This is a genomic window from Aliiroseovarius crassostreae (assembly GCF_025137635.1).
GTDB classification, from domain to species: domain Bacteria; phylum Pseudomonadota; class Alphaproteobacteria; order Rhodobacterales; family Rhodobacteraceae; genus Aliiroseovarius; species Aliiroseovarius crassostreae.
This window is the reverse complement of the sequence record NZ_CP080772.1, coordinates 2,811,406-2,868,528: the sequence shown is the minus strand read 5'-3', so window position 1 is coordinate 2,868,528 and position 57,123 is coordinate 2,811,406. Positions and strand designations below refer to the sequence as shown.

Annotated in this window: 53 protein-coding genes (1 of these 53 only partly in view); 24 read left to right on the top strand and 29 right to left on the bottom strand. The window is 58.4% G+C overall.

Annotated features, from left to right (window positions below; translation table 11 throughout):
• The 4 genes from K3J57_RS13735 to K3J57_RS13720 all read left to right on the top strand — a co-directional run.
• A protein-coding gene (locus K3J57_RS13735) for a CoA pyrophosphatase (RefSeq protein WP_259792465.1) crosses the window boundary here: on the top strand, positions 1-370 show its 3' portion. Its footprint begins 230 nt before the window's first position; the window shows 370 of its 600 coding nt (coding positions 231-600); its start codon lies off the left edge, out of view; the stop codon is at positions 368-370.
• Between the two features lie 98 nt (positions 371-468).
• Positions 469-1,512 carry a CCA tRNA nucleotidyltransferase gene (locus K3J57_RS13730; RefSeq protein WP_311196486.1) on the top strand — a complete coding sequence of 348 codons (1,044 nt, stop codon included), beginning with the start codon at positions 469-471 and terminating at the stop codon, positions 1,510-1,512.
• Positions 1,509-2,732, top strand: coding sequence for a class I SAM-dependent RNA methyltransferase (locus K3J57_RS13725; RefSeq protein WP_259796350.1), 1,224 nt, complete (start codon positions 1,509-1,511; stop codon positions 2,730-2,732). Before K3J57_RS13730 ends, K3J57_RS13725 begins: the two co-directional genes overlap by 4 nt.
• Before the next feature lie 95 nt (positions 2,733-2,827).
• The gene (locus K3J57_RS13720) at positions 2,828-3,334 is read left to right on the top strand and encodes a L,D-transpeptidase family protein (RefSeq protein WP_259773433.1); all 507 of its coding nucleotides are present in this window, start codon (positions 2,828-2,830) and stop codon (positions 3,332-3,334) included.
• 213 nt (positions 3,335-3,547) lie between these two features.
• Here K3J57_RS13720 and K3J57_RS13715 read toward each other — a convergent pair whose 3' ends face one another.
• On the bottom strand, positions 3,548-4,201 hold the full coding sequence (locus K3J57_RS13715; protein ID WP_259796348.1) for a DsbA family protein: 654 nt from the start codon (positions 4,199-4,201) through the stop codon (positions 3,548-3,550).
• 6 nt (positions 4,202-4,207) lie between these two features.
• Complete coding sequence (locus K3J57_RS13710; protein WP_173486282.1) at positions 4,208-4,744, bottom strand: DUF721 domain-containing protein; 537 nt, start codon at positions 4,742-4,744, stop codon at positions 4,208-4,210.
• 63 nt (positions 4,745-4,807) lie between these two features.
• Here K3J57_RS13710 and mutY point away from each other — a divergent pair, with 63 nt between their 5' ends.
• On the top strand, positions 4,808-5,881 hold the full coding sequence (mutY, locus tag K3J57_RS13705; RefSeq protein WP_259792449.1) for an A/G-specific adenine glycosylase: 1,074 nt from the start codon (positions 4,808-4,810) through the stop codon (positions 5,879-5,881).
• Between the two features lie 2 nt (positions 5,882-5,883).
• Here mutY and K3J57_RS13700 read toward each other — a convergent pair whose 3' ends face one another.
• Positions 5,884-6,504, bottom strand: a complete 621-nt coding sequence (locus tag K3J57_RS13700) for a sugar transferase (protein ID WP_173486371.1) — start codon at positions 6,502-6,504, stop codon at positions 5,884-5,886.
• Positions 6,505-7,038: 534 nt separating this feature from the next.
• Between K3J57_RS13700 and K3J57_RS13695 the strand changes: the two genes are divergently transcribed.
• Entirely contained in the window at positions 7,039-8,178 is a 1,140-nt protein-coding gene (locus K3J57_RS13695; protein ID WP_259794957.1) for an alkane 1-monooxygenase, read from the top strand.
• 222 nt (positions 8,179-8,400) lie between these two features.
• Here the strand turns inward: K3J57_RS13695 and K3J57_RS13690 are convergent, their stop codons facing one another.
• From K3J57_RS13690 to K3J57_RS13680, 3 genes are all read right to left on the bottom strand, one after another.
• Positions 8,401-9,501, bottom strand: coding sequence for a site-specific DNA-methyltransferase (locus K3J57_RS13690; protein ID WP_259785297.1), 1,101 nt, complete (start codon positions 9,499-9,501; stop codon positions 8,401-8,403).
• A 112-nt stretch (positions 9,502-9,613) separates the two neighbouring features.
• Positions 9,614-10,252 (bottom strand): ribonuclease HII, encoded by a 639-nt coding sequence (rnhB, locus tag K3J57_RS13685; protein ID WP_259794956.1) that lies wholly within the window; start codon positions 10,250-10,252, stop codon positions 9,614-9,616.
• A 140-nt stretch (positions 10,253-10,392) separates the two neighbouring features.
• Entirely contained in the window at positions 10,393-10,875 is a 483-nt protein-coding gene (locus tag K3J57_RS13680; RefSeq protein WP_259792447.1) for a hypothetical protein, read from the bottom strand.
• A gap of 184 nt (positions 10,876-11,059) precedes the next feature.
• On the opposite strand from K3J57_RS13680, the gene K3J57_RS13675 reads away from it, so the two are divergent.
• From K3J57_RS13675 to K3J57_RS13655, 5 genes are all read left to right on the top strand, one after another.
• Positions 11,060-11,344, top strand: coding sequence for a hypothetical protein (locus K3J57_RS13675; RefSeq protein WP_055192934.1), 285 nt, complete (start codon positions 11,060-11,062; stop codon positions 11,342-11,344).
• Positions 11,316-12,020, top strand: a complete 705-nt coding sequence (locus K3J57_RS13670; RefSeq protein ID WP_259792446.1) for a winged helix-turn-helix domain-containing protein — start codon at positions 11,316-11,318, stop codon at positions 12,018-12,020. Before K3J57_RS13675 ends, K3J57_RS13670 begins: the two co-directional genes overlap by 29 nt.
• Before the next feature lie 257 nt (positions 12,021-12,277).
• Complete coding sequence (locus tag K3J57_RS13665; protein WP_259792444.1) at positions 12,278-13,714, top strand: mannose-1-phosphate guanylyltransferase/mannose-6-phosphate isomerase; 1,437 nt, start codon at positions 12,278-12,280, stop codon at positions 13,712-13,714.
• Between the two features lie 21 nt (positions 13,715-13,735).
• Complete coding sequence (locus K3J57_RS13660) at positions 13,736-15,124, top strand: phosphohexomutase domain-containing protein (protein WP_259796345.1); 1,389 nt, start codon at positions 13,736-13,738, stop codon at positions 15,122-15,124.
• A gap of 164 nt (positions 15,125-15,288) precedes the next feature.
• Positions 15,289-16,455 carry a nucleotide sugar dehydrogenase gene (locus K3J57_RS13655; protein ID WP_259776102.1) on the top strand — a complete coding sequence of 389 codons (1,167 nt, stop codon included), beginning with the start codon at positions 15,289-15,291 and terminating at the stop codon, positions 16,453-16,455.
• 24 nt (positions 16,456-16,479) lie between these two features.
• Here the strand turns inward: K3J57_RS13655 and K3J57_RS13650 are convergent, their stop codons facing one another.
• The 3 genes from K3J57_RS13650 to K3J57_RS13640 form a co-directional block, all read right to left on the bottom strand.
• A complete protein-coding gene (locus K3J57_RS13650; protein ID WP_259796343.1) occupies positions 16,480-17,136 on the bottom strand; it encodes a YjbF family lipoprotein in 657 nt (218 codons plus the stop codon).
• The gene (locus K3J57_RS13645; RefSeq protein ID WP_259796341.1) at positions 17,133-19,241 is read right to left on the bottom strand and encodes a YjbH domain-containing protein; all 2,109 of its coding nucleotides are present in this window, start codon (positions 19,239-19,241) and stop codon (positions 17,133-17,135) included. Before K3J57_RS13645 ends, K3J57_RS13650 begins: the two co-directional genes overlap by 4 nt.
• A 114-nt stretch (positions 19,242-19,355) precedes the next feature.
• On the bottom strand, positions 19,356-20,126 hold the full coding sequence (locus K3J57_RS13640) for a metallophosphoesterase (RefSeq protein ID WP_259796339.1): 771 nt from the start codon (positions 20,124-20,126) through the stop codon (positions 19,356-19,358).
• Between the two features lie 249 nt (positions 20,127-20,375).
• Between K3J57_RS13640 and K3J57_RS13635 the strand changes: the two genes are divergently transcribed.
• The 4 genes from K3J57_RS13635 (at position 20,376) to K3J57_RS13620 (ending at position 23,083) form a co-directional block, all read left to right on the top strand.
• Positions 20,376-20,642: a spike base protein, RCAP_Rcc01079 family gene (locus tag K3J57_RS13635; protein ID WP_055192940.1), complete on the top strand. Its 267-nt coding sequence runs from the start codon at positions 20,376-20,378 to the stop codon at positions 20,640-20,642.
• A gap of 39 nt (positions 20,643-20,681) precedes the next feature.
• Positions 20,682-21,404, top strand: coding sequence for a LamG-like jellyroll fold domain-containing protein (locus tag K3J57_RS13630; protein WP_259776098.1), 723 nt, complete (start codon positions 20,682-20,684; stop codon positions 21,402-21,404).
• A 221-nt stretch (positions 21,405-21,625) separates the two neighbouring features.
• A complete protein-coding gene (locus K3J57_RS13625; RefSeq protein WP_259776097.1) occupies positions 21,626-22,168 on the top strand; it encodes an LbetaH domain-containing protein in 543 nt (180 codons plus the stop codon).
• Positions 22,169-22,315: 147 nt separating this feature from the next.
• On the top strand, positions 22,316-23,083 hold the full coding sequence (locus K3J57_RS13620; RefSeq protein WP_259796337.1) for a sulfotransferase family 2 domain-containing protein: 768 nt from the start codon (positions 22,316-22,318) through the stop codon (positions 23,081-23,083).
• On the opposite strand, the gene K3J57_RS13615 is transcribed toward K3J57_RS13620, so the two are convergent.
• The 8 genes from K3J57_RS13615 to K3J57_RS13580 all read right to left on the bottom strand — a co-directional run bounded on the left by K3J57_RS13615 (position 23,038) and on the right by K3J57_RS13580 (position 32,394).
• Positions 23,038-24,222 carry a glycosyltransferase gene (locus K3J57_RS13615; RefSeq protein WP_259796336.1) on the bottom strand — a complete coding sequence of 395 codons (1,185 nt, stop codon included), beginning with the start codon at positions 24,220-24,222 and terminating at the stop codon, positions 23,038-23,040. The two genes, K3J57_RS13620 and K3J57_RS13615, sit on opposite strands and share 46 nt — an antisense overlap.
• Entirely contained in the window at positions 24,219-24,953 is a 735-nt protein-coding gene (locus K3J57_RS13610) for a hypothetical protein (RefSeq protein ID WP_259796335.1), read from the bottom strand. The genes K3J57_RS13615 and K3J57_RS13610 overlap by 4 nt, the downstream gene beginning before the upstream one ends.
• A 21-nt stretch (positions 24,954-24,974) precedes the next feature.
• Positions 24,975-26,249 (bottom strand): hypothetical protein, encoded by a 1,275-nt coding sequence (locus K3J57_RS13605; RefSeq protein WP_259796334.1) that lies wholly within the window; start codon positions 26,247-26,249, stop codon positions 24,975-24,977.
• On the bottom strand, positions 26,246-27,418 hold the full coding sequence (locus K3J57_RS13600) for a glycosyltransferase (protein WP_259792425.1): 1,173 nt from the start codon (positions 27,416-27,418) through the stop codon (positions 26,246-26,248). Before K3J57_RS13600 ends, K3J57_RS13605 begins: the two co-directional genes overlap by 4 nt.
• Entirely contained in the window at positions 27,415-28,752 is a 1,338-nt protein-coding gene (locus K3J57_RS13595; protein ID WP_259796332.1) for an O-antigen ligase family protein, read from the bottom strand. The genes K3J57_RS13600 and K3J57_RS13595 overlap by 4 nt, the downstream gene beginning before the upstream one ends.
• 13 nt (positions 28,753-28,765) lie before the next feature.
• Positions 28,766-29,887 (bottom strand): glycosyltransferase family 4 protein, encoded by a 1,122-nt coding sequence (locus tag K3J57_RS13590; RefSeq protein ID WP_259796329.1) that lies wholly within the window; start codon positions 29,885-29,887, stop codon positions 28,766-28,768.
• 103 nt (positions 29,888-29,990) lie between these two features.
• Complete coding sequence (gene gmd / locus K3J57_RS13585; protein ID WP_259796327.1) at positions 29,991-31,109, bottom strand: GDP-mannose 4,6-dehydratase; 1,119 nt, start codon at positions 31,107-31,109, stop codon at positions 29,991-29,993.
• A gap of 1 nt (position 31,110) precedes the next feature.
• Entirely contained in the window at positions 31,111-32,394 is a 1,284-nt protein-coding gene (locus K3J57_RS13580) for a WcaI family glycosyltransferase (RefSeq protein WP_259796324.1), read from the bottom strand.
• A gap of 337 nt (positions 32,395-32,731) precedes the next feature.
• On the opposite strand from K3J57_RS13580, the gene fcl reads away from it, so the two are divergent.
• Entirely contained in the window at positions 32,732-33,712 is a 981-nt protein-coding gene (gene fcl, locus K3J57_RS13575; RefSeq protein WP_259796321.1) for a GDP-L-fucose synthase, read from the top strand.
• A 110-nt stretch (positions 33,713-33,822) separates the two neighbouring features.
• Here fcl and K3J57_RS13570 read toward each other — a convergent pair whose 3' ends face one another.
• The 4 genes from K3J57_RS13570 to K3J57_RS13555 form a co-directional block, all read right to left on the bottom strand.
• Positions 33,823-34,326: a hypothetical protein gene (locus K3J57_RS13570; RefSeq protein WP_259796320.1), complete on the bottom strand. Its 504-nt coding sequence runs from the start codon at positions 34,324-34,326 to the stop codon at positions 33,823-33,825.
• A 229-nt stretch (positions 34,327-34,555) separates the two neighbouring features.
• Positions 34,556-35,917, bottom strand: coding sequence for a polysaccharide biosynthesis/export family protein (locus K3J57_RS13565; RefSeq protein WP_259785264.1), 1,362 nt, complete (start codon positions 35,915-35,917; stop codon positions 34,556-34,558).
• A 186-nt stretch (positions 35,918-36,103) separates the two neighbouring features.
• A complete protein-coding gene (locus tag K3J57_RS13560) occupies positions 36,104-36,394 on the bottom strand; it encodes a hypothetical protein (RefSeq protein ID WP_259792414.1) in 291 nt (96 codons plus the stop codon).
• A 213-nt stretch (positions 36,395-36,607) separates the two neighbouring features.
• Positions 36,608-38,692 carry a GumC family protein gene (locus K3J57_RS13555; protein ID WP_259796318.1) on the bottom strand — a complete coding sequence of 695 codons (2,085 nt, stop codon included), beginning with the start codon at positions 38,690-38,692 and terminating at the stop codon, positions 36,608-36,610.
• Positions 38,693-39,169: 477 nt separating this feature from the next.
• Here K3J57_RS13555 and K3J57_RS13550 point away from each other — a divergent pair, with 477 nt between their 5' ends.
• Positions 39,170-39,502, top strand: a complete 333-nt coding sequence (locus K3J57_RS13550; protein ID WP_259796316.1) for a hypothetical protein — start codon at positions 39,170-39,172, stop codon at positions 39,500-39,502.
• Positions 39,471-40,370: an HNH endonuclease gene (locus tag K3J57_RS13545; protein ID WP_259796315.1), complete on the top strand. Its 900-nt coding sequence runs from the start codon at positions 39,471-39,473 to the stop codon at positions 40,368-40,370. Before K3J57_RS13550 ends, K3J57_RS13545 begins: the two co-directional genes overlap by 32 nt.
• A gap of 396 nt (positions 40,371-40,766) precedes the next feature.
• On the opposite strand, the gene K3J57_RS13540 is transcribed toward K3J57_RS13545, so the two are convergent.
• The 3 genes from K3J57_RS13540 to K3J57_RS13530 all read right to left on the bottom strand — a co-directional run bounded on the left by K3J57_RS13540 (position 40,767) and on the right by K3J57_RS13530 (position 43,891).
• Positions 40,767-41,441, bottom strand: coding sequence for a GntR family transcriptional regulator (locus K3J57_RS13540; RefSeq protein WP_259785252.1), 675 nt, complete (start codon positions 41,439-41,441; stop codon positions 40,767-40,769).
• A gap of 105 nt (positions 41,442-41,546) precedes the next feature.
• Positions 41,547-42,704, bottom strand: a complete 1,158-nt coding sequence (gene argE / locus K3J57_RS13535) for an acetylornithine deacetylase (RefSeq protein ID WP_259796314.1) — start codon at positions 42,702-42,704, stop codon at positions 41,547-41,549.
• Between the two features lie 2 nt (positions 42,705-42,706).
• Positions 42,707-43,891, bottom strand: coding sequence for a M24 family metallopeptidase (locus K3J57_RS13530; protein ID WP_259792404.1), 1,185 nt, complete (start codon positions 43,889-43,891; stop codon positions 42,707-42,709).
• Between the two features lie 256 nt (positions 43,892-44,147).
• Between K3J57_RS13530 and eutB the strand changes: the two genes are divergently transcribed.
• The 6 genes from eutB (at position 44,148) to K3J57_RS13500 (ending at position 50,090) form a co-directional block, all read left to right on the top strand.
• Positions 44,148-45,164 (top strand): hydroxyectoine utilization dehydratase EutB, encoded by a 1,017-nt coding sequence (eutB, locus tag K3J57_RS13525; protein ID WP_259796312.1) that lies wholly within the window; start codon positions 44,148-44,150, stop codon positions 45,162-45,164.
• A complete protein-coding gene (locus tag K3J57_RS13520; RefSeq protein ID WP_259796310.1) occupies positions 45,154-46,140 on the top strand; it encodes a cyclodeaminase in 987 nt (328 codons plus the stop codon). Before eutB ends, K3J57_RS13520 begins: the two co-directional genes overlap by 11 nt.
• A 4-nt stretch (positions 46,141-46,144) precedes the next feature.
• Positions 46,145-46,624 (top strand): Lrp/AsnC family transcriptional regulator, encoded by a 480-nt coding sequence (locus K3J57_RS13515; protein WP_259794951.1) that lies wholly within the window; start codon positions 46,145-46,147, stop codon positions 46,622-46,624.
• Between the two features lie 114 nt (positions 46,625-46,738).
• Positions 46,739-48,214 carry an NAD-dependent succinate-semialdehyde dehydrogenase gene (locus tag K3J57_RS13510; RefSeq protein WP_259796309.1) on the top strand — a complete coding sequence of 492 codons (1,476 nt, stop codon included), beginning with the start codon at positions 46,739-46,741 and terminating at the stop codon, positions 48,212-48,214.
• A 26-nt stretch (positions 48,215-48,240) separates the two neighbouring features.
• Complete coding sequence (locus K3J57_RS13505; protein ID WP_259796307.1) at positions 48,241-49,614, top strand: aspartate aminotransferase family protein; 1,374 nt, start codon at positions 48,241-48,243, stop codon at positions 49,612-49,614.
• A 353-nt stretch (positions 49,615-49,967) separates the two neighbouring features.
• Positions 49,968-50,090, top strand: coding sequence for a hypothetical protein (locus tag K3J57_RS13500; protein WP_256415727.1), 123 nt, complete (start codon positions 49,968-49,970; stop codon positions 50,088-50,090).
• Between the two features lie 208 nt (positions 50,091-50,298).
• Here the strand turns inward: K3J57_RS13500 and K3J57_RS13495 are convergent, their stop codons facing one another.
• From K3J57_RS13495 to K3J57_RS13475, 5 genes are all read right to left on the bottom strand, one after another.
• Entirely contained in the window at positions 50,299-51,951 is a 1,653-nt protein-coding gene (locus K3J57_RS13495; RefSeq protein WP_259785225.1) for an ABC transporter ATP-binding protein, read from the bottom strand.
• A gap of 5 nt (positions 51,952-51,956) precedes the next feature.
• Entirely contained in the window at positions 51,957-53,018 is a 1,062-nt protein-coding gene (locus K3J57_RS13490) for an ABC transporter permease (RefSeq protein ID WP_259785222.1), read from the bottom strand.
• An 11-nt stretch (positions 53,019-53,029) separates the two neighbouring features.
• Positions 53,030-53,986, bottom strand: coding sequence for an ABC transporter permease (locus K3J57_RS13485; RefSeq protein ID WP_173487506.1), 957 nt, complete (start codon positions 53,984-53,986; stop codon positions 53,030-53,032).
• Positions 53,987-54,126: 140 nt separating this feature from the next.
• Positions 54,127-55,734, bottom strand: a complete 1,608-nt coding sequence (locus K3J57_RS13480; protein WP_259785221.1) for an ABC transporter substrate-binding protein — start codon at positions 55,732-55,734, stop codon at positions 54,127-54,129.
• A 423-nt stretch (positions 55,735-56,157) separates the two neighbouring features.
• Positions 56,158-57,006 (bottom strand): LysR family transcriptional regulator, encoded by an 849-nt coding sequence (locus tag K3J57_RS13475; protein WP_259796306.1) that lies wholly within the window; start codon positions 57,004-57,006, stop codon positions 56,158-56,160.
• Positions 57,007-57,123 lie beyond the last annotated feature (117 nt).

Below are 57,123 nucleotides of genomic sequence, written 5' to 3'. Positions count from 1 at the left end.
GATCGATGCTGAGGATAAATCGCCCGCCGCCGCGGCCCTGCGGGAAGCCTGGGAGGAAATCGGCTTGCCGCGTGATGCCGTAGAGCTGATTGGCGAGCTGCCCCCCCATGAAACCGTCACCTCCTACACCGTGACCCCGATCCTCGGGCTTGTCACCCGACCATTTGAGGTGGTGCCAGAGCGGGGTGAGGTCGAAGAGGTTTTCACGGTTCCGTTCGAACATGTCTCTAACCTTGCGAAATATACGAAACAGGGCCGGATCTGGCAGGGGCGCATCCGGTATTATGAAACCGTTCCATTCGGTCCCTATTACATCTGGGGGGCAACGGCGCGCATGTTGCGTGCGCTTGCGGAAAGGTTGGCTTTATGACCCGGTTGCAAGGGGATTGGTTTCGGACTGCATCCGTACAACAGCTCGCCCACATATTTTCCCGTACAGGATTTGCGCTGCACTTTGTCGGGGGGTGTGTGCGCAATGACCTGATGGGAGAGCCGATTTCCGATCTTGATCTGTCCACCAATGCCCTGCCGGATCAAGTGTTGAAACTGGCCGGGTCGGCCGGTCTGAAAGCGGTGCCGACAGGCATTGAGCATGGCACCATTACCGTGGTTGTTGACGGCGAAGGGTTTGAAATCACCACCTATCGAAAGGATGTGGAAACGGATGGCCGCCGTGCAGTGGTTGCTTTTGCCAGCACGATGGAAGAAGACGCACATCGCCGCGATTTCACCATGAATGCGCTTTATGCAGACGCCGAGGGACGGGTGATCGACCCGCTTGACGGGTTGCCCGACCTTCTGGCGCGCCGTGTGCGCTTCATTGACAATGCCGGGCAGCGTATCCGCGAAGATTACCTGCGCATTCTGCGATTTTTCCGGTTTCATGCCTGGTATGGTGATGTGGCGGAGGGGCCGGATGTTGAGGCGCTCTCTGCGATTGCAGAAAATCTGGGCGGGTTAGGGGCTTTGTCCAAGGAGCGAGTTGGTGCAGAGATGCGCAAGCTCCTGTCCGCGCCGGATCCCGCACCTTCTGTCGCGTTAATGTCAAGTTGCGGTGTGTTAGGATCTGTTTTGCCCGGGGCAGAGGCGACCTATCTTGCCGTTCTTGTGCATCTGGAAGGGAACAGGGCGCCAGATCCAATGCGCCGCCTCGCAATCCTTGGAGGGGAGGCCCCAGAGGATCGTCTGCGGCTGTCGCGCAAAGAGGCACGCCGTTACGCTGTTTTGCGTGACCAGATGGGGGCATCGACGTCCCTGTCGGAGCTGGCCTATCGGGATGGGGCTGACATAGCACATGACGTGGCCTTGCTGCGCGCCGCAATGATGGGGCAGGCTCTTTTGCCGGATACGGAAAACCTAATATCACGGGGCGCCCGTGCCGTGTTTCCCGTCAAGCCCGCAGATCTGATGCCGGACTATACGGGGCCAGAACTGGGCGCACACATCAAAACCCTTGAAGCGCGTTGGATAGCATCGGGTTTTACACTCACCCGCGAGGAGCTGTTGAAATGAGCACCACTTCCCATCTGATCGAACGTTTGGGCCACCTTGGGGACGGCATCGCTGCCGGACCGATTTTTGCCGCCCGCACCCTGCCGGGGGAAGAGGTGAGTGGAGAGGTGCAGGGCGACCGGATTGAAGCCCCGCGCATTGTGAAGCCCTCACCAAGTCGGGTCAAAGCCCCTTGTCCACATTACAACAGCTGCGGGGGCTGTGCGTTGATGCATGCCTCGGATCCATTTGTGGCGGAATGGAAGATGGATGTGGTGCGAAATGCCCTGTCTGCGCACGGGTTAGAGACTGATATCCGCCCGATTGTTACCTCGCCGGAGCGTTCGCGCCGCCGTGCAACCCTGTCAGTCCGGCGCGGCAAGAAGGGCGTGGTTGCCGGATTTCATGGCCGGCGCTCGGGTGTGATTTCAGCAATTCACGACTGTCGGTTGCTGTCCCCAACGCTGCTTGCGCAGCTTCCCGCGATCGAGGCGCTGGCGAGGACGGGAGGGTCACGCAAGGGCGAACTTTCTGTCAATCTGGTGGAAACGCTGGGTGGGGTGGATGTCTCGGTCACGGGTGGAAAGTCACTGGATCGCAGGTTAGAGACTGATCTTGCCCAGGTATTGCATGAATTTGGCCTTGCCCGCCTGACATGGGATGGCGAAGTTATCGCGAGTGAAACGCTGCCTCTGCAGCAATTCGGAGCGGCGCAGGTGGCCCCTCCTCCCGGTGCATTCCTGCAGGCGACCCTGGAAGGTGAGCGGGCGCTGGTTGAGGCGGTTGAGGAGGCCATTCCGCAGGCTGCATCCATTGTGGATCTGTTTGCGGGTGCGGGCACATTGAGCCTGCCCCTTGCGGGCCGCGCCCGGATCCATGCGGTGGAAGGGATCGAGGCGATGATGAAGGCCTTGGATACGGGATGGCGGCGGGCCTCCGGGTTGAAACAGGTCACCACAGAAACCCGCGATCTGTTTCGCCGTCCCCTTTTACCTGATGAGCTCAATCGCTTTGACGCTATCGTGATTGACCCACCCAGAGCAGGCGCCATTGCGCAGGTGAGGGAAATGGCACAATGCGAGGTTTCTCAGGTGGCCATGGTCTCATGCAACCCTGTCAGTTTTGCCCGGGATGCCCAGATTTTGGTCGCGTCGGGATATCAGTTGGTCTGGGTGCGTCCGGTCGATCAGTTCCGTTGGTCACCCCATGTTGAGCTGGCGGCGTCTTTTCGCAGGATCTGACCGCGATAGACCCCGAAGGCTGCATTGATATTGCCCAAAGGTGGGGGAATGCGGTATGGCAAGGGAAAACACCCGGGCAATTACAGGCAACACCCATGCGATTGATCTTTGCCGTTCTGGCAGCCGTTGGCCTGATGGTAACGGCGTCTTGCGGAGCAAAAACAAAAACTCTTCGCCATTATGATGGGCCAGAAGTGACCCAGATTGTGGTGTCGAAGAGCAATCGGAAACTATATCTATTGCACAAACGGGACGTTCTGAAATCCTATGAGATTGACCTGGGCTTTACCCCAGCGGGTGACAAGCAGTTTCAGGGGGATGGGAAGACACCGGAAGGCCGGTATCACATCAACCGCAGAAATGCGCGCAGCACGTTTCACCTCAGCCTTGGGATTTCCTATCCGAACGCCCGCGATATTGCCTATGCAAAATCCCAGGGGCGGGATCCTGGCGGGGATATCTTTATTCATGGCGGACCACGCAAAGGGATTGATCCCGAAGGCGCGGACTGGACCGCAGGCTGCATTTCCGTTTCGAACCGTGAGATCGAAGAGATCTGGGTGATGGTCAATGATGGCACGGTGATTGACATCCTGCCATGACGCAGGACCGATGCCCGCCAAATGAAAAAGCCGCCCTGTCACCAGCGCGGCTTTCATTTTGTCTTGGTGAGATCTCTACCACCGAAAGGTCAAAAAGACCCTAAAGCGTTTCGGGATAAACTTGAGACACATGGTTATTCCGAAACGCCCACGGCATCGAGACCTCTTGCAGCGCTTCGGTTTTTCCCTGTGTCAGGTTAAAACCGAAACGCTTTATTCCGCCAGTTTCTCTTCAATTGTGGCGGCAAAATCCTCGTAAGACATGTTCGAGTATTTTTCGCCACCGATCATAAAGGTCGGGGTGGCGCGGATCTCATCTGCGGTGGCGTTCTGCTGATATGCTGCCACCAGGCTCTGGGCAAAGCTCTCGTCAGTCAGGCAGGTTTCCATTTCTTCATTGGTCATCCCTGCGGTGCGCCCGATCTTGCGCAGATTGTCGAGGATGGTGGCCGGATCCCCTTCGCCAATCCAGTCCTTCTGACCCGAATAAATCATGTCGGTCATGCCGTAATACCGGGTTTCCCCTGCGCATTGCGCAATCATGCCGGCCCAAAGACCGAAACGGTCAAAATAGACTTCGCGGTGAATGAACTTCACCTTGCCGGTGTCGATATAGTCCTTTTTCAGCTTCTTGAAGCTGTCCGTGTGCCAGTTGGCGCAATGCGGGCAGGTGTAGGATGCGTATTCAATCACGGTCACCGGGGCGTCTTCATTCCCCAACACGATGTCCTTGGCGGGCATGACGTCCGCGTCCTGCGCCACGGCCATGGAAATGCCCGGAAGGGAAGTTTGGTTTTGGGACATGAAAAAAGCACCACCTGCGACAGTGATGGCGGCAGCGGCAATCATGGGGAGGAAACGGTTCATCAGGTCTCAGCCTCTTGGTTTCTGTTTTCTGTGTATGTTCTGGCCCAGTGTCTCTAATGCAGCGCGCAGACCCTCATCTCCGATATCAGCGGTTGAGTTTCTGATCTGATTTTTGACGTCTGGATCGAGCGTTTTCTTAGCGGGCGGGGCTGGGGTGAATTGTGCCTGCCCCTCTGCAAATCCGGTGGCTGCGGTCTGGGTAATGCGAATGCGGGAAATGGCGTTGTAACCGTAACAGCTGTTGACGCGCGTGCGCAGCTGTTCCTTCTGCATCTCAAGCATCGGCGCCTGCGCCCCGGTGGTCAATACGGTCAGGGTCGCCCCCATGCCGCCGCGCCCGTAAGACACATCCACAGGTCGGGCAATCGCCGAAACCTCCTGGCCGACAATCTCGGCCCAATGGGTCAGCACCCGCGTCACTGAAAACCCGCGCGCCTCACCCGCCTTGCGAATGCGGGCGGTGAGCAGGCTCGATGTGCGTTCGAACCCGCGTCTGCGTCGTTTTTCTGTGACGGGTTTGGTCACGGCTGGCAACTTCCTCATTTGTCTTTATTTTAGGTGCTTAAACATGCAATGCCAGCGGAAAGCAAACAAGGGGGGTCACAGATGTGTGACGTGGTTGAGGGTGAGCCGAAACCTGCCGATCTTCTGGCGTGGTATGACCGTCATGCACGGGTTCTCCCTTGGCGGGTTGGTCCACAGGATCGTGCAGCCGGCGTGGTGCCAGACCCCTACGCGGTTTGGCTTTCGGAGATTATGCTGCAGCAAACCACCGTGGCGGCGGTGAAATCCTATTTTCTCCGCTTCATGACCCTGTGGCCAACCGTGCAGGATCTGGCTGGCGCGCAGGATGAACGGGTGATGGGGGAATGGGCTGGGCTTGGCTATTACGCCCGCGCGCGAAACCTGCTGAAATGCGCCAGAGTCGTGGCTGAGCGAGGGGGGGGATTTCCCCAAACGCGGGCAGAGTTAGAGGCGCTTCCTGGTATTGGTCCCTATACCTCTGCCGCCATTTCTGCCATCGCGTTTGACCAGCCGGATGTGGTGGTTGATGGCAATGTTGAACGGGTGATGGCGCGGGTGTTTGAGATCACCACCCCTCTGCCGGATGCCAAGCCAGAGATGAAGGCCGCGGCCGCACGACTTACCCCTGATCAGCGCCCGGGTGATTATGCCCAAGCGGTGATGGATCTGGGGGCCACCATTTGCACGTCCAAAAACCCCGCTTGCGGCATTTGCCCCTGGCGTGGGGCATGTCAGGCCCGGTGTTCCGGTCTGGCTTCAGATCTGCCCCGAAAGCGAAAGAAACCCCCGAAACCAACACGTTACGGTATTGCTTACCTTGCGCGACGTGAAGATGGCGCCTGGCTGGTGGAGCGCCGGCCGGAGAAGGGTCTTTTGGGAGGAATGCTGGGCTGGCCGGGGGCCGAGTGGGGGGAGGCGCCATTGGAAGATCCGCCCCTGTCTGGGGAATGGCATGACCCCGGTGCGCAAGTGCGGCACACATTTACGCATTTTCATCTGCACCTTTCCCTGCGGGTGGCGGATGTGCCGATGGATGCTCAACCACAGCGGGGGGAATTTCAACACCTGCACCCAGCGGACCTGCCCACCGTCATGCGAAAGGCTTATGATCTTGTTCAGCGCGATGGTGTGGCCAGGTCGCGCCCGTCTTCCTGAAATCAATGACCGGTGCGCTGCACAACGACACCGACAGTTTGCAGCATCAGTTTCAGGTCATAGCCAAGCGAATGCTGCTCAAGATAGTTCTGATCGAAATGGATACGATCCAGAAAATCTGATTGTCCCCGCGCCGCCACCTGCCAGGGGCCGGTGATACCGGGGCGAAGGGAGAAATAAGCTGTTCCCCCTGCCTCTCGATAAAGGGGTTCCTGACTGGCCATGAATGGGCGTGGCCCGACAAAGCTCATATCGCCCAAAAGGACATTGAAGATCTGCGGCAGTTCATCGAGGCTGGTTGCGCGCAGAAAGTGCCCGATAGGGGTAATGCGCGGGTCATTTTCCAACTTCTGCTTTTCGCGCCACTCGCGGGCAATTCCCGTGTCCAGGGCGCATAGTTCTTCCAGCCGCTGTTCGGCGTCTTGGACCATGGTCCGCAATTTCCAGCAGCGAAACCGCTGGCCTTTGAGGCCGATCCGTTCCTGTGAGTAGAGCCCCGGTCCGCCGTCCCGCCGGATCAAAAGGATGAAAAGGGCAATGATAGGTGCGAGAACTGGCAGCAGGAAAAGCGCCAATAGAATGTCGAAACCTCTTTTCCCAATCGCGCGATACGGTTTGAGCACACCCGCCTGTGAAGCGACGTCACGCTGATTGTCATGCGAATTTTTGTAGCCGAAGTCTTTCACAAGATGACCCTGGAGCTGAAAAGGAGACTTGGAACTTAGACAGGAAGCACGATTAATTGGTTGCTTAATAGTTAAACCCAAAAAAGTACTAATGAAACGTTAAAGGTGATTAAAATTGTATAAACATGCCCATTGGTTGTGTGTGCGATTTTTTCCAGCACTCAATACAGAGGTTAAACTATTGGATTTTAGGTGACTCTTCGTGTGCCCCTTCGATCTCTGCTGGCGGACGCAAACAATCTGAGGTGGGTTTCCTATTTTCCCAACGAAACGCGGTAAGAGCATCAATGTCGTGGGCGTTTTGGAATAACCATGTGATCCAAGCTTACCCCTAAGGTGCGCACAGGAAATTAACGATGCTGAGCGTTTCCACCTCGCAACAAACCCCAAAGTCGAGATTGCGCCGTGCCGCGATGCTTGTGCTTGAAATCGTTCAGGCGTAAGCCTTGTGCAATGAAAGAGGAACTTGCCATGGTCCCCGCTCAGACAGTTGCCAGTTTTCGGCGTGCTGCCCCGTTTGGAATATCAATCCTGCTGCCCTTGCTGGTCTGGGTATCGGCAACACAGGGAGGGTGGTTTCTTTTGTTGCCGCCTCTGGGAACCTGGTGGTTATATACCGGTCTTGACGCGCTTCTGGGGCGCAATACCGAAAACCCCGACCCTGAAACGCCCGACGATCAATTGCTCTGGTATCTCCTGATCACCATGATCTGGTTTCCCATCCAACTGGTGCTGATTTACGGAATGCTGGCCTATGTGATCGAAGCGGACCACCTGTCTGTGGCTGAGAAATTCGGGGTGTTCTTTGGTGTTGGGGTGCTGTCAGGCACCATCGGCATCGTGTATAGCCACGAATTGATGCATCAGTCCAATAGGTTGGAGCGCTGGCTGGCTGACCTGTTACTTGCCACCGTCCTTTATAGCCATTTCAGAACCGAACATCTGCTGGTCCATCACCCGCATGTGGGCACCACCCGAGACGCGGTGACGGCAAAATATAACGAAGGGTTCCACAGGTTCTTTTTCAGGGTTCTGCAGGACAGCCCACGATCGGCCTGGGCTGCGGAAAAAGCAATGCTGGCGCGCCGCAACCTATCGGTCTGGAATGCCAGAAACCCGTTCTGGAGGTATGCCATCCTGCAGGCGCTTGCCCTTTTGCTGGCTGTCCTTGTCGGCGGCGCGCTGGGCGTGGCCCTTTTCCTGTTCCAGGCGCTGGTTGCGGTCTGGCAGCTCGAACTGACCAATTATGTGGAGCATTATGGCCTGACCCGCCGCCATCTGGGAGAGGGAAAATACGAACCCGTGCGCCCACATCATTCGTGGAATGCCGACCACAAGGCAACCAACTGGCTGTTTATCAACCTGCAACGCCATTCGGACCACCATTACAAACCCGCGCGCCGTTTCCCGCTTCTGCAGACCTATCCCGATGACGTGGCACCACAATTGCCCTTTGGCTATGTGGTCATGACAATGATGGCGATGATCCCTCCGCTTTGGCGCCGCCGTATGAACCCCCGTGTGCGCGCCTGGCGTAAAAGATATTATCCGGATATCGAGGATTGGACCCCCTACAAACGCGGTGATCTGCCGCCACCGGTGATCCGCTGAGAGTGCGCTCCGGGTCTCTTTTTCTTGCTGAAAATACCTCGGGGTGAGCCTCGAAGAGGCGAGGGGCAGCGCCCCTTTTCTGACATGTAAAAAAAGCCCCGCTCACAAGGAGCGGGGCAAGTTATGTGTGCCGTGGATTTTGCCACAGCACGGCGGTACATCGTTATCCGGGCGCCCGAAAGCGCGCCCGAGTTATTCTTGTTTTCTGGGGGAATGGTGGCGTCAGACCATCTCGGCGCGTACTTGCTGGCGCAAGACGTCGATCGGGGCTTTCTTGCCATCCTGTTTGAAGTGCCAGTAGGTCCAGCCATTGCAGCTCGGCGCACTTTCAAGTGCGGCGCCAACCTGGTGGATTGATCCACGGGCATCGCCGGAAATCAGCGTTCCGTCTGCGCGCACCTTGGCGGTCTTGCCGCGCGGGCTGGTCAGCACTTCGCCCGGGCGCAACATGCCACGCTCAACCAGCTGGCCAAAGGGCACACGTGGTTCCGCGCGTTTGGATTGGGTGGTCTGCAGCGCTTCCTTGTCGAATTTCCGCACTTTGGAAATCCGCTTTTCGGCCACTTTGCGATAGGCTTCTTCGCGCTCGATGCCAATGAAATCCCGACCAAGCATCTTGGCCACGGCGCCGGTGGTGCCGGTGCCGAAGAACGGATCGAGGATCACATCGCCGGGATTGGTTGAGCCAACCAGAACGCGATGAAGCAGGCTTTCGGGTTTCTGGGTCGGATGGGCCTTGTCGCCGTTTTCGTCCTTCAGGCGTTCGTGCCCGGTGCAGATCGGCAGCACCCAGTCAGAGCGCATTTGAATGCCTTCATTCAGGGCCTTCAGGGCCTCGTAATTGAAAGTGTATTTTGCACCTTCGGATTTCGACGCCCAGATCATTGTCTCATGGGCGTTGGTAAAGCGTTTGCCGCGGAAGTTCGGCATCGGGTTTGATTTGCGCCAGACCACATCGTTCAGGATCCAATAGCCCTGATTCTGCAGCTCGGCCCCCATGCGGAAGACATTGTGGTAGGATCCGATCACCCAGATCGCACCATTGGGCTTCAGCACGCGGCGGGCCGCCTTCAGCCAGGCGCGGGTAAATGTGTCATAGGCTTTGAAACTGTCAAACTGGTCCCAATGATCATCAACCGCATCCACCTTGGAATTGTCGGGGCGATGCAGCTCGCCTTTCAATTGCAAATTATAGGGGGGATCGGCGAAAATCAGGTCAACGGAGTTTTCCGGAAGACTGTTCATCACCTCGATGCAGTCACCCGCCAATATCTCATTGAGTGGCAGCTCGAGAGCCGCCTTTGCTTTGGTTTTAGTTGTCATTTCTGCCTCATGTACCGGCGCTATTTGCGCTCTTTAGACGGCGCATTTTTGCGCTCATTCATTACCGTCTAAGATGAGGCCTTGTGGATAACGGGTCAAATTCTTTTTTGAATCAGCCCATTACATTTTTCTGTTGATACAAGATATTGTGGATAGGTTTAAACGAACGCCTATGATGTGGGGTTATCCCCAGCTTGGATAATCCCTCTTTGTGGATTTTCGATGGGTAGCCTGCGTTTGTTTCCCATCCGTATCCGGGAAACTGTTGCGCCAAATCCACCATGATGCGGTCGCGGGTGACCTTCGCCACGATGGATGCGGCAGCAATCGACACGGAACGACTGTCGCCTTTAACGAGAGTTTCGTTCGGTATTGTCAGTCCCTTGGGCGCCATATTGCCGTCGATCAACAGGTGATCGGCTGGGGTGGACAGCCCCGCAACCGCGCGTTCCATCGCCAGGTGGCTGGCGTAAAGAATGTTCAGCTCATCAATCTCTTCGACCGTGGCATGGGCAATCGATACATCCGCCAGGTTCAGAATCTCTGCAAACAGTGCCTCGCGTTTTTTGGCGGTCAGCTTTTTACTGTCGTTCAACCCGTCGGGAATATGGTCCGGGTCGAGAACGACAGCGGCAGCCGTCACCGGACCTGCCAGCGGGCCACGGCCCACCTCGTCCACACCGGCAACGCGGCAAAACCCGCGCCCGTGGGCGGCCTGTTCGAAACTATAGTCGGGAATTGTCTTGGTCATGGGGATGGCCTGACCGATCTCATGGGATTTCGCAAGAAAAAAGGCAGAGACCGAGGTCTCTGCCAGTTGCACATGACCGGAAAGGGTGGTCATGCGAAGGCGACGGAATGGATGGTTGGTCGCCTTCCTTACCAAGTGGATCAGCGGCGTTTGCGATAGCCCGCTTCGCGCAGGCAGCGGGGGTGATACACCTTGCGCGAGACCCAGACGCCGTTCTTGTTCTTCACCACAACCGTGTCCCGGCAGGCCCTGGGCAGCGAACGCACGTGGTTGTAGCGTTTTTTCAGACAATTCCGCCCCCAATAGCGTTTCTTGCCAAACTGGGTTTTGAAGTTGCGCAGGCATTGGCGCGGGAGCGTGTATTTCGGATCCCTGCGGTATCTGTCGTCATAGCGGTCATGATCAACAGAGGGGCGCCGGCGATTGTCGTTATTGTCGTTGGAGATCACCGCACCAACCACAGCCAACCCAAGCAGGGCGGCAATCAATGCGCCGATCTCATCATTATTATCGCGAGATCCGGCAAATGACGGCGCGAGAGAGACCGGGTTCAGACTGAGGGCGGCAACCAACAGGGGCATCATCAGGAAGCGGTTGACTGAGGGCAGGGCAATGCGGGTCATGGGGGGCTCCTTATCGGGGTCAGTGGATCTTTGGGGGCACCTTTAGAAGGGATGCACGTGTCATGACCCAAGCCTGCCCGGAGTGCTGCAAGACAAGCCATATCGGCGAATGGTTATCGGATAACGGGGCGCGATTATCCTGTTTGATATTGAATATCCCATAAGGTCCGCGCATGGTTTCGGCATGAAACAGATCCTCTATTCCCTCGCCCTTGTGGCCATGGCATTTCCGGCTCAGGCCGCGTGTTATGTCGATTACAAAGCCAAACGGGATGACCCGTTGAAACTGCATTATGGTGTGATGGAGCTGCCGGATAGCGCCTGCACCAACAGCTCGAATGCGCGCGAACAGGTGGCCGCGCGTCTGGCCCGCCATGGATGGGTGCTTTTGAATGTGGTATCGCAATTTGACACGGATGGGCTTGCGGAAAGGAAAGACAGTGCCGGACAATATTTCCTTCGCTACTGAGGCGCGCAAAGGGGCCTCCCCCGTGGTTGTGGCAGGAGTTGCGGCAATTGTTGCAATTCTGTTGATGGCGGCCGTGTTCCTGTTTCTGAGCCTGCCGGATGCCAACGCCTTCAATGCGCGGGTTGAGCGGATTTTTATCGAAAATGACAATCTGACCTCAGGGGCCGAAATCAAGCTTCTGGAAATTCTGGCCCAGTCGGGCACGGCTTTTTCCGACACGCTGACCAGCTATCGTATGGTGATCTTTGTCCTGCTGCTCTTTGCCTCTGCCATGCTGGTCGCGGCGCTGGTCTTCCTGGTTACAATTATCGGGCTCAATCGCCGGATGGGGGAGATTGAACGGGCTGGCATCCAGGTCAATTCGCTTCTGATTTCGCGTGAAGAGCGCACGGTTTATCTGAACAATATGGAATTGAAACTGACCGAGGCGGCGATTGAAACCCTGTCTGCGCTTGCCGAGGCGCGCATGGACGATGATGTTCTGTCGGGGTCTGAGCTGGAAGGGCTGATTTCGGGCCGTGACGCTGCGGATTGTGATGAGGCCGCCGGGGCCACTCGGATCAAGCGGCTGCGTGACGCCATGGGCAACCAGATGATGAGCGAGCTGCTGGTCAAGACCATTGCGCGGCGCGGCTATATGCTGTCGATCGACAAGGATGTCATCCAGATGGTCTGACAGACGGTCTGACGGTGCCTGCGCTTGTTGCAAACGGTATCCGAGCGATTCCCCTGATCTGGCCTTTGGGCCTTTTGCGGACGGCGGGTCCCCCTGCCGCCCGTTTTTTTTGTGCGTTTCGGAGATAGGGGTGGATATCTTTCAGGTTGTATTTAATTATAGAAATATCACGCTTAGGACGAGTGTTGCGTTTGGATCTTCCGACCGGTGACATTGGTTCGAGGCTGTCTTAATGGGCTTTCGGCAAGGAGGTCTGAATGCAGATCGTTCCGGTGTTGTTATGTGGTGGGTCGGGCACACGCCTCTGGCCGCTTTCCAGAAAATCTTACCCCAAGCAGTTTTCCCGGCTGATGGGGCAGACATCACTGCTGCAAATGTCGGTCCAGCGTCTGACCGGACCGCAATTTGCAAGTCCTGTGGTGCTGACCAATTCGGATTTCCGCTTTATCGTCACCGAGCAACTGGTTGAGGTCGGGGTGGATCCCGGTGCAATCCTGATCGAACCTGACGGGCGCAACACCGCTCCGGCGGTTCTGGCGGCGGCCATGTTGCTGCACAAAGAGAACCCGGATGCGCTGATGCTGGTGGCCCCGTCGGATCATGTCATTCCGGATACTGACGCGTTTCAGGCGGTAATTGAAGCAGGGGTAGAGGGGGCCATGCGCGGCAAGCTGGTCACCTTCGGGATCAAACCGACCCATGCGGAAACCGGGTATGGCTATCTCGAACTGCCACAGGTGCCGGGGGACTGTGCCCGGCTGTCGGATCTGACGGCATTTGTGGAAAAGCCCGATGCGACCAAGGCGGAAGACATGCTGGCAGACGGGCGGTTTCTCTGGAATGCCGGGATTTTCCTGTTCACAGTTTCCACCATTCTCGAAGCCTACCGTCTGCACGCCCCCGATCTGATCGCGCCGGTTCAGGCCGCAGTGGAGGAGGGAGAGCCGGATCTGGGCTTTTTGCGCCTTGATCCTACCGCCTGGTCCGAGGTCAGAGATATTTCGATCGACTATGCGGTGATGGAGCAGGCGGACAACTTGGCTGTTGTGCCCTTTTCTGCCGGTTGGAGTGATCTTGGCGGCTGGGATGCGGTCATGCGGGAATGTGAGGCGGATGAATATGGTGTGGTGACGCATGGCAATGCTGATGCAATCGACTGCCGTGCCAGCCTGCTGCGGTCCGAAGATGATGCGCTGGAACTGGTCGGGATCGGACTGGACAATATCATTGCGGTTGCCATGCCGGATGCGGTTCTGGTGGCTGACCGATCACGGGGGCAGGATGTGAAAGAGGTGGTCACTCTGCTGAGGGAAAAAGGCGCGGTTCAGGCTGAGCAGTTTCCCATGGATCACCGCCCCTGGGGTCATTTCCAAAGCCTCGCCCAGGGGGATCGGTTCCAGGTGAAACGGATTGTGGTCAAGCCTGGTGCCTCGCTCAGCCTGCAATCCCATCACCATCGGGCCGAGCACTGGATTGTGGTGCAGGGCACTGCGCAGGTCACAATCGGCAATCAGGTCCAGCTGGTGACGGAAAATCAGTCGGTCTATATCCCGCTGGGGGTCAGGCATCGGATGGAAAACCCGGGCAAGGTGCCGATGACCCTGATCGAAGTGCAGACCGGGGCCTATTTGGGTGAGGACGATATTCAGCGTTTTGATGATGTCTATGCGCGCGGGCAGGGGGCCAGGGGCTGAGGTTTGGCCCAGGATCTGAACATGACGCAATCCGTTTTTCACCCCATGGCCTGTTTCAAAGCCTACGATATTCGGGGCCGGTTGGGGGAAGAGCTGAATGAGCTGGTGGCCGAGCGCATTGCCCGCGCCTTTGCACAGGTCCTGCAGGCCAAAAAGGTTGTGTTGGGCCATGACCCGCGGGCGTCCTCCTCGGCGCTGTCTGATGCTGTTGTCAGAGGGTTGATGCGGGCGGGTGTCACGGTTGTCGATCTGGGGCTTTGCGGCACCGAAGAGGTCTATTTCGGCACGGACTTCCACAATGCAGATGGTGGGATCTGTGTGACCGCATCGCATAATCCGATGGATTATAACGGGATGAAGCTGGTCAAGGCAGGGGCCGCGCCGCTGGATCCGCAAGAGGAGTTCGCCCGGATCAAAACCCTTGCAGAACGAGGGGAGTTTGCCGCCGACCTCCCCGGTGGGCGCCACGATGCCTCTCAGGCGGAGCTCACCCGGGCGGCTTATGTGCAAAAGGTGCTGTCCTTCATCGATATCTCGCAGCTTGCGCCGATGAACGTGGTGGTCAATGCGGGCAATGGGGCTGCCGGACCCAGTTTCGATGCAATTGCCACAGCCATGAGTGATGCGGGGGCACCGGTCCGGTTTCATCGGATGCATCACCAGCCCGATGGCCGCTTTCCAAACGGTATCCCCAACCCGCTTTTGCCGGAGAACCAGCCGGTCACCGCGCAGGAGGTATTGGCGCAGGGGGCGGATCTGGGCATTGCCTGGGACGGAGACTTTGACCGCTGTTTTCTGTTTGATCATGAAGGCCAGTTTGTGCCGGGGGAATATGTGGTTGGGCTGTTGGCTGAAAGCTTTCTGAGCAAAGACCCTGACGCAATGATTGTGCATGACCCGCGTGTGATCTGGAACACACAGGATCTGGTGAACGCCGCCGGGGGGCAGGCGATCATGGCCCGGACCGGTCATGCTTTTGTCAAACAGGTGATGCGGGACACGGGCGCGATCTATGGCGGTGAGATGTCCGCCCACCACTATTTTCGAGACTTCATGGCCTGTGACAGCGGAATGATCCCATGGTTGCTGGTGATTGAACTTCTGTCCCGAAAATCTGTCCCGCTCGCTGATCTGATCCGCGCGCGGCGGGCGGCCTTCCCGTCATCGGGAGAGATCAATTTCCGGGTGGAAAACGCCGATCAGGCGCTTGCCTCCGTGGAACAGGCCCTTGGGTCCCGTGCGACCATGCGGGATGATACCGATGGGATGAGCCTTGATTTCGGGGCGTGGCGGCTCAATCTGCGTCGGTCAAACACGGAACCACTTTTGAGGTTAAATGTAGAAACCCGTGGTGATTTGTCGTTATTGGCCGAGAAGGTGGACTTGCTGCGCCAACTGTTGTCTTCATAAGGCGTTTCGGGATAAACGGCAGCACATGTTTATTCTGAAACGCCCACGACATAGATATCTCTGACAGTGTTTCAACTTCTCCCTGTCTTTGGTTAAAGTCGAAACGCTTTAGGGGCTGCTGGTGGCGGGCTACTGCCGCATTAGAACGGTTTAGGATCCAGATTATGAAGATTGCGGTTGCGGGTATTGGCTATGTTGGGCTGTCAAACGCGGTGCTGTTGGCGCAGAATTGCGAAGTGGTGGCGGTGGATATCTCACCCGAGCGAGTGGCCATGCTGAATGCGCGGCAATGCCCGATTGTGGATGCGGAACTGGAAGAGTTCCTGGCGCACAGACCTTTAGACCTCAGCGCGACCGTTGATCCCATCGAAGCCTATCGGGATGCGGATTTCGTCATTATTGCCACGCCAACCAATTACGACCCCAAGGACAATTATTTCGATACCAGCTCAATCGAAGCTGTCGTGCGGGATGTGATTGCGGTGAACCGGCGGGCGACGATCGTGATCAAGTCGACAATTCCCGTGGGCTATGTCGAACGGATACGGGAAGAACTGAATACGGATCAGGTGATCTTTTCCCCCGAGTTCCTGCGGGAGGGGCGCGCGCTTTATGACAACCTTCACCCCTCGCGGATCATCGTGGGGGAACGGTCAGAGCGGGCAGCGCGTTTTGCTGAGCTGCTGTTGCAGGGCGCGGTGAAGAAAGATGTGCCGGTCCTGTTCGTGGATGCGCGCGAAGCTGAAGCGATCAAGCTGTTTGCCAATACCTATCTTGCCATGCGGGTGGCCTATTTCAACGAGTTGGACAGCTATGCCATCGCCGGGGGGATGGACACACGCCAGATCATTGATGGGGTGTCCTTGGATCCCCGGATTGGCGGGCATTACAACAACCCGTCCTTTGGCTATGGGGGCTACTGCCTGCCAAAAGATACCAAACAGCTTCTGGCGAACTATTCCGAAGTGCCGCAAAACCTGATCCGCGCAATTGTCGACGCCAACCGCACCCGCAAGGATTTCCTGGCAGAGCAGATCCTGCAAAAAGAGCCCAAGGTGGTCGGGGTCTATCGTTTGGTGATGAAAGCTGGCAGCGACAATTTCCGCCAATCCTCGATCCAGGGCGTCATGAAACGGATCAAGGCCAAAGGGATTGAGGTCATCGTTTATGAACCGGTGCTGGAGGAGGAAACCTTTTTCGGCTCCCGCGTCATCCGGGATCTCGATGCCTTCAAAAGCGAGGCAGATGTGGTGCTTGCCAACCGGATGACGGATGACATTTTCGATATTGAGGACAAGGTGTTCACCCGCGACCTGTTCGGTGCCGACTGACCCTGCCCGGAGGGTGTTTCGGGGTCAGCCCGCACCCGGTATGACGCGCAGCGCCAGACTGCCGATATGGGGGCTGATCCACTGTCGGGATTGAACAATCCCGCCGCGCTGCCGGTCCAGCCAATACAGGTTTTTCAGCGTGGTGTCGCCGTTTGTGCAATCGGCAACCATCAGGTCGGTCTGGGCCGTATAGGGCCCCAGATCAACCGACCGCGCGCCCCGGTTGCTCAGGCGGCAACGAAAGGTGCTGAAGCTGGTTTCATCATTGGCGCTGAGATGGGTCAGGTAAAGCTCTGTCACGGTGTCCCGGCGTGACAGGATTGCGGGTAGAAGGCGGGAAATGTCGGCGGACATCAGGTCCCCTCCCAAACCACGCGTGGCCAGCACCAGCCCCTCTTTCATGCCCAAAGACACCCCGTCCCCTGATATCCAGGTCGCTTCGCCCCTGATATTTACCTGCTGGCGCAGAAATTGCGCATAGGCGCCTGGGCGATTTTCAACCGATACGACATAGGCGGGCGCACCGGTTTCGGCGAGGGTGACAAACTCTGGATTGGGGTCAGGCAATGTGTTGCGCTGCCAGATCCCGGCCATCAGGGCCTGTTGCTGCGGATCCGAGGAGCAGGCCGTCAGCACCAGCATTGCCAAACTGAGCAGGCGGGAAATATGGGTCAATCTCATCTCCAGAACCTTCCCCATCCATCTTCCAGTTCCGTCACATGACTGTCGCGGATCAGATCATACAGACGATTTCGAACCTCCAGCCGGGCGCCGCCGTCGCGCTGAACCGGTCTTATGGTTGTCGAAAACCCGCTGCGGGCGGGGGCGCCCACCAGCCAGGTGATCGGGATGTCAAAGCGGATCCCCTTGTCAAACGACCCTTCGCCAAACGTATCGAACGGCACATCGGTCAGGGTGAAAAACGCCCCCACCCTGAACCCGTTGTTGAATTCGCGATCAAATGAAACCGTCGCACCCCAGTCCCCGGCCAGATAGCGCCCGGCATCCAGCTGCCCCAGATAGCCGCCGCCAAAATCATAATAGGCGGAAACGTGGCCGGTCACGACGTCACGGCGCTGAAACCCGAACAGCTGATCGAAATTGCGTTGCCGCGCATAGTTGATCTCGGCCCCGAGGGCGAGCGGACCTTCGACGGGTTTCCACAAGACCTCACCAGAGAGACCACCATACATGGTTTCAAAATACCCTGCGCTCAGCCGACCATACAGATCGGGCCCCGGACGGAAAAAATACTCGCCGGTCAGATGCTTGATCTGCAGGTCGGATTGCTTGGCATATTCGGTGATGTCGGTGCGCACATGGGGCAGTTTCGAGTTTGAGGGCCTTGTGCTGGTGTTCAGGTTGCCAAAGGCCCGCTGTCGCAGGGCGCCGGAAAAGACCAGCCCGCGCACGGGTTCGAACGAGGCAAAGGCCTGCAGCCCCAGATCCGCGCGCACGGGATTGTCCGGGTCAAACAGTTCCGGCTCCAGATAGGGGGTGAGGGACCAGTCAAACAGGGGATAGGTTTCCGTGACGGGCGGGATGGCCTTGCTGTCAGCCTCAGAAATGGTGGTGCGGGCAAAGCTCTTCCACGCCCCGTCGAGATCATATTCCAGCGCTTCCAGATCCTGTCGCCTCAGGCTGCTGCGGGACAGGGCCATGCCGTGACGCACCAGTTCGATGTGAAAGGTGGTGATGGAAGAGGGCAGGGTGTTGGCAGCCACGCGCGCCGCGCGCCCCAGTGCCTGTGATGCGGCGCGGTAGCGGGTGTTGATCAGGCGCAATGTGGCCTCGGACCCTGAAAGGGACACCGCTTCCAGGACCAACCCCTGATCACGAAGCGCCTGTGTCAGGCGGGCCTTCCCCTGATCTGTGCTGTGCCCCTCCCAACCTTGTGCCCGGCGAAATGCGGACGGGACGATTGCGGGCGGGGCCGCCTCGATCCCTCCGGGAATGGCGGCACGCTTTGGGTCGGTGATGAAACTTGCGGAAATGCCAATTTCAGACCCGTGCAGGAGATAGGCGGACAGATTGGCATATCGAGAGCTGTAGGTCAGTCCAAAATTGAAAGGGGTTTGGTGTGCGAACCCGGCATTTGCACCTTCAACCTCATAGGCATCCGAGGAATATTCTGCCTTCAGGGTCAGGTTTGGGGTGATCTTGTAAGACAGTCCGCCAAAAAGTGCGGCATCGCCCCGGAACCATTGGTCAAAGTCCAGCTGGCCGGTGTCTCGGCCATGTGAAAGGGCGTTTTCCGAGCGGGATTTGAACCTGTTTGAAAAAACAGAAAGCGGATTTTGAAACCCGCCATAACTGCCGAGGCGCCCCCACCCGATCCCACCGGTAACAGCCAGCCGATGGTCCAGAAAATGTTTGGTGCCCGCGATGAATTCGGAGGCATAGGCCCCGGTGCCGCCAAAATCGCGCAATCCGATTACAATCGAGGGCCAGTTCAGGCTCTCTTCCGTGAGCAGGTAACCGACATCAAAGCTGCGGTCGTAGCGGGCGCTGCCATTGCCATCAAAATTGTCGATGATGGCGTATCGGAATGTGCCGTAGAGTCGGGGTGTCAGTTGAAAGGTCAGGTTGTAGCGCTGGCTGCCATCATGCCGTGAGATCGAGCTGATCAATGCCCCGTCGGAGAGCATCTCGCCTGTGGGCATGTCGATCAGTCCGGGCGTGCCGAATGTCGAAATGGGCACCGTTGCCGGCACCTCGGCAAGGGCGCTTGTGGACAGCCCCACCAGGATCAAACCCGCTTCAACTATGGCGCGATTTATGCTCACGACCTCTTCCCGGTTTGCTGCGCGGATTTCAGGCCGCAGCAGATGGTGAAACACATTCCGACCCAATTGTGCGAGATCTGTCCGCGTCTTGGCTATGATGTGATTTGCTTGCGTTCAGGTATTTGTAACCTGAAAGAATTCCGTCCTACAATCTTGGATTGTGGCGGATGTGAGTTTCCCGTTTGCAAAGGCGCCGGTGTCGACAGAGATTACCCCGGCCTGAATGGTGGGGGTGGTGACAACCCGATGGCCCCGAACCACCCAGATCCCATCCTGGCGTGGTCTTTTTCCAAATTCCGGGTGCCCCCATGTCAGGGCGCGGGTGGATTGCGCAGAGATGGGGCGTGTGGGATCCGCGCCTGCGTGAACAACGGCGATGTTTCCTTCGTGCCACATGCGCCTCAATCCGCGAAGCCAGTCCTCCAACCCGTCCGGCATAGCATCACGCAAAGCCTGCTGCATGTGACGCAATGTGCGCTCATCGGTGCTTTGGCGAAGACCGGACAACCCAAAGCTCGCCATGGTTTGCAGCCCGCCAAATTGCAGCCAGCGGCTGCCGGCTTTTCCGGGATGATCCAGGAAATCAAGCATCATCTCCTCGTGGTTTCCCATAAGGAATATGCTGTCAGGGCGCCGTTGCTCCAGCTCTCTGAGGCAGGACAGGACATCGGCGCTATGGTCGCCGCGATCAATATAGTCACCGACAAAAATGCGGCGGGTGGTGGGCTTTTCCCGGTCCAGAAAGGTCAGCATTTTTTCGAGGCAGGAAATCTGCCCGTGGATGTCACCAATCACCGAAATGGGGGTCTCAGGCTGCGGCGGGGCGCCTGAAAATTCAGCAGCGGTCCCGGCGGAGCGGCGGTTCCTGAACAGGTTTCCAAACATCCGAATGCCCCTGAGTGATGCTCCTAAGGCAGGCATGTATCGCAAGGTGCAACCTGCCTGCTGAGATACAATAGGCGTTCTCGTGCCGGTTGTGAAATCCGAATTATGTTGCCTGTTGCCTGCAGATGCGGAACAGAACGGTCGGTTTCAGAATTGGTAAAGGCGCATTGATAGGTCCTTTGTCTCGCAACATCGTCAATGCGACGAGTTTGTTGTGGTTGGATGAACTCCGAACAAAAGGAAATACACATGTCAGACCCTTTCAAGAGCCGTTCCCCCGGTTTGAATGGCCCCGCCACCGATCTTCTGCCTGTTGTGCCTTCGGACAGTGTGGACCTTGATACGGTTGCCATTGCGTTGCTGGTTGAAACCGGAGGCACCGTCAGTTTCGTGACCCAGTCTGGTGCCGTGCGGACCGTGACGCTGGGGGATCAGACCATTCTTCCGGTTGGCACACGTCGGGTGAACGCAACCGGAACGACCGCTTCGGGCATTCACGCCTTTATTGTCGGGTGAAATATGCTTGGGCTTGATTTCAGCATTGCATCCCTGGCGATGAGGCGGAAACGTTCTGCGTTTTCCCCAAGTTCGATCGCCGGGCTTGTCGCCTGGTATGATCCAAGCGACCAAACGAGTTTGTTTCAGGACATCGCGATGACGATCCCGGTCACCCAGTCAGGTGATCCGGTTGCCGTGATGTTGGACAAGAGCGGCAATGGCCACCACATGACCCAGGCCGCCAGTGCCTCCCGCCCGGTTTACCAGACGGATGGGACGCATCATTGGTTATGGGCAGATGGGGCGGATGACTTCCTGACCGCCCCCCCGATGATTTCCGATTATGATTTTACCATGCTGGCCGCGGTTGAGGCGATGGCAGCCAATGGCGGCATTGTCACCCTGCATGCCAGCAGCAGCCGATACTGGAGCCTGCATACCGGCGCAGTTGATGCAAACACGGCTTACCGCGCCCTTGACCGACAGGGGGCTGGCACCACGATCTCTGTTTCCGAGACGGTTGCAACCGCACCGGCGATTGTGCTGGGTCAATGGCTGGCCAATCAGGTGTCCCTGTCCGTTGATGGATCGCCTTTTGTCTCAGCGGCCACCAGCGGGACGGCAAATGATGCAATTAACCTGCGGCTGTTTTCGTTCCGAGGTGGCAATCATACCGGCGGCAAACTCCATGGTGTCGCCGTATATGACCGGTCTCTGAATGCAGGGGAACGTGACGCGCTGGTGTCTGCGTTTGCTCTTAAACAAGGCCGCTCGCTTTAAAGCGTTTCCAGTTATTGCTGGATCACGGCAATAACTGGAGACGCCCAGCATCCTTGCGTGATGTGGGGCGGGCATCTGTCGCCAAATCGGGACGGGATTAGCTGGGTAAGTGTCTCGACAGGGCTTGGAGCAGGGACTAATTTGGAGGGCAGGAAGTATAAGGCTGATCAATGTCCCCCCCTCCCCATTCCCTTTCAGACCTCCCCCTGTCCGAAGAGGTCATGGCCAGACGGGATGCCCCCTGTTTTCCGTTGCGCCACCGCCTGTTGCGCCTTGTCTGGATGATCGTGTGGAGGCTGTTTGCCTCATGGACCCCGCCACAACTGGCGGGGTGGCGGCGTTTCCTGCTGCGCGCTTTCGGGGCAAAGATCCATCCGACCGCCATGGTGCGTGGAGGGGCCAGGATCTGGTATCCGCCAAATCTGGAAATGGCCGCCTTTTCCGTGATGGCGGGCGGTGTGAACTGTTACAACATGGAAAGAATAGTTCTGGATGAGGGGGCCATTGTCTCGCAGGGGGCCTATCTGTGTGGCGGAACACATGATTACACGCTGGCCACACGTCCGTTGGTCACGCGTCCGATAACAATCGGTGCACATGTCTGGGTCGCGTCAGAGGCGTTCATTGGGCCCGGCGTAACGGTTCCGGAAGGGTGCGTGATTGCAGCACGCGCTGTTGTCAGCGGAAAGCTGTCCCCCTGGGGGGTATATGCCGGCAACCCCGCGGTTCGGATCAGGGACAGGGTGTTTGATGCGTCCGCATAGGCTGGATCTGAAAGGTACCTCACCTTTTGTGGTCAGGGATCAAAGAGGCGCCGTGACCATAAGGGCGCAACGCGGTGACCGGCGGCAGACCCAACCCGCCTGGTGCCCCTGTCTGGTGCGCCCGTGCGTCTGGAGCCTGGGCCGGGCATGATCGTTTCGCATCAGAAGAACCTGATTTATTGCCGCTTGCCGAAATCAGCGAGCACCAGTTTTTCCGCCGCTCTCGCGCCGTTTGCCGATCCGTTTCCCCGCAGTTTTCCGGCGCGTATGCTGCGCAGGATCGGGCTTGAAGCGATGCATCCCCGGCTGTTCGATTTTCGCCACCACAGTCATCTAAGCCTGATGGGCGCGCGAGAGGTTCTGCCTGAACCGTCGTTCCGGCAGGCCATGAAACTGACCGTTGTGCGCCACCCGGTAAGCTGGGTTTATTCCTACTACACGCACCTCCTGCGCGACAGTTTCCCGGCGGAATATGCCGCGGGTTTTCATGAGGTGCGTGCGGCCCAGTCCTTTGATTATTTTCTCGATTGGCTCACCGAAAGGCCCCGGCGCCCGATTTCAACGCAATTGATTGACGAGAACGGCAATTACCTCGTGGATGCGGTGGTGCGTTGTGAAAATCTGGCAGAGGAGGCAGCGACATATCTCGCCCCGCACGGGATCCGTGTTTCGGTTTCGGTTCTGAATGCCGGAAACTATCAGCCCCCCACGTTCTCTTCTTCGCAGATCGAAAAGATAGTCGCGTTGTATCAAGGGGATATGGCGGCGTTTGGGTATGGGGAAAACGGGGCGCTCACGCAGCCGGACCTCAGGCCCAATGCCGCCACCCGGCAGGTTGCATCCGACCTCGGTCGGGCGGGGCTTGCGCATTATGACTGCTGGAAGCCGTTTCCATCACTGCCGCAACAGGGCTGATCAGCGCCGAGCGCCTCGTCAATCTGATCTTGCAGATCCGCATAGGCGCTTTTGACGGAAAACAGCCGTTCATAGGTGGGGCGTGCGGCCTGTGCCATGGCCTGACGGTCGTGATCGGGCAGGCTAAGAAAACGCGTCAGCATCTCTTTGGTGCCCTGCAGGCTGTCCTCGCAGACCAGACCGACACCATTTTCTGAAACCTCCCGATGAATATTGACCTTGTCGGAAATCAGAACCGGGGTGCCGGCTGACAGGGCTTCGGCAACCACTTGTCCAAAGTTCTCCTGATGAGAGGGCAGGACAAAGGCCGTTGCCTCGGCAAACAGGGTCTGCTTTTCGATCCCGGCAACCTGCCCGGTCCAGAAAACCTGCCCGTCCAGACCAAGGGATGCAGCCTGCGCCTTCAGCTGATCGGCATAGCTGTTCTTGTCCGGGCCTGCGATGATCAGGTCAATGTCGGGGAAGGTGTGGGCGATTTCCGCAAAGGCGGTGAGGAGCGTGTCTACGGCCTTTTTCGGGTGAATGCGGCTGAGAAAGAGAAGGTAGGGGCGAGAGCTGTCGCGCCCGGGCAGGCCGGGTATTTGCACCGGTCGTGGCTGCGTGATCTTCTGATCCGCTGCACAATACCGCACGGCAATACCGGAATAGTCATGATGGCCCCAAAAGGCATTTTGCGCGAGGGTCTGCTCCTCCTCGCAGGTGAACAGGACCTTTGTCGCACCGCTCAGCATACGCCCCTGCCACAAAAGCCAATAGACCTGTTTGATCAGGTGCTTGACCGGTTTTATACGTCGAAAATAGGGGTCCAGCATCCCATGAGGGTACAGCAGCCAGGGCACCGCGTTGCGGCGTAGGGGTTTGTATCCTCCGATACTGGCAAAGTTCCAAAGACCATGCACAATTGCGACGTCACAGGACGGGCAATGTTCAGCCACGGCCCGCTCGATCCCTCGGCGAGAGTTTGGCGCCGTCACAATGGGAAATGGGAACGCCGTGACCCAGTCTGCGTTGGGTGGATCGGTTGAGATGAAAAGAGAGCTGTGCCCGTGGGTTTTCCGTTCATGGGCCATGTTGAGGGCAAAAGCCAGCGGCCCGCCCTGGTTGGGGTTTACGGATGCGATGAGGTGCAGAACCTTCATGAGCGCGCCCCGAAACTGTCCGGGCGCTGGGCATATGCGTCCAGATAGGTTTGATAGAGCTGCGTTGCGCGCGCAAGATCGCGGCGAAATCCGGTATTGGTTTTGATCAGCAGCTCCAGCTCCGCGGCCAGCTTTCGCTTGATGTCGTCGCGCAGCGGGGTGGGTTTTGCGTGATAGCCCAGAACGCGCTCGGACCGGCCTGCGGGCAAGGTGGTTGCAAACTGGGTTCCGAACCGTCTGTTCACATCTGAGATGAGGGGGGCAACCGATTGCGTCACCTCTTCAAACGGGGCGATCACCACATGGGAAAGCTGAGGTCGCAATGTGTCGTAAAAGGTCAGCCAGGCTTTCAGGGCGTCTTCGAAGGTTTCGCCATTGCGGCCAGCCTTCTCGCGGTTTTGCGCCTCGACCCTAAGTGCGCGAAGCGACAGGATGGCGGATTTCGGGTCCCGGATCAGCACCACGCAGGGAATGCCCAGCCGGATCCCTTCAAGCAGTTGCGCCACATGATGCAGATGATGGGCGACGCGGCTGCCCTGTTCCTGCCGGTCGATGAAAGCGTGGGCGGTGGCGCTGTTGGCCGAGCGCGGAAATCCCTCGATCACGATATCGGTCTGCGGCCCGACACACCGCGCATTCATCCGGCCCGTCATCCGGCGCAGCGCAAAATACAGTCGGGGGGAACGGGTCGACCAGATGATCAGTTTATAGCGGAGACGGTGCAGTGACATGTTGGGGAAACCTGTGGAACCTCACGTTGGTTTGGCAGAAGGGGGCGTGTGCCGGGCGAAAATGAAATCCACGCTGGCGGCGATGGTGATGATCACGGCAAACCCAAGCTGAAGCTGAAACGCCCCGATCAGGGTGGACAGGTCAAACAGAAGGGGGGCTGCGGACGCCCAAAGGATGAACAGGGGGATCTGCAGGATGTTGAAGCGGATCCAGCCACGACTGCCAACCAGATTTCTATAGGTGGTCGCCAGCCGCATCGCCACGGACACGCCGACTGCCCAGATCACCTCGGTCTGCAGGCCCGCGTAGTTTTCCCCAATCAGCCACAGAACCGCATGGGGGTAGAGATAGGTCAGGACAATGAAACCCAGCCCGGGCAGGGCGGACAGGAGTGTCAGCCCGAAAAGAAGCGTGGCAAGATTGCCTGTTGCCCGCGTATAGATCGGGATCAGGAAAGCGGTGGTAAACATCGTGACGGGCACCAGGATCTGCCCGATACGCCCTAGGGCGCCGAAACTTGCGACCTCGGTCCCGGTTCCGAAAATAGTGAGTAAAACCAATATGATCTGCGCCTGAAGCACCATGTAGATCTCAACTGGCAATTGCTGTCTCACACTGGTTTTCAGGGCTGAGATGTCCTCAGGCTGGGCCGCCGCGCCCTGAAGCGGGGCAATCTTTGCCACCCATTTTCGGATCAATGGGATGCGGGCAAGGGCGGTGGCGGCGCTCAGGCAAATTGCGGGAAGGACGCTCAGGCCATTGAGAAGGAACAGAAGGCCCGCCCCGGCAAGGCGCAGGGCGGCAAGGCTGGTATCAAGCAGCTGCACGCGTGTTGTCTGATGGGCGTGAAACAGCACCTGATCCACCAGCCGGGTCTGCATATCCGCCCACCAGATCACGAAAAGCAGGGTGCAAAGCCCGATGATTTCGCCGGAGGAAGCCCCGTTTTTGTGCAAGAGCCAGCCAGCCGCCACCAGAACCGGGGGCAGGGTCCAGAGCGACAGTTTTCGCCGGATCTGCAAAACGGCCACCACGGCCTGTGCGGTCCGCTCCCTATCCGGCCAGACCTTCCCCAGAATGGCGGCAAAACCATAATGCGCACCGCCTTTGGTCAGAATGTTCATGGCGCTGATCAGGGTGATCATCACGGTGAACAGGGCATAATCGGGCACGGATAGCCAGCGGGCCAGGAACAGGCCTGTCAGGGCTGCGATCCCCTGTGCCCCGGCGCTTCCGGTCAGGAATGTCAGCGCGCGGGGAGTGTGGTGCAGGATCTTGCGGGCGGGGGCCATCATGCAAAACGTCCCCGCGCGTTCAGGGCCTGAGCATAGAGGTCGATCATCCTCTGCCCATAGACATCCCACCCGCCCAGCCGGGTGATCGAGTGCAGGGCGGCCTTGGACATTGCGCGCTGCCGGTCGGGGTCGGTGGCCAGCTCTTCCAGCTTCTCGGCAATGAATTCAGGCGCGCGGATCGGCACGACATAACCGTTTTCACCATCGGCCACGATGTCTGCCGCGCCTGTATGGTTTGAGACAATCACCGGACAGCCACAGGCCATCGCCTCCCCCACCACCATGCCAAACCCGTCCTCGATGCTTGGCATCACCATGACATGGGCGCGAGACATGTGATGTTTGAGCTGGTCATGCGGCACGTGGCCAAGGCGGTTGATCGTGGGGTGAGACAGGCGTGCGCCCAGCAGGGCTTCGACCTGCGGATCCACCTGCCCGATGATCGTCAGCCGCTTGTTCGCAATATTGGCGGCTTCGAAACCCGCAACCAGATCCATCGCGCCCTTGCGCAGGGACAGGCCGCCCACAAACACGACCTCAAACCGCTCTGCGCTGGGCGTGCCCACCGGGTGGAACCGGTCAAAATTCACGCCATATGGCACAATCGCGATCTTTTGCGCGTCGATCCCTTCTGCCAGAAACGAGCGTTTTGCCATTTCAGACGCCACCACGATCAGGTCGGCCCGGTGATATTCCTCGATCTCGCGCGCATAGGTCCGGGGGCGCGGCCGGGCGGGCAGGCCAAACCGGGCATTCTCCTCGTTCAGCAACCTTTCGCGCCAGGCCATATGCGCACAGCCCCGGTCGCAGATATAGAGCATACCGCGCCTTTGGGCGGCGGCCCCGCTGAGCAGCCCGACCCCTTCATGGCCCACGAAAATATCGCTGTCGGGCAGGGTGCGGGCCACGTAGTGATCCAGCGTGACCACGGAAAGCTGGTGCAGGCGGTCCAGCACCGCTGCAGGAACCTGAAAGGGCAGAACCCGCGTTCCCATCAGAATGGGCCGCACATAGGGAAAGCGCGTCACCCGTGATTTTGACACCCCTTCGCGGGCCAGTTTCGACCAGGGAAACCCGCTGTAGATCCGGTTCAGAACCCCGTGGCGTTCAAGCTCTCGGGCCAGCGGAAACATGTGGAACCGGCCGATGGTTGAAAGGGTGACTTTCATCTGCCACCTCGTGCGGTCAGGCCCTGCTTTGCCAATGCCAGCATCAGGCCGACGGACACCCAGTTGATTGAAACCATCTGATTTTGCATTGAAATCTGCGCCGTCAGCAGCATCGGCCCGACAAACCCCCACAATATGAGCGCAGACCCGTCCCCGGTTTGACGATTGACACGCAGGGCGTAGTGGAAAAGCCAGAGGACCAGCCAGGTTCTGAGCGCCAGCATGAGCGTGCCCAGCGGCGGGCCAAACTCGAAAATGAACCGCTGCCATTCCATTTCGCCATTGATGAACCCGCGTGTGACACCGACGGCGGCGCGGGCTGCATTGGTGCCAGACCCGATGCCGGTGCCCAGAAGGGGGGCCTCGTCCAGCGCGTAAAACCCATCCGTGATCATCGAGGTTGCCCGCAAGATGGGGGAGCCTTCATTGGCCGATGCGTTGATCTGGCGTTGGGTCATCGAGGCGAAAGCCTGGGGAAAGACCACGACAAACATGGTCACAAACATCGCGGCAAACAGGGTGACGGTCACCAGCCGCTTCAAGGCCACCCTTGCGCGCCGGGCGGTGAGGCCGGCAAAGATATAGGCCAGCACGATCAGGAGCAGATAGGCAAAATAGGTGCGCCCCCCGCTGAGTGCCCCCATCGTGATCGCCGACATCGCCCCGAGGAACAGGGTGATCGGGCCGATCCGAAATCTCTTGCGCTGATCAAGGGCCACAAGGCTGAGGCCGGTCATCATCGCCGCGAAGTAGTTCTGCCCCAGCACAAAGGTGAACGGTCCATAGGGTCGGATGATTCCCTCGATCACCACAAACCGGCTGTCGATATCATCGGTGATCCCCTTGTTGATCGGGCTTGCAACCGGTGACAGGAACTGAAGCATGACCAGGACGGCAACCGGCACCGAGACCCAGAGCAGAAAGACGAGGATACGACGGATCTGACCCTCGTCCAGCACCTGCCACATGATAAAGGCAAGCGGGATGTAGAGCACGAAATACCGAATGGCCAGAAGCGGCACGATCAGCGGGTATTGCCAATACATATTCTGTGCAAAGGCCAGAACCGTGATGAAGAACGCATAGATCAGAAACGGACGTATCCAGCGGCCATCGGGGATAAACGCTTTCAGATAGCTCCAGTAGATCAGGAAAAGCAGGGGCTCGCGGAGGAATGCGATCGGCCGGTGATAGGAACTCAGCACCCATTTGCGCAAGATACCTTCGACAAGGAGGGCTGCGAAAAACAGGATCACAAGATTGCCCATCCAGCGCAGTTTTGCCGGGTCGGGCCGCGGGGATGCGTGCCGAAACTCTGTCGATATGTCACTCATCACCCGCGCCAAGTCACCCGTGCTCCGGTTGGGCAATCAGCTGTGCGACATTGGCTTGCAGCCTATCCGTGGTGTAGTTTTGCAGGAGTTTTTCAGCGCCTTTCTGGCCCATATCTGCGGCCAGAGCGGGATCTTCGAACAGGCGTTGCATGGCCCGGGCAAGGGCGGGGCTGTCTTGGGGGTCGATGGCAAATCCATCCACGCCATCGGTCACAACCTCGGGTGCGGCGCCGTGGATGGAACAGATCACCGGCAGCAGATGGCTCCAGGCCTCCAGATAGACAATGCCGAACCCTTCCTTGGACGAGGGCAGGACAAATAGGGTTGCGTCGCGGTAAAGCCTTTGCAGCTCTGTGTCGCTTACCCGGCCCGCAAATGTGATGCGATCTGCCACGCCCAATGTCTGCGCAAGGGTCTGAAGGTCAGGTTTCAAAGGCCCGTCACCGACAAGGACCAGCCTGGTGTGGTCCAGATATGAGGGCAGCTCGGCCATGGCGCGGATGATCTGATCCAGATGTTTGCTCCGATCATGCGGATCCATGCGGCTCACCGCCAGCGCGAAGGGTGGGGTTGCAGGGATGTGCTGTGCATCCACCTTGGCATCCACCGTGTTGGGAAAGATCGTGAACTGCCGGTCGTCCAGACCAAATTCCCGCATCATCACGGATTTCGTATAGGCGCTTACACAGGCAATCCGGTCGGGGCAGCGCAACAGCCTCGGTTCATACCAGCGCGCCGGGCGAATGGCCGGATCGTTCCAGACCTCAACCCCATGGGCCATCAGGATCAGGGTGATCCGGGGCCGCAAGGTTTTCACCATCCCCCCGATCCAGAGCAGATTCAGGTGCCCGATCATAAGCACATCTGCGGAGAGCGCCCGTGTGAAGGAGCGAAAGAGATAACCCAGCCTCCCATTGCCAAAAGCGGTGGAAACCTCGCGGAGGTCATCGGGAATATCCGCCGGCAGGTCCCGGATGAAATGCGCCTCCAGCCGGTCTTTTCCCACCGCGCTGAGCAGAGCGCGCAGCAGGCGCTGATTGAACCGCTGAATGCCGCCAACACGCCCAAAACTCTGCAGCCCAAGAAAGACGACCCTGGGCGGCGCAAGTGGGGACGGCGTTTTATCCCCGGACATGATGGCCCCCTTTCGGTGGTAAAATGGCGCACAGGGGTGGGGGCAATTCAACGCCGCCGGGGGTAACGCCTGAATTTTCCGGATCCGGGATCATTGTGCGCTCTTACCCCTCCAGACTGACCGGAAGATCCAGCCCGTGCTCTTTCAGCAAAGCGGTGCGCCGCGCGGCTTTCAGATCCTCCTCGACCATCTCGGCACACATTTCCTGTGCGGTGATTTTCGGCTCCCATCCCAGTTTTGCTTTTGCCTTGCTCGGGTCGCCCAAAAGGGTCTCGACTTCTGCAGGGCGGAAATAGCGCGGGTCGATGCGCAGGATCACATCCCCCACCCTGAGGGCCGGGGCCTTGTTGCTGGTAATGGCGGCCACGGTGGCAATCTCATCCATCCCCGTGCCCGAGAATGCCAGTTCCAGCCCAAGTTCGCGGGCGCTCCAGCGGATGAAGTCACGCACCGAATGCTGCACGCCGGTGGCAATCACGAAATCCTCGGCCATCTCCTGTTGCAGCATCATCCACTGCATCCGCACAAAATCCCTGCTGTGCCCCCAGTCGCGCAGCGCGTCGATATTGCCCATGTAAAGGCAGGGCTCCAGCCCCATAGCGATATTCGACAATCCGCGGGTGATCTTGCGCGTGACGAAGGTTTCGCCGCGCCGCGGGCTTTCGTGGTTGAAGAGGATGCCGTTACAGGCATAGACCCCATAGCTTTCGCGGTAATTCACCGTGATCCAGTAGGCATACATCTTGGCCACCGCGTAGGGCGAGCGCGGGTGGAACGGTGTGGTCTCGCGCTGTGGCGTTTCCTGCACCAGCCCATAAAGCTCGGAGGTGGAGGCCTGGTAAAAGCGGGTCTTTTGCTCCATGCCCAGAAAACGGATCGCTTCAAGCAGGCGCAGGGTGCCCATCGCATCCACATCCGCCGTGTATTCGGGGGCCTCGAATGAGACGGCCACATGAGATTGCGCCCCGAGATTGTAAACTTCGTCCGGTTCAATATCGCGCAGCAACCGGGTCAGGTTCGACGTGTCTGTCAGATCCCCGTAATGCAGTTTCAGACGCGCCCTGTCGCTGTGTGGGTCTTCGTAAATGTGGTCAATGCGCTGGGTGTTGAAGGACGACGCGCGGCGCTTGATCCCATGCACTTCATATCCTTTTTCCAAAAGGAATTCAGCAAGATAGGATCCGTCCTGACCGGTGATCCCGGTGATGAGTGCCTTTTTCATGTCAATTCGTCTCGGGGGTGTTGGGGTGGTCGGCCGGGTGTTGGGAAGAGTGCGAGTGAGTTTGGATCAGATCCTGCAGGGCGTTTTCCAGCCCATCCAGAATGGCCTGCATGTTCCAGCGATCCAGCGCGTGTTGGCGGGCGGTTTTGCCCATCTGCGCCCGAAGGTCAGGCCGCTCCAGCAGGGTTTCGATCGCCTCTGCAAAGGCCGGCGCATCCCCCGGCGGGGTGACTTCGCCTGCCCCTTTGATCTCTTGCGCCAGGGCGCTGTCTGGCTGTGCGGTGGCCAGAACGGGACGTCCCGAGGCCAGCATGTTGGTCAGTTTTGACGGCAGCACCAGCTCTTCCACCGCTTCGATCTGGGGCAGCAGGTGCAGGTCGGCCATTCCCAGCGCATCGCTGAGCTGCTCAAGCGGTTGCAGCGGCAGAAAGCGGATATTGTCCAGATCGGCCGCGCGTTGCTGCAGCTCTTTCAGAAAAGCCCCTTCGCCGCAGATCACAAAGAGCAGATCCCGGCGATTTTGCAGCAGGCGTGCGGCGTCGGGAATGATCTCCAACCCCTGTTTCGCGGCAATGTTGCCTGAATAATACGCAACAAACCGGTGCTTGATCCCCAGCGCCTCCCGCATCGGGGATGGCCCGTCGAGCACCGATACGCGGGCAATATTGGCCCAGTTGCGCAGCTCATATGTTTTTGCCGCCGACACGCCCTTTTCACGCAGCTTGTGAAGCATCGGCTGAGAGATTGTGCTGATCCGGTCAAACCGGCGCAGGACCCAGCGTTCAAACCTCATGGCCAGCTGCCCAAGGTGGCTGTTGGGGGAAAAGACGTTGGTGGCAAAGGCGGCTTCCACCTCGAAATCCTGAATATGCAGCCAAAGTTTGGCTCCGGTCAGCCGGGCCACTGCCCAGCCGGTGACGGCTGAGACCAGCGATGGGGCCACGACAAACATGACATCGGGCCGATCCCTGAACGCAGACCATCCCACGCGAGGTGCCGAGGAGAGTGCGAAACTGAGATAATGCAGGATACGGGCCAGGCCGGAAGGGCGGGCCGGCACGTAGAGAGGGCAGTGGGTGATGCGCAGACCGTCACGGGGCGTTTTGGTGTGATAAGACCAGCGCGGCCAACCGGCGCGACGTTTCCATTGCGGATAATAGGGATGTGCGGTGGTCACCGCCACCTGATGCCCGCGCGAAACAAGGTTTTCCGCCAGCCCGGTTGTGTAGACCGCTGTGCCGATGGTCTCAGGATCGTAATTGAGGCCCAGGATATGAATTTTCATGCGCAGCTGACCTTTCCAGGCGCACAGCCCCGGCAGGCTGCCTTCAGGGGATCAGGGTCCGAAGAAGAGAAGAGCAAAGCAGGCTCGCTTTCTTTTTAGGCGAAAACGGAAAAAACTAATACCGGACTGGTAGAGAGGCTAAACCAGCGCTGGTCTGATGACAATGGGGCGCTGGGCTGGAAAATGGGGGCGATCTGTCAACCGGACGTTATGAAAACTGTGGAAATACATTCTCTTGCAGAGTATTTTCCGTGATCTGCCCTTTGTGCGCATTCTCTTGTGGTGTTTCTTTCCGAGATGTCCTGTAAGACTGGATGCAATCTGTGGGAGAGTTGGCATGAGCAGGCGGATCTATGTGGCGGGTCATCGCGGGATGGTTGGAGGGGCGATCCTGCGGGCTCTGGACGCCCGCCGGACGGCAGGAGAGGACATCACGCTGATCACGCGCTGCTCGGCCGAGCTTGACCTGACCAATCAGGCGGATGTGGAACGCTTCATGCACGATGCGCGCCCGGACGAGGTGATCCTCGCGGCTGCAAAAGTTGGCGGCATTTTGGCCAACAAAACCTATCCGGCGCAGTTCATTTATGAAAACCTGATGATTGAATGCAACGTGATCCACGCAGCCTATCGGGCCGGGGTGGAAAGGCTGTTGCAGCTGGGATCATCCTGTATCTACCCTCGTATGGCCGAACAGCCAATGCGGGAAGAGGCGTTGCTGACCGGGGTTCTGGAACCGACCAATGAACCTTATGCCATTGCAAAAATTGCCGGGATCAAGCTGTGTGAAAGCTATAATCGGCAATATGGCGTGGATTATCGCTCGGTCATGCCGACCAACCTTTATGGACCCGGTGACAATTTTCACCCGGAAAACGCCCATGTGCTTCCGGCGCTGATCCGCCGTTTTCACGAGGCGGTGGTGCGCGGGGAGGATCAGGTCACCATCTGGGGCTCCGGTCACCCCAGACGTGAGTTCTTGCATGTGGATGACATGGCGTCCGCGTCTCTTTTCGTGATGGATCTGGCGACAGAGGCCTATCAGCGTGAAACCGGTCCGATGCTGAGCCACATCAATCTTGGCACCGGCAAGGATGTGACAATCCGGGCGCTGGCAGAAATGGTGGCCGAGGTGACAGGGTTCAAAGGCGCGTTGGTCTTTGATGCCAGCAAACCTGATGGAACGCCGCGAAAGCTGATGGATGTCAGCCGCTTGTCGCGGTTGGGCTGGCAGGCGTCCATCCCGTTGAATGACGGGATCATGTCCACCTATCAATGGTTTCTGGCGCAGACCCCCGCAGGGCTGCGATCAAAATAACCGGGGCCTTGGAGCGTTTCCACATTTGGCGGAGTTCAAATTCCCTGCCTCTCGCTGCGCTCGAACGGGATTTTGAACACGCGCCTGTTTCAACGTTTTGTGGAAGCGCTTTAACGGCACCGGGCCACGCCCAGACGGATCAGCTCGCGCCCTTTCAGACGGGAAATGCCGAAACTCTGGTGGCGGGCCTTGTGGATATACCAGGTTTTGACCGAGGCCGGGTAATGTGACGCAATCAGGTTGGACCATTCGTCAAACTCGGCTGCGCTCAGCCGGGCGCCAAACCGGAACGGGCCATGAAAGCCAAAGGTCGTTTCGGGTGAGACGCAGACATTGTCGGCGCCAAGAAACATGGTGCAGCTCGACATGCAGATGCTGCCGCGAATTTCCACGCTTTGGCCCAGCCGGTTGATGCGCTGGATTTCATAATAGCGCTGGCGCACACTGCCGCCCCGATCATTGCGGATTACGATCGTGGCCCCCGGTTCAGGCGAGCGGGGGGCGAGCGCCCACGCAGCCTTGATGGGAAAAATTGCGGCCAGCAGGATCAGAGATGCAAACAGAAGGTTCGGCAGGCATCCGGCAAACCGCCTGGGCGCACATGCGCTGGGCATGTGCCGTGAAAAAGTTCCAAACATTGTATCACCCCACGTGATTGATGAGGTGTCCTCACCTCACACACCAACCCTCATCGGTGTGGCAAGGAGTAGAGCAGGGAAACGCTAAGAAAGAATTGATCGACCGGGCAGGGAGAGAGGTGGATCGGAGGAAAGACCTTTGCATCCTACTGAAAATATTATGACTTCATAAACCACGTGACAGGGGGCTTGCCCCGCACAGCGGTCAGTTGTTCACGGCATTTGCCCCGATGCTGATCAGACTGGGAGAGATCTGGTCGATGGTGCGGCTCCAGCGTGTCACCGGTTGTTCTGCCACAAAAATCACGTCATTCGGGCGCAGTTCAAAGCGGGCGGCCAGCGCCAGATTTGCGGCGTTGCGAAGGTCAAGCTGCCAGGCGGTCAGGGCGTTGAACTCCATCGGGTCATGTGATCCCCGCAACACGTAAACATGGCGTGGATCAGCGGTTTTGATGGACAGGCCGTTTGCGCCTTTGAAAATCGCATCCGCCAGGCTGGCCTGACGACCGAGGGGCAAATCCATGCGGCCTTGCGATTTCACCTCGCCGGTAAGATACACATAATCGCGGTCAACCGCGTCCAGACGGACCTGATCCAGGTAGGTGCGACGCTGTTCATCCAGTTCGTTGCGGCGCAGGGCAATCTCGGTGGTCAGGTTGCTAAGGGCGGCGCCGCGGCTGGCCTGTCGAAACTCAGCCAGCTGAATTTGCTGCCGGAAATAGGCTTCGGCCTGATCAAGATCGTATCTGTCATCTACAAACAGGCTGTCACCGGCCAGAAGTGGAAGCTCCCCCAGCCGCGCATCTGAAAAGAGCTGTTTGAGCGGGATCTGGTAGATGGTTCCGTCCCGATACAGTCGAACCGAACTGTATTCAGGCGTTCGTGTCGTGGCCCCCCCGACCTGCGCCAGAGCTTCTTTCAGCCGCAGTGGGGACAGGGTGATCGGCAGCACGCCGGGTTTGGCCACGGCGCCGCCAAGGGATACTTTCTTTGAATTGAACTCGGCGATTTCCAGGCTGAAAGTCGGGTCGATCTGGGCTTTGACAAGACGTTGAAACAAGAGGGCCTCAGCGTCCTGCAAGGTGAGGCCCGCAATCTCGACCCGGCCGATATCGGCAATGGCGATGCTGCCATCATCCTGAACCGTATAGCCCTGCCGACTGTTCTGGGCGGCCAGAAGGCCGGTCAGCTGCTCCACCGATGTGCCGGTGGGGGTGGCCAGCAGAACCACATCCCCGACACCAATTCGGTAGGGGGCGGGTTTGCGGGCAGGGGGCAGGCGTGTTTCCAGTGCGTCGGGCCGGGTTGGGGCCGCATGGATCGGGGCAGGGGCCGGGCCGCCGCCGTATAAAGAACCGGCAGCCCCCGCACTGGAATGAAAGGCTGCGGGCAGCTCGCGGGGTGTATAGGGGGACCGGTTGGCCAGAAGAACATTCTGCGCCGTGATCGGCAGGACGCGTACTTTATTGCCATCTGCCGCGCCTTCAACCACGCGTGAACTGTGATAGGCCGCACCGCAAGAGGAGAGCAATCCAATCGCCAGCAGAATAGACAAGTGTTTCCGCATCTCTCTTCCTTTCACACGCAGCTTGGGAGAAGTGGTAATACAAGTCAAAGGGCAATATCCATGATTGATTTCAACTTGTGGGATGCGGGCGTCGCTGGGGCTGATGGAAGGGACATAGCAGACGGTCAGCAAGGCGCCGATCAGCCTGTGGTGACAGGCGGATGGGTCCGATCATGGCGTGAGGGATCAGTTGTTGACCGTTGAGGTGGTCGAGGTTGTGGCCCCTCCCCCTCCTGCGGCCAGTGCAACCGCCCCGACCGCACCCAAGGCCGGTGCAATCCCGAAGAAAACGTTCTGAACATCCCCGGCAGGGGGCAGGTTCACCACCTCATCCGCAGGCCCCTTATGGGCGGGAGGCGTGCAATCAGGGGCGTCAGCCGGGCAGGGAACCCCGTCCGGTGCGGGGGCTTGCTGGGCTGTGGTCAGGCTGGCGGAGAGCGCCAGTGAGAGGGTCAGGAGGAAAGAAGCAATACGCATGGTGACCTGCTGTCTCTGATCAAAGGAAACCCGATCGGGCGCCCTGAGCTGCATGAATGGGTTACATTGCGCCGCGAAGCAACCTTGCGGCAAAGCACCTAAAAAACACGACTTGGCCCACTATAACGTGATGCAATCCAGAATTGCAATAATTCACATCTCACAACCCCTGATCGCTTCGCCTTCTGTCACGTTTCATGGTCAAAGGGGGGGTTAGTTGGTGTAATAGCTGTTGCCATAGGCCCCGTAGCGCCCCTGGCCATATCGCTTCATCTTCTTTCCGTCGATCTGGTTCAGCACCAGCCCCCCTACCGGTTGACCGACGGATGAGAGCATCCGAAGGGCATCCTTGATCTGCTCTTTCGGGGTCTGATCCCACCGCACCGTGAACAGGATCAGATCGACAGAGGGGGCGATCACTCTTGCGTCCGGCACCACGAGGACCGGGGGGGTATCGATAATGATATGGTCGTATGTGCTGCGTGCCAGCTCAAGGAAATCGCGGAACTTCTGCGAAGACAACACATCTGCCGCATTCACTTCACCCGGTTCGCCCATCAGGATATCGGCCTGAAGGGCAGGGTCGCTGATGATCGCCTCGTCCAGCGTGGTTGCCCCCGAAAGAACGCTGAGCAGACCCACCGGTGCCACGCGATCCAGATAGTCGCTGAACACGAGGCGGCGCATGTCGCCCTCCACCAAAAGCACCTTTTTCCCCATGCCCACAAGGTTCTGTGCCAGGGCGAAAGAGATGGTGGTTTTCCCCTCGTCGGGAAGGGATGAGGTGGACAGGATAACCTGTGGCGGCGCGTCAAGGTTGGATAACAGGACAGAGGTGCGCAGGTTGCGAATGGCTTCCGCCGCGGCTGAACTGGGGCGGTTTTTCAGATAGGTCACGGCCTCCCGGCGGGATTTTGTCGGCAAAAGCGGGATTTGCCCCATCACGGACAGGCCGGTTTCAAGCTCCAGCTCAGATGCGGTGCGAAAGCTGTTCTGGGTCGCATTTCGGATCACCGCGCCGCCTGCGCCAAGCAACAGGCCGAGCACGGCAGACATGACCAATATCAGGGATTTCTTCGGCTCTGACGGAAGACTTGGAACCACCGCGTTTGACAGGATCCGACTGTCCGCCTGCTGGATCCCCTCCTGTGCCGAATTTTCTTTCAGCCGGCTCAGGAAATACTCATAAAGCAGCCGGTTTGCCTCCGCTTCGCGGGTCAGGTGCTGCAGCTCGATCAGGTCGTCGGATTGGGTTGCGATGCGCTGCTCCAGCTCGGTGATGCCTTTGCCCAGTGCCTCGGCCTGGGCCTGGATCCGCTGGGATTGAAGCGTTGCGCGCGACAAAATGAGGTCAAACCGCTGATCAAATCCGTCGCTTGCGCCCTCGGTCTGGAAAAGGCGGGTCAGGCGGGCATCCCCGGCCTGCTCGGATTTCTCCTGCGCGGGGGCCGTGATCAAAGAGCGTAGAAGATTGGTCCGCCCGCTTGCCTCATCCTTTTCGCCCTGAAGGGTTTCGGCGCGGTTTCGCATGTCCTTCAGTTGGCGATCCAGCGCCAGAACGGTTTCCCGGCTGACCACATCGGTGCGCGCGGTAAACGCGGCCACTCTGGCTTCGGCATCTTCCAGCTGGATTTTCAAATCCGCCACGCGCTCGCTCAGCCAATTGGAGGCCTCTTTCGTGGCGTCGAACTTCACATCCATCTGATAGAGGATGTATTGCCTGGCGATCTGATCTGCCAATGCGGCGGATTTGGCACCACTTTCCGTCTCGACCGTGATTTGCAGCACGTCGGTCTTGGGCAGGTTATGGGCCCGCAGGGCCGCAAGCAGTGCATTGATGGCGCGCCGTTCAGCGGCGGCCGGGCTGTTGTCGACGGGGGCGCTGCCAAACAGCCAGCCCCTCACGCGGGCCGTCAGGCCGGGTGATTGCAGGGCATCGTTGAACTCCGGGTCCTGCGTCAGGTTCTCCGCAAAGACCACCCGTTGCAGCAGGCGGCGACTTTTCAGCACTTCCACCTCGGTGTTGATCTCTTGCGTGCTGGACCCGAGGCTGGGCAGAGAGACCCCCAGATCCACCAGTTGTCGCCCGGATGTGTCAAGCAACAGGACGCTGGTGGCGCGGTATTTCGGTGTTGCGATCTGGTAGGCATAGGTGGCGCCCAGCGCGACACATAAAACGGTCACCGCAGCGATCAGCCGTTTCTGTCGCCACAGGGATCGGAACATCTCACCCAGATCAGCAAACTCCTCTGCCCCGCGGGTAGGGGTGGCACCTGTGATATGGACTGTCTTGTTCATCCCGCATCCCGACTGCATGATCATGTGTCCGGCGTCGCAAGGCGGGCCAAGCCTGTAAGGTTCGAGGCCCGTCAGCCTTGCCCGGTGCAGCCAGATACTGCTTCTTCTCTAAACGACCTTGCGATGTTTCGAAAGAAAGTTTTGCAACCGAGGGATGTTCTTCCCTGTCTTGGGGGCATGCTTGCGCTCCGGCAGTCGGGCAACTTGCCTGCCAGTCTTGCGGTTCTTTGGTCGCTTTGGCGACACGCATGGAATCGCTTGTTCTGCACCTTCTGACGTGATCAGGTGGGACTAACTGGAATTTTATGTCATTTTGTGCAGCTTCGCTCGATCAACACCTCACTGAGGAAAACATCAAAATTAAGAGCGAGAAACGCGGAGCCATTGTCGCTCGCTGGTATCAGTCACATATCGAAGGCCGTGAAGTGACGGATGGCGACGTGCACACATGGATCGAGTTGGTAAGGGAGTAATCTGGTGGGCAAGGCAAGCAAACGCTGGAACATGTTGCGACATTCGGTCTTGGAGCGTACCCGTCGTGAGGTGATTGAACCCTTTGATCCGTTTTACCTGATCTTCCTAGGAACCAGCGTGTTCTACCTGATTGGTTTCGGCCAACGATCGTTGGCACAGCAGACCGCCGAATACTCAGTCATGGCCGCCATCATGATTTTCGCAATCGCCACGGCAGGCTTGGCACTTCCATTTTTGACAGGTGCGGTGCTGGCCTTACGCGCGGCCGATCAAAAACTGGAACGCCTTCAACGCGGGGGATCGGATGGCCTTCGGTATTTTCATCCATCGCAGTGACTCGATCTACGACGACATTCCGTCGGAACGGTATCAGTTTCCCAAGCAATACCTCTCGCGTGCCCAGCAGTGCGAAGGGGATTGGATCGTCTACCTGGAGCCAAGCAAGGTCAAAGAGACCAAAGGCTATTTTGCTGTCGCCAAGGTCCAGGAAATCATTCCAGACCCAAGGAAGCCAGACATGTTCTTGGCAGTGATCGAGCCGGGAACGTATCTTGATTTCGGCGACCCTGTTTCATTCCGGGACGAGAATTCAATCGTCGAAAAAGGGTTGTTGAATGATCAAGGCAAGATATCCGGGCGCGCGCAAGCCGCAGTAAGAACCCTTTCCGCGGAAGACTTTGCCCGAATAGTCGAACGTGGCCTTGGACGGGATGAGGACATCCTACCACGTGTGGGTGGCGCGATGCAGATGCCAGGGTTTCAGGACGCACAAACACCTTTCCAACCCATGCCTGCTCGGGAACGCGTCAACCAACTGACCAACCGCGCGGTTCGGGACCGTAATTTCAGAAAGAACGTCCTGCGCGCCTACGGTGAACGGTGCGCCATCACTGGCTTGCGCCTGATCAACGGTGGTGGCCGCGCAGAAGTGGAAGCTGCTCATATCAGACCGGTCGAGCATGACGGCCCCGACATCGTGAGTAACGGGCTCGCCCTGTCCGGAACGGCGCATTGGATGTTTGATCGCGGCCTCGTTGGGTTGGCAGACGACCTGACTATTCTGGTCTCCCGTCAGAGCAACGACATCGAAGCTGTGACATCGATGATCAACTCGTCCGGCAAAATCTTGGTGCCCGATCGCCTCGCCAACCGTCCAAGGACTGAGTTTGTAACCTGGCACAGAGAGAATTGTTTCAAGCAGTAAATACTCAGTGCGGACCTTGGTGCATAACGCAGCTAGCGGCCGGAAAGAGCCCAACCCGTGAATTCTCCCCCTACGTTGCGCGTCCTTGCAGAATGAAAATAGCAGCACTCGCATCGTTGTCAGAGCCGCCGCGCGGCGCAAAACTGCCGTTCCTTCGGAATGCAGCGAGGTTGTTGGCAGCGATCTACCGGTTGCGTGATGATAAAGCGATTGCTTGTGTAGATGTTGCTATCGCAGCATACTTTCGCAGCAGCAATGTTCCGTATTTTGGGATGCCACGCTTGGCTCCCAACCCGACATCCATGGTCACGACGATTCCCAATAACCAAACTACTTTTTCGCGACGCCCTGGATCAATAACTGGATCGCCGTCGGTCGATCCGTCCTGCCCGGTCTTCAGCGCTTCATACGGCTATAGCTCATCGAAATATGGGCCCGCTGTATCAGCGCGGCGGCCTGAAGGTCACCCAATTCAATCGCGGCGGTCACTTCGTCGACTTCGCGCGCAAACACGCGAATTTCTTCGTTCAGGTCGATGATCGAGGCGAAGAAGGATTTCAGCCAGATCCGGGTGGTTTGAATATAGAGCCGCTCGGAAATCTCGCGCAGTGGCGCGTTATCGGTCAGTTGCAGCCGCGCAAGGAAGAACTCCATGTTGAGCTGCGCAAAGACGCGCGGCTCGGGAGTTTGCACAAGCACTTTGGCGCGATGTGACAGGTCGGAAAGACGGGCCGACAGCGCGGCATCCGGTTGCTTCGGCGACAGCTTCCCCACCAGTTCCGCCAGCTCCATGCGCAATTGATAGGTCTGGGCCAGCTCCTCGATATTCACATCGGTCACGAAGGTCCCGACACCATGAACGGAATGCACCAGCCCCTCATCCTCGAGCCGCGCCAGAACGCGTCTTAGCGGGGTGCGGGATACACCGAACTCTTCCGCCAATTCCGTTTCCGAAAGCCGTGTGCCGGGGGCGTAGTCCAGCATACAGATGCGATTGCGAAGCTCGAGATGCAGGATTTCGAACCGATCGCGTGCTTTGACGTCACTGTTTTCGAACAAGGCAGAGGTCACGGTGATGATCCTTCGATTGCTGAACGCGCGATGCCATGACGTACCCCAGCACGCCCTAGCCGGCAAAGGGAAAGAACAGCACGATACGCCCGCGCCCCGGCCATATCAGACCAGTTTTGCCGAAAGGCGGGTGAGCATATCCAAACATTGCTCCATCTGATCGGCCGAGACATATTCATCCGGTTTGTGCGCCTGATCAATGGATCCGGGGCCGCAGACGACAACCGACATGCCGAGCCCCTGAAAAATGCCAGCTTCGGTCCCGAAGGGCACCACGTCGGCCCCATTGGCCCCGGTCAGCTCCATCACCAGATTCCGCGCCTCATTCTCTGCCATGGGCTCAAGCCCATCGACCTCGCCGATCACTTCGGTCTCGATCCCGGCGTCGGGATGCACGGCCTGCATCGCGGGGATAAGCGTATGGGCGCAAAACTGGTGCAGCTCGCCCTTCACGAAGTCGGCGTCCGACTGCTGAACCGGGCGCATCTCCCATTCCACCCGGGCTTTGCCGGGGATCACGTTATGGGCGACGCCGCCCACCAGCGCACCGGTGTTGATGGTGGTCCAGGGCGGTTCGAACCGGCTGCTTTCCGGCACGCGGACCTGCAGATCCGCCTTCAGTTCTAATAGCTTCGAGACATAGCGCACCGCATATTCCACCGCATTCACACCGCGATCGGGGCCAGACCCATGCCCTTCCAGCCCGGTGAAGTGGGTGGTGTATTCATAGCAGCCCTTGTGCCCCTCGATGATCCGCATCGAGGTAGGTTCGCCTATGATCGCAACTGCGGGTTTGATACCCCTTTCACGCAAAGTGTCCGCCAGTGCCCGTGCCCCGAAACAACCGACTTCCTCGTCATAGGTGAAGGCAAAATGTACCGGGCGTTGCAGATCCAGCGTCGCATAACGTGGAGCCATGGCAACAGCTGCGGCAATGAAACCCTTCATGTCGCAGGCCCCGCGCCCGAACCATTTGCCGTCGCGTGTGTCCATCACGAACGGATCCGAGGACCAGTCCTGATCTGTCACCGGCACAACGTCGGAATGGCCAGACAACACGATGCCCCCATCGCGTTTCGGGCCCAGCGTGGCGAACAGATTGGCCTTGGTCCCGGTTTCGTCATGCCAGATGTCGACCTCGGCCCCACAGTTCGACAAACGCTCAGCCAGATGCAAGATCATGTCCAGATTGCTGTCCGAGGACACCGTTGGGAAGCTGATCAGCTCTTCCAAAAGGGTCTTTGTGTCTGCAAGCGCGCTCACGGTCAGTCCTTCACGAAGAGTTTTCGGTCCATATTGCACAGGGCCTCGGCCGGTCCGTTTTCGGTGATCAGGATGGTTTCTGTCGTCTCCAGCCCCCAGCTGTCCATCCAGAGGGCTGGCATGAAGTGGAACACCATGCCGGGTTCCAGTACGGTTTCATCCTCGGTCCGGATCGAGGCGGTGCGCTCGCCCCAGTCCGGCGGATAGCTCAGCCCGATGGGATAGCCCATGCGCCCTTCCCGTTTGATGCCATGTTTTGCCAGAACATCCATGAATGCATTGGCGATGTCGCAGGTCCGATTGCCAGCGCGGGCAGCGTCCAACCCGGCGGTGATCCCTTCGATCTGGGCCCGTTCGGCCGCCAGCATTTCTTGCGGAGGGGTGCCAAGATAGACCGTCCGGCACAGCGGCGCGTGATAGCGCCGGTAACAGCCCGACAGCTCAAAGAATGTCGCTTCACCCTCACGCATGGGGGCGCCATTCCATGTCAGGTGGGCGGCAGTTGCGTCCAGCCCCGAGGGCGTTAGCGGCACGATGGCCGGATAGTCGCCCCAATCGTCATCGACACCCGTAATCCCGGCGTGGAAGATGTCAGCCACCAGATCGTTCTTGCGCACACCGGGTGCCGCGCGGTCGATGGCCGTCTGGACGACCTTTTCAGAAATGCGCGCGGCTTTGCGGATGAACCCGATCTCTTCGTCGGACTTGATCAACCGCTGCCAATTCACCAAGGCAGTTGCATCCTGCAGGCTGGCATTTGGCAGTTCTTCGACCAGCACCGCGTGGGCTTTGGCCGAGTAGTAGTAGTTCTCCATCTCGACACCGATCCGGGCGTTTTCCAGCCCAAGCGCGCGGATATGTCCTGCCAGATCCTGCATCGGGTGACGCACGGTGGATTGCACATAGTTGTCCGCGTACCCGTGGATATTGTCGTCAGACATCCAGCACGTCCGCCGACCACCAAGGGCATCCATATAGCGGCCCCACCAGATGGGTTCGCCCTCAAGGCCCAAAAGGACGCCCTGATGAACATAGAAGGACCAGCCATCATAGCCGGTCAACCACGCCTGATTTGACGGGTCGGTAACAAACAGCAGGTCCAGCCCTGCTTTTTCCATCGCCTTGCGGGTCTTGGCTATTCGCCGATCATATTCGGCCTGACTGAACGGAGCATGTTCGATGGGCATGGCAACCTCATGACTAAAACTGGATAGTTGTGCACAACTTGAACCAATCCACCGATTGGTCAGTGCCTTCCCACTCAAGCTAACTGCGAGCAATAGGGGGATAATTGCTCAAAAACGGCACTCGGATGTCGTTTTTCCCGATTGACCAAAACAAACGCGCTGTGGTGTTGTGCACAAATGGCGGCAATCACAGCGTCTCGCATTTGGCCGGACTGCCGCCTGTCCGCCCGACAGATATGAAAAGTGACAACCTCGGATGACCGGAATGCCCCTTGAGCTGCACCACATACTCGATGCGCGACATCGTATTCGCGGTGTGGCAGACAATACGCCCTTGATCCCGTCCCCGTTCATGTCGACGGTGGCGGACCATGACTTTCTGATGAAGATGGAAACCATGCAGCCCGTAGGAGCGTTCAAGCTACGCGGCGCGATGTCGGCAGTGATGGCTTTGCCTGAAGGTGTGCAGGGCGTAACCTGTTGCTCGACGGGCAATCATGGGCGCGGTGTGAGTTTCGCGGCGAACCGGCGCGGGATGAAGGCTGTGATCTGCATGTCAGAACTTGTGCCACAGGCCAAGGTCGACGGGATCAAGGCGCTTGGCGCGGATGTGCGCATCATCGGCACCACGCAGGACGAGGCGATGCAGGAAAGCAAGCGCCTGTGTGCGGATGAGGGGCTGGTCGAGATCTCGCCCTTCGACGATCTTCACGTCATCAGCGGCCAGGGCACGATTGGGGTCGAAATGCTTGAAGCGCGGCCAGATCTGGATATGCTTCTCGTGCCGCTCTCGGGTGGCGGTTTGGCAGCCGGCATTGCCACAGCCGCCAAAGCGATCAAACCCAGCATCAAGGTGATCGGCATCACCATGGATCGCGGCGCGGCCATGCACGCGTCGATCCGTGCGGGCGAACCGGTCGAGGTGCCGGAATTTGCCTCGCTTGCGGACAGTCTTGGCGGGGGAATTGGGTTGCAAAACCAGCTATCTTATCCCATCTGCCGTGATCTTCTGGATGACACCATTCTGGTGACCGAAAGTGAGATCCTGCATGCCATGCAGGTGATGTTTTACGAGGATCGTATCGTGGCCGAGGGCGCCTCGGTTGTTGGTCAGGCCGCGATGCTGGCAGGAAAATTGCCCAAGCCAGATGGCCCCGTCGGCACGGTGGTTACCGGACGCAATCTGGACATGCAGACATTTGCGAAGCTTATGACCGGTCAGGATGTGATGATCGGGGATTTGGAAGTGAAAGGCAAAACCTATGGCGCATGACATTCAAATCGTCACCGAGTCCGAGCTGAAAGAGGCCGTCAAGCTCGACCTGACTGCCATTGACGTGGTAGAGCAAGCCTTTGTCGCCCTGGCCTCGGGCAAGGTGGTGATGCCGCCGATCCTGTCGATGGACCTGCACGAAGCCAATGGCGAGGTGGACGTAAAAACCGCCTATATTCCCGGCTTTGACGGATTTGCAATCAAGGTCAGCCCCGGCTTCTTTGACAATCCGAAACTGGGCTTACCCAGCCTAAATGGGCTGATGATCCTTTTCTCGGCTAAAACCGGATTGGTCGAAAGCCTGTTTCTGGACAATGGATACCTGACCGATGTGCGCACTGCCGCAGCGGGCGCCGTGGCCGCACGTCATCTGGCGCCAAAGACGGTCGAAACTGCCGGTGTGATCGGCACCGGCGTTCAGGCCCGCCTGCAAGTGATCGCCGCCCATCTGGTGCGCCCGTTCAAACGGGTGTTGGTGCACGGCCGCGACCCAGAAAAAGCCGCCGCCTGCGCCGCCGATCTGGCCGCGACGCTGGGGATCAAGGCCGAGGTGGTGATCGATCCGGCAGAGCTGGTGGCTTGGTCGCAACTGGTCGTCACCACCACCCCCGCGCGCGCACCGGTGCTGCGGGCCGAGTGGCTGCATCCGGGGCTGCATATCACGGCCATGGGCTCGGACCAGACCGGTAAGAACGAAATTGATCCCGCCGCTCTCGTCGCCGCGGATGCGTATATCTGCGACAGCGTCAGCCAGTGCGAAGTGTCCGGGGAACTGGAAGCGGCCAACGCTACCGGGCTTTGGAACAAAGGCACGCCAGCCGAATTGGGCGAAGTGATCACCGGGGCAAAACCCGGCCGCATATCACCTGACGCGATCACGATCTGCGACCTGACCGGCACCGGTGCCCAGGACACCGCCATTGCTACCCATGTCCGCAAGCATTTCGGCAGCGCCGGAACTGTCATTCAGGCCTGATCGGATGGTGTTGGACAAGCGCGATATCCAGATACTGTCCGTACTCACACAGGAGGGTCGGATCACCAAGGCGGCGCTGGCCGACAGGATCGGCCTGTCCCCCACACCTTGTTGGGAGCGCCTGAAAAAACTGGAAAAAGCGGGCCTGATCGAAGGCTACGGCGCCCGCATCAACCTGAAGAAACTCGCGCCGCATGTGACGGTGTTCGTGGCAGCGGAGATCGCCGATCACACCGCCGCCAGCTTCCGCGCCTTTGAGGCCGCGATGCAGCGCTATGACGAGGTCGTGGCCTGCTGGGCGCTGGGCGGCGGGTTCGACTATCTGCTGCAAATCGTGACCCGCGACATCGATGCCTATCAGCGCCTGATCGACGAGATGCTGGACGCCCGTATCGGTCTGTCCCGCTATTTCACCTATATCGTGACCAAACCCGTCAAGGGCGCGGGCGCGCCGCCCTTTGATATTCTGCTGGGTCAGGGATGATCCCGCGCCAAAGTGCCTGAACAGCAGCTGTTTCTTCTGCACCACCCCTGAACTTCAGTCACTTTCACTGCCCGTGTCAGGCACATTCCTCTGTAAGGCATGAGGAGGACAGCCATGACAGAGACCGCGCTCTCAGCCCAGACCGGGATTGCTGATAAGGCTCTGGTGCGCTCTTTTTCCTACATAGGCGGCAAATGGCGCGCCGCCACCAATGGCGAGACCATCCCGGTTTTCGATCCGGCGGACGGCGCGGAGCTTGGCCATGTGGCCAGCCTTTCGGCAGATGAATCCTCTGCCGCGGTTGATGCGGCTCAGGCCGCCTTCCCGGCATGGGCTGCGCTTTTGCCGCAACAGCGCGCCGCCATCTTGCGCCGCTGGTTCGAACTGCAGCTGAAACACAAGGAAGATCTGGCGCGCATCATGGTGCTGGAACAGGGCAAGCCCATCACGGAGGCGCGCGGTGAGATCGATTACGGCGCCGCCTTTGTCGAGTTCTATTCAGAAGAGGCCAAGCGCCCCAATATCGAAGGTGTCACCAGCCATCTGCCGGACGCCGAGGTTGAGCTGTGGCGCGAACCCGTGGGGGTGGCCGCGCTGATCACACCGTGGAACTTTCCCTCGGCCATGCTGACGCGCAAGGCAGCGGCTGCATTGGCGGCGGGGTGTACCGTGGTGGCTCATCCGTCGGGTGAAACACCCTTTAGCGCGCTGGCATTGGCCGAACTGGCGGAGCGTGCGGGCATTCCGGCGGGCGTGTTCAATGTCGTCACCGGCGTCGCTCCGACGGTGGTGGAGCCCTGGACCCGCGACACCCGCGTGCGCGCTTTGTCATTCACTGGTTCGACCAATGTGGGCAAGCTGCTCTACCGGCAATCCGCGGACACGGTGAAGCGGCTGGTGATGGAACTGGGCGGCCATGCGCCAGTCATCGTCTTTAAGGGCGCAAATCTGGATGTGGCCGTAGCCGAGACTATCAAGGCAAAATTCGCCACTTCCGGTCAGGACTGCCTGGGGGCCAACCGCATCTTCGTGGAACGTGCTATCTATGATGCGTTCTGCGCCAAATTCATCGACGCCACCAAGGCCCTGACCCTAGGCATCGGCATGGATGACCCGGATATCGGTCCGCTCATGAATGAAAAGGCCGTAGAGAAACAGGAAGAGCACGTGGCTGATGCGTTGAGGAAAGGGGCTAAGCTGGCTTGCGGCGGCAAACGGCATTCTTTGGGCCCGCTGTTTTTTGAACCAACCGTGCTGACCGATGTGCCCGCAGATGCGCGGATCATGCACGAGGAAACCTTCGGCCCGGTCGCGCCTATCACCCCCTTTGACTCCGAGGATGAGGTGGTCGCCCGCGCCAATGACAGCGAATACGGACTGGTCGCTTATCTGCACAGCCATGATCCGCGCCGTATCTATCGACTTTCCCGTGCTCTGCAATATGGCATGGTCGCGGTGAACCGCACGAAGGTCACTGGCGCGCCGATCCCGTTCGGCGGCACGAAACAATCCGGGCTGGGTCGCGAAGGAGCGCGACTGGGCATGGAAGAATTCACTGAAATCAAATATGTCTGCCGTGACTGGGCGTGATCCCAAAGGGCTGAGAAAGGAAAAACATGCTGAAGAACGACCAACTCGATCAATGGGATCGCGAAAACTTTTTCCACCCCTCGACCCATCTGGCGCAACACGCCCGTGGTGAAAGCCCGAACCGGGTGATCAAGACTGCCTCGGGCGTCTTTATCGAGGATCGTGACGGCACCAAGCTGCTGGATGCCTTTGCCGGGCTTTACTGTGTGAACGTCGGCTACGGTCGACAAGAGATCGCCGAGGCGATTGGTGAACAGGCCAAAGAGCTGGCCTATTACCACTCGTATGTCGGTCATGGGACCGAGGCTTCGATCACGCTGTCGAAAATGATCCTGGATCGCGCACCGAAGAACATGTCCAAGGTCTATTTCGGACTTGGCGGCTCGGACGCGAACGAGACCAACGTCAAGCTGATCTGGTACTACAACAACATTCTGGGCCGCCCCGAGAAGAAGAAGATCATCTCGCGCTGGCGCGGCTATCACGGGTCCGGTCTGGTGACTGGCTCGCTGACGGGGTTAGAGCTCTTTCACAAGAAATTCGACCTGCCGGTCGAGCAGGTCATCCACACCGAGGCGCCCTATTACTATCGCCGGGACAATCTGGATCAGACGGAAGAGCAGTTCGTCGCCCATTGCGCGGCCGAGCTGGAGGCGTTGATCGAACGCGAAGGCGCCGACACCATCGCGGCTTTCATCGGCGAGCCGATTCTGGGCACGGGCGGCATCGTGCCCCCGCCCGCCGGCTATTGGGAAGCCATTCAGGCCGTTCTGAAGAAACACGATATCCTGTTGGTGGCTGACGAGGTTGTCACCGGCTTTGGGCGCCTTGGCACCATGTTCGGTTCGGATCACTACGGTATGGAACCCGACATCATCACCATCGCCAAGGGTCTGACCTCGGCCTATGCGCCGCTGTCCGGCTCGATCGTGTCGGACAAGGTCTGGAGCGTGCTGGAACAGGGGACGGACGAAAACGGCCCCATAGGCCATGGCTGGACCTATTCGGCGCACCCGATCGGGGCGGCTGCCGGTGTGGCCAACTTGAAGCTGATCGACGAACTGAACCTCGTGCAAAATGCGGGTGCGGTCGGCACCTACCTGAACGACACCATGCGCGCTGCTCTGGCCGATCACGCCCATGTCGGCGATGTGCGCGGCGAAGGGATGCTCTGCGCGGTTGAGTTTGTGAAGGACCGCGACAGCCGTACCATCTTTGACGCCGCCGACAAGATCGGCCCGCAGATCTCGGCCAAGCTGCTGGAGCAATCCAAGATCATCGCCCGCGCCATGCCGCAAGGTGACATCCTCGGCTTTGCCCCACCTTTCTGCCTGACCCGTGAAGAGGCTGATCAGGTCGTTGCTGGGACGGTCGACGCCGTGAAGGCCGTTCTGGGCTGACGCGTATAGAAATTCTGGACGGGCCGATAATTGTCGGCCTGTCCTGCCTTCGACACACGCGGGGTCTTCGGTGTTGTTCGCTCGCCTCAGTCAGCCAGAAGAAGCCCTCTTTTAGATGCCATTGCTGCGCGGAGTTCCCTCTTGCAGATCCAACGGGCCTGAGGCGCGGGCCATCTGACCCAGATGCAGAAACCAGGGTTGCAATTCTTGCATATCTGGGTCGCTAAAATTCTATAGAAAAACTGAATTAAGGAGCTTGCACGACTCACAAGCTTCGCCTAACTGCGATTCAAGATCATGCGGTTATCAAGAACCGCCCCCCCGTCAAGCTAGATCAATACAAGGAGTGGACCATGCTGACACGTGACGAAATGATCCGCGACGACCGTAATCGTGCAGGCACGCTTCCGGCTGTACTGTTTCTGTATGGCATTCTGGTGGGCACGCTGGTTCTGACGGGAATGGCTGTTATCTGATCCTTGATCCGCCGCTGCGTGCGGAAGATCCAGCCGACACTTTCTGGCACGCTTTCCGGTCACGGCGCATTTATTTGGTGCGCGGGTTTTCGCTGCGCCGTCCATGGAACGTAATGCGCGCTTTATCAAGTTCATTGGAAGCGCGCTACGCACAAAAAACCGCCCGGATTTTTCCGGACGGTTTGGTGAGTTTCAGAGATCTATTGGATCAAACATCGGCGGATTCGCCCACATTATCGACACCACGCTCTTCCAGAAGGGTCGTCAGCCAGTTCGGATCCATTTCCGGCACCGAGCTGAGCAGCAGATCGGTGTAGGGATGGTGCGGCGGCGTGAACATGGCATCCTTTGGGCCCTGCTCCACCACGCGACCCTTTTGCATGACGACCACTTCATCTGCGATGGAACGCACGGTTGCCAGGTCATGGGTGATGAACATATAGGCCAGATCAAGCTCTTTCTGGAGACGATCCAACAGGCGCAGAATGCCTTCGGCTACCAGTTGGTCAAGCGCCGAGGTCACCTCGTCACAGATGATAAAGCTTGGCTCAGCTGCAAGCGCGCGTGCAATTCCGACCCGCTGCTTCTGGCCACCTGAAAGCTCCGGCGGATAGCGGTTGTAGAATTGCGATGGCTCAAGCTCGATCAGATCCAGCAATTCATCCACGCGCGACTTAAGCGCAGCCCCGGAGAGACCGGAGTAGAATTGCGCTGGACGGCCAATGATCTCACTGATCCGGACCTTGGGATTAAGCGCCGTGTCTGCCATCTGGTAAATCATCTGCGCCTGTCGCAGCTGATCCTTGGACCGGCTTCGGAAATTAGGTGGCAGGACCTCGCCGTTAAAAAGCACTTCGCCTTTTGAGGGCGGCAGAAGACCGGTAATTACCCGGGCAGTTGTCGATTTGCCGGATCCGGATTCACCCACCACGGCCACGGTCATCCCCTTGTGGATGTCAAACGAGACATCATCAAGGATCTTCGGACCGCCAGAATAGGCTGCGTCAACGCCGCGTACAGACACAACCGGGGTGGCGTCTCTGGGCCGTTGTTTCTGCGGGCGCTGGAAACTGCGCACCGCCCAAAGAGACTTGGTATAATCCTCTTGCGGGTTGTCCAGCATCTCCTCAGTTGGCGCCTGTTCGACCTCTTCCCCTTTGAGCAGCACCTTGATGGTGTCGGCCATCTGCGCGACCACGGCAAGGTCATGGGTGATGTAAATCGCCGCCGTATTGAACTGATCCACGATATCCCTGATCGCAGCCAAGACTTCGATCTGGGTGGTCACGTCCAGTGCGGTGGTTGGTTCGTCGAAGATGATCAGATCTGGCCGACAGGCCATTGCCATCGCCGTCATGGCGCGTTGCAGCTGGCCACCCGAAACCTGGTGCGGATAGCGGAACCCGATCTCCTCTGGATTGGGTAGACGCAGACGCCGATAGAGCTCGGTTGCATCTTCCTGCGCTTCCAGGCGCTTTTGGATGCGATAATGCAGCGGGGCCTCGGTGTGTTGATCGATGATCTTATGCGCCGGGTTAAAGCTGGCTGCAGCCGACTGCGCCACATAAGCGATCCGGGCCCCGCGCAGGGCGCGCTTTTCACCTTCCGTGGCGGTCGTCAACTCCATCCCGTCAAACTCGATCGAGCCACCAGAGATGCGGGTGCCATCACGGGAAAACCCCATGGCAGCAGCACCAATGGTGGATTTGCCCGCGCCGGATTCCCCGATTAGGCCCATCACTTCGCCGCGGTGAAGTTTGAGATCCACCCCTTTGATAATGGGCATCCATTCTTCGCCGGTGTAGCCATCGATTTTCAGATCTTTGATGTCCAGAAGGACTTGTTTTTTATCTGAGGACATTTCTATCACTCCTTCAAACCCGAGGACCGGAACAGCATCCAGTCGACAACGAAGTTCACGGCGACCGTCAGCAGGGCAATGGCGCCAGCCGGGATCAATGGCGTGATGTCTCCGAACGAAATCAGTGTCGCGTTTTCACGCACCATCGAGCCCCAGTCGGCTGTCGGTGGCTGAATGCCCAGACCCAAGAAACTCAGACCGGCCACAAGCAAGAACACGAAGCAGAACTCGAGACCGAATTCGGCCACAAGTGGTGCCGTAACGTTGGGCAGGATTTCTTTGCGGATCAGATAGCTGTTCTTCTCGCCCCGCAGGTTGGCGGCTTCGATATAGTCCATCACCACAACGTTGCCCGCGACCGCTCGGGTCAATCGGAAGACGCGTGGGGCATAGATGATGGCCACAGCGATGATGATCACGAAAACATGCGGGCCAAAGATTGAAAGCATAAGAAGCGCAAAGATCAACGACGGGATTGCCATGATCACATCGGCAAACCGACCCAGGAACTGGTCGATCCAGCCGCCACGGGTGGCTGCAAGAAGACCCGCGAATGCCCCCATGAAGAAGGCCGATGCCGTGGCCATAAGCGCCAAGCCGACCGTGTTGCGTGCACCAAAGATGATACGGCTGAACATGTCGCGGCCGAGTTGGTCCGCCCCAAGCAGCATGTTTTCATCTGCAGGTGCAAAGGCCGACGAGATCACCTCGGATTCACCATAGGGCGCGATCCACGGCGCAAAGATGCCCGCGATGGCGTAGGTGAAGATGATGAACATGCCAAACGCCGCCGTCATGGGCGCGGTTTTCAGCTCTTTAGCGACATTGGTTGGCGAGATGATCACCAAGAACTCTCGGAAGCAGTAGGATACACCGGCCGCAAAAGCCAAAAGAACGGCCCCAACCGAGATCGTCTGAAGAGCACCCGCTCCGCCGACGATACCAACCACAAAGCTGACAAGGGTAAGCGAAAACAGCGTCAGGAATATGCTACGTTTTTCATAAAACGCTGCCAGACAGGACGCGATGATCAGGGTTGCGAAGTAAGAGATTACAAAAACGTTCATGATGTCTGTCCTTACTTCGGATGCCGCAGACGCGGGTTCGTCAGAATGGCGCCGACATCTGCCGCAAGGTTCAGCAGGATGAAGGTGGCCGCGAAAATCAGACAGATGGCCTGAACCACGGGGAAGTCGCGTTTGGACACGGCATCAACCAGCGCTTGGCCAATACCGGGATACACGAACACCACTTCGACCAGCACCACGCCGGTGATTAGATAGGCGAGGTTCAGTGCCACAACGTTGATGATCGGGGCCCATGCGTTTGGCAGGGCGTGCCGCACGATGACCTTCCACGGGGGGGCGCCTTTCAGGCGTGCCATCTCGATATAAGGCGAGGCCAGCAGGCTGATGATCGCCGCCCGGGTCATGCGCATCATGTGCGCGGTGACCACCAAGACCAGCGTCAGCGCGGGCAGGAACGTCCGGTGCAGCAACTCGCCGAAGGTCATTCCATCCGTCAGGCTTGCAATGGCGGGGAACATGCTGGTCTTCACCGAGAGATACAGGATCAGGATATAGCCAAGAAAGAATTCCGGGCTGGAAATGGAGGTCAATGTCAGCACGTTGGCCACACGGTCAAACAGCGTGTTGCGCAGCAGGGCGACAATGATCCCAAGCGTGATTGCGAATGGGACCGCGATGACCGCAGCGTAAGCCGCCAGAAACATCGTGTTCACAAAACGATCCGAGATCAGGCCAAACACCGGATCGCCCGAGACGATGGAGGTGCCAAAGTTGCCAGTCAATGCGCCACCAAGCCATTGGAAGTAACGAACAACCGGGTGCGTATTCAGCCCCATTTGTTCACGTAGGGCAGCTAGGTTTTCTTCGGTTGCACCTTGCCCAAGGACCGCCTGAGCGGGGTCACCTGGCAACAGCAAAACCATGAAAAAGATGATGGCAGAGATCACGAGGAGTGTGATCAGGCCAAGCCCAAGTCGCTTGGCGATGAGTCTGGAAATGTCCCCCATGGACTTCCTCCTGTTGGTTTTCCGGCGTTTTCGCAGGGCCGGAGATGGCCTTGTCGGCCTTAGGCCGTCTTATTCGATATCTGACGGCTTGAGGGTGTGAAGCCCGGCACATCCGGGCTCCACGTTTCTTGTGCGCTCTATTAGCCGGTGAACCACCAGCGGCTGGCGGCGCGGGCGCCGTCGCATTCCCAGCTGGCTGCCAGGTTGTCCGGTGTGCCCACGTTGGAGCGGCTGGCGTAGACGAAGTTGTTAAAGAACGGGATGACAGTGCCGCCATCGTCGCGTGCCAGCATCGCCATGTCGCGATACATTTCTGCCCGGCGAGTATCGTCCAGCTCGGCTTTTGCTTGCAGCAGAAGCTTGTTGAACTCTTCGTTCTGCCAGCGGCTTTCGTTCCAGGCTGCGTCGTCCTTATATGCCAGCGTGTACATCACGTCCGGCGTCGGGCGCGCGCCCCAAGATACAGCACAGAACGGCTTCTTCAGCCACACGTCGGAATAGTAGCCGTCATTCGGTTCGCGTACGACCTTCATGTTGATGCCAGCCTTTTTGGCTTGCTCTGCATAAAGAACGCACATGTCCACCGCACCGGCGTAAACGCTGTCAGCCACGCTGATGTTGAGCTCCAGACCTTCATGCCCAGCCTTTTTCAGCAGCGACCGAGCCTGATCCGGATCATACTCGCGCTGCGGAATGTCTTCCGGCCAGTAAGGCTGTGCAGGCGAGTGGTGGAAGTCATTGCCTTTGGTGGCTGCACCGAACGCAATCTTCTCGATGATCTCATCCCGGTCGATGGCCAGCTTCAGCGCGTTCCGCACATCCACATTGTCGAACGGCGCAATGTCGGTCAGCATCGGCATGGTGATCGCACCGGCCGAAGGAATGTTGTGAACCTTGACGTTCGGGTTCCGGCTCATCAGCGCCATGGTTTTCAGTTCGATCAACGATACTGCGTCCACGTCGCCGGTCACCAGAGCAGTCTGGCGGGCGTTCGGGTCGTTCAACGTGATGATCTCCACCGCATCAAAATGGGCGCCTTCGCCGTGCCAGCCGTCGTGGCGGCTGAGGCTGAACTGAACGCCGAACTCGCCCGAGTCGATCTTGTACGGGCCAGAGCCGTCGCCGGATTTCCAGTCGATCGAGCCATCGTCATTGGCCGGGCAGATCGCAAGGTGATAGTCGGTCATCAGCCACGGGAAGTCAGCGTTGCCGCCGGACAATTTCACCACAACAGTATAGTCGCCATCCGCGGTGATGTCGGTGACATCCGCTAGAAGCGCTTTCGCTGCCGATGTAGAATCGTCGCCACGGTGGTGGTTCAGCGATGCGATAACATCGGTTGCGGTCAGTTTCTTGCCGCTGTGGAAGCTGGCATTCTGCGTGAGCTTGAAGGTCCATTGCGATGCATCCGCGCTGCCTTCCCAGCTGTCAGCAATGTCGCCGCCCAGAGATCCGTCCCCGTTGATCATGGTCAGATAGGAGCGGTGCGTGTGAGCAAGGAAGATCATCGTGCGGGTCAGATAAGTGCCCGGATCGTGGGTGTCCCCTGTGTTGCCATCGTGAATACCCCAGCGGAAGGTGCCACCTTTCTGTGGCGCTGCATATGCTTTGGTCGTCCAAAGGCCGGTTGCCGCCGACGCGGACATCCCTGCTGCAAGCGAATAGTGCATAAAGCTCCGGCGCGAGATCCCGCCCGTGCGGGCCGCATCGGCCAAACGGTTTATAAGCTGTTGGTCTTTTTTAGTCATGTTAACTCCCTGTTTTACCTAACCTGTCGAGGGACTAGGTTCCCTACCCTACGCCCCGCGAATTCCCAAAGAATTGCCCAAAAACGACATTTTGACCATTCTCTCCAAAATAACTCAAACCAGAAAAATGTATGAAATTCAATGATCAGAACGAATATTTATGGGCGCGCGCGCTGAGGTAGGAAGCCTATTTGCGACACGCACCCTTGTGTCGGTGGGCGATATGTTCAGCGTGCGCAAGTCCCGAACAGCAGGTTATCAGCATACACTTCTCTGGCGTGCTGGGCGTTTGACACATGGTTTCGGATTGGCGCGCTTCACCTGCAACGCTCCTACGATGCTATCAACATAAACGCTCACTATCCGCGAAAGCAGCGGGCGCAGCGCGCCCTCAAAGTGCGCAGGTCAACCGTTGTTTTGAATTTAAAGTGAGGTGCCAAAGGCCTGTAGAAAATGTGCAAAACCCGCTGCACCGTCATGCAGCGATACCCCGGCACGGTGCACCAGAAAGTAGCTTTTGCCTGTTTTATAACGTTCTACACCCAGTGCAATCAGCGCACCGGTGTTCAGTTCGTCGCGCAATAAGGCACAGCTTGCCAGCGCGATGCCCTCGCCGGAAATCGCGCGCCCGATAGAGTGCGAGTAGGTTTCGCATCGCTGCCTTGGCAGCGCAGACAAGGCCGAACCAGGGTTCTGCTTGATCCAGACATCCCAATTGATCCAGTCCGGAGCATTTCTGTCATAATCGAGCAGAAGCATGTCGTGCGGCGCGTTTTGAAAAGCACTCAATCGGTCAGGCGCAATCGCGGGAACAAGTTCTTCATCCATCAACCTGACCCCGGTCCACCCATCCGGGGGCGCGCTGCCATAGGTGATCACAAGGTCGTGTTCCGCCGCCAGCAGGCTGACCGGATCGTCGGACACCACGCTTTCAACGGGGCATGAAGCGTCACTCAGCGCAAAGGCACGGATTCTTGGCAGCAGCCAAAACACGGACACCGCATTGTTAGAGGCGACCCGCACATGCAGTTTTGCCTGCGGCTTAATGCTATTGAGCGATGAATTGATATAGTCCAGTGCCATCGAAACGGGCTCGGCCAGTTTCTCTGCTGCGGGCGTGGGCGTCAGTGTGCGCGCTCCACGTTCAAACAGAGGGGCGCCGAGCCACTCTTCCAGTTGTCGGATGCGCTTGGAAACAGCGGCTTGCGAGACGTAAAGCTCCGAACTGGCCGCGGTAAAGCCGCCGTTGCGCATTACGGCTTCGAAAAACACCAGCGTGTCCAGTGGTGGAAGAGATTTGCGGAGGCTTCTCATTCCTTCTGGTTATGGGGTTGAGCGAGTTTTTCAAGTATTTTCGGCGTGAATGGCAACACATAGAGTGTTCCCGGA

Coding starts and splice junctions, on each gene's coding strand:
- rnhB (WP_259794956.1), bottom strand. CDS start 10,252: ATGACCAAGACAATTCCCGACTATAGTTTCGAACAGGCCGCCCACGGG.
- K3J57_RS13605 (WP_259796334.1), bottom strand. CDS start 26,249: ATGATGGCCCCCGCCCGCAAGATCCTGCACCACACTCCCCGCGCGCTG.
- K3J57_RS13480 (WP_259785221.1), bottom strand. CDS start 55,734: ATGACTAAAAAAGACCAACAGCTTATAAACCGTTTGGCCGATGCGGCC.
- K3J57_RS13520 (WP_259796310.1), top strand. CDS start 45,154: ATGGCGCATGACATTCAAATCGTCACCGAGTCCGAGCTGAAAGAGGCC.
- K3J57_RS13555 (WP_259796318.1), bottom strand. CDS start 38,692: ATGAACAAGACAGTCCATATCACAGGTGCCACCCCTACCCGCGGGGCA.
- K3J57_RS13510 (WP_259796309.1), top strand. CDS start 46,739: ATGACAGAGACCGCGCTCTCAGCCCAGACCGGGATTGCTGATAAGGCT.
- K3J57_RS13640 (WP_259796339.1), bottom strand. CDS start 20,126: ATGTTTGGAAACCTGTTCAGGAACCGCCGCTCCGCCGGGACCGCTGCT.
- K3J57_RS13515 (WP_259794951.1), top strand. CDS start 46,145: ATGGTGTTGGACAAGCGCGATATCCAGATACTGTCCGTACTCACACAG.
- K3J57_RS13500 (WP_256415727.1), top strand. CDS start 49,968: ATGCTGACACGTGACGAAATGATCCGCGACGACCGTAATCGTGCAGGC.
- K3J57_RS13565 (WP_259785264.1), bottom strand. CDS start 35,917: ATGCGGAAACACTTGTCTATTCTGCTGGCGATTGGATTGCTCTCCTCT.
- K3J57_RS13660 (WP_259796345.1), top strand. CDS start 13,736: ATGACGCAATCCGTTTTTCACCCCATGGCCTGTTTCAAAGCCTACGAT.
- K3J57_RS13610 (WP_259796335.1), bottom strand. CDS start 24,953: ATGTCACTGCACCGTCTCCGCTATAAACTGATCATCTGGTCGACCCGT.
- K3J57_RS13690 (WP_259785297.1), bottom strand. CDS start 9,501: ATGACAACTAAAACCAAAGCAAAGGCGGCTCTCGAGCTGCCACTCAAT.
- eutB (WP_259796312.1), top strand. CDS start 44,148: ATGACCGGAATGCCCCTTGAGCTGCACCACATACTCGATGCGCGACAT.
- K3J57_RS13505 (WP_259796307.1), top strand. CDS start 48,241: ATGCTGAAGAACGACCAACTCGATCAATGGGATCGCGAAAACTTTTTC.
- K3J57_RS13635 (WP_055192940.1), top strand. CDS start 20,376: ATGTCAGACCCTTTCAAGAGCCGTTCCCCCGGTTTGAATGGCCCCGCC.
- K3J57_RS13630 (WP_259776098.1), top strand. CDS start 20,682: ATGAGGCGGAAACGTTCTGCGTTTTCCCCAAGTTCGATCGCCGGGCTT.
- K3J57_RS13720 (WP_259773433.1), top strand. CDS start 2,828: ATGCGATTGATCTTTGCCGTTCTGGCAGCCGTTGGCCTGATGGTAACG.
- K3J57_RS13595 (WP_259796332.1), bottom strand. CDS start 28,752: ATGAGTGACATATCGACAGAGTTTCGGCACGCATCCCCGCGGCCCGAC.
- K3J57_RS13655 (WP_259776102.1), top strand. CDS start 15,289: ATGAAGATTGCGGTTGCGGGTATTGGCTATGTTGGGCTGTCAAACGCG.
- fcl (WP_259796321.1), top strand. CDS start 32,732: ATGAGCAGGCGGATCTATGTGGCGGGTCATCGCGGGATGGTTGGAGGG.
- K3J57_RS13490 (WP_259785222.1), bottom strand. CDS start 53,018: ATGAACGTTTTTGTAATCTCTTACTTCGCAACCCTGATCATCGCGTCC.
- K3J57_RS13625 (WP_259776097.1), top strand. CDS start 21,626: ATGGCCAGACGGGATGCCCCCTGTTTTCCGTTGCGCCACCGCCTGTTG.
- K3J57_RS13570 (WP_259796320.1), bottom strand. CDS start 34,326: ATGCCCAGCGCATGTGCGCCCAGGCGGTTTGCCGGATGCCTGCCGAAC.
- K3J57_RS13600 (WP_259792425.1), bottom strand. CDS start 27,418: ATGAAAGTCACCCTTTCAACCATCGGCCGGTTCCACATGTTTCCGCTG.
- mutY (WP_259792449.1), top strand. CDS start 4,808: ATGTGTGACGTGGTTGAGGGTGAGCCGAAACCTGCCGATCTTCTGGCG.
- K3J57_RS13485 (WP_173487506.1), bottom strand. CDS start 53,986: ATGGGGGACATTTCCAGACTCATCGCCAAGCGACTTGGGCTTGGCCTG.
- K3J57_RS13710 (WP_173486282.1), bottom strand. CDS start 4,744: ATGAGGAAGTTGCCAGCCGTGACCAAACCCGTCACAGAAAAACGACGC.
- K3J57_RS13545 (WP_259796315.1), top strand. CDS start 39,471: ATGGCCTTCGGTATTTTCATCCATCGCAGTGACTCGATCTACGACGAC.
- K3J57_RS13615 (WP_259796336.1), bottom strand. CDS start 24,222: ATGAAGGTTCTGCACCTCATCGCATCCGTAAACCCCAACCAGGGCGGG.
- K3J57_RS13590 (WP_259796329.1), bottom strand. CDS start 29,887: ATGTCCGGGGATAAAACGCCGTCCCCACTTGCGCCGCCCAGGGTCGTC.
- K3J57_RS13675 (WP_055192934.1), top strand. CDS start 11,060: ATGAAACAGATCCTCTATTCCCTCGCCCTTGTGGCCATGGCATTTCCG.
- K3J57_RS13495 (WP_259785225.1), bottom strand. CDS start 51,951: ATGTCCTCAGATAAAAAACAAGTCCTTCTGGACATCAAAGATCTGAAA.
- gmd (WP_259796327.1), bottom strand. CDS start 31,109: ATGAAAAAGGCACTCATCACCGGGATCACCGGTCAGGACGGATCCTAT.
- K3J57_RS13560 (WP_259792414.1), bottom strand. CDS start 36,394: ATGCGTATTGCTTCTTTCCTCCTGACCCTCTCACTGGCGCTCTCCGCC.
- K3J57_RS13725 (WP_259796350.1), top strand. CDS start 1,509: ATGAGCACCACTTCCCATCTGATCGAACGTTTGGGCCACCTTGGGGAC.
- K3J57_RS13620 (WP_259796337.1), top strand. CDS start 22,316: ATGATCGTTTCGCATCAGAAGAACCTGATTTATTGCCGCTTGCCGAAA.
- K3J57_RS13530 (WP_259792404.1), bottom strand. CDS start 43,891: ATGCCCATCGAACATGCTCCGTTCAGTCAGGCCGAATATGATCGGCGA.
- K3J57_RS13680 (WP_259792447.1), bottom strand. CDS start 10,875: ATGACCCGCATTGCCCTGCCCTCAGTCAACCGCTTCCTGATGATGCCC.
- K3J57_RS13665 (WP_259792444.1), top strand. CDS start 12,278: ATGCAGATCGTTCCGGTGTTGTTATGTGGTGGGTCGGGCACACGCCTC.
- K3J57_RS13650 (WP_259796343.1), bottom strand. CDS start 17,136: ATGAGATTGACCCATATTTCCCGCCTGCTCAGTTTGGCAATGCTGGTG.
- K3J57_RS13715 (WP_259796348.1), bottom strand. CDS start 4,201: ATGAACCGTTTCCTCCCCATGATTGCCGCTGCCGCCATCACTGTCGCA.
- K3J57_RS13695 (WP_259794957.1), top strand. CDS start 7,039: ATGGTCCCCGCTCAGACAGTTGCCAGTTTTCGGCGTGCTGCCCCGTTT.
- K3J57_RS13580 (WP_259796324.1), bottom strand. CDS start 32,394: ATGAAAATTCATATCCTGGGCCTCAATTACGATCCTGAGACCATCGGC.